Here is a 56183-nt window from a genome sequence, read left to right on the forward strand (position 1 = left end):
AAGGCGCGCGCGAGAACAAGGCAGACACATGCCGAAGACCGGATTGACGATGGGGCCCGCTATCGGGCTTGCCGTGTTGCTTGCCGCTTGCGCGGCCGGGCCGCGCGGCTCTGGCCTGCAATCCGAGGTTCTTGCCAACAGCACCGCGGCCGGCAAATCCGCGGTCCAGGACGCCCTGCCCGGCGAATTCGCGGTCGAGCAGATCACCCGCAACTCCCTTGGCCGCTATGCGAACTGGCCTGCCCGCGCCCAAGGGCGGACCTATGCCTGGCCCAAGGGGCAAGGCGGCCTTGCCAAAAGCGTCAACGCCGGCGACACGATCAGCATTTCGGTCTGGGTGAGCGAGGAAAACGGCCTGATTACCGCGCCGGGCCAGCGGGTCGCGGAACTGCCGCCGATGACGGTTTCGCCCTCGGGTCAGGTCTTCCTGCCCTATGTCGGCCAGGTCAAGCTGGCGGGATTGTCGCAGGAAGAAGCCCGCGCCGAAATCGAGGCGGCTTACGCCAAGGTCGCACCTTCGGCGCAGGTCCAGTTGCGCAGCGTCGAGGGGCGGCAAAGCTCGGCCAGCGTGGTCAGCGGCGTGGCCCGCCCCGGCTCTTATCCGCTGTCGGATTCGGGCGTGACGGTGCTGGACATGCTGGCCCTGTCCGGCGGTGTGCCGGAAGCCGTCGCCAATCCGCAGATCCGCCTGCAGCGCGGCAACACCACCTACGGCATCTCGCTCGACCGGGTGATGAAAGACACCGATCTGAACGTTTCCGTGCGCGGTGGCGACCGGATGTTCGTCGAGGCGGATGAGCGTTACTTCCTGTCGCTGGGGGCCGCCGGAACCCGCGCCCAGCACCATTTCCCGCAGGATCGGGTGACGGCACTGGATGCGATGTCGATCATCGGCGGCCTGGCGCCCACCCGGGCAGACGCCCAGGGTATTCTGGTGCTGCGCGCCTATGACCCGGGCATTGTCCGGGCCGATGGCTCGGGTCCGCGCCATTCCCGCACCATCTTCACCATTGACCTGACCAGCGCCGACGGGCTGTTCAGCGCCGGCGAGTTCGACATTCAGCCGGGCGACCTGATCTATGTCACGGAAAGCCCGCTGATCGGCACCCGCAACGCGCTGTCGCTGATCGGCTCGGTCTTCGGTCTGGCGGTCAACGCCAACAAGCTGAACAACTGACCCCGCGCCGCTTTGGCGCGCGGTTCAGCGCGTCATGTTGTAGTCGTGATGCGCGATCGCGGTTTCGATGTTGTCATGATAGTAAAGCTTGCCGCCCTCAAGCACGACGCCAACCTGGCACAGATCGCGCACCATCCGCATCGAGTGGCTGACCACCACCGCCCCCGCCGTCTGCATCCGCGCCTTGAACAGAGCCGAGCTTTTGGCCTTGAAGGCCGCGTCCCCAACCGAGGTCACCTCGTCCACCAGATAGGTGTCAAAGGGAATGCCCATCGACACACCGAAGGCCAGGCGTGACCGCATGCCAGAGGAATATGTGCGGAACGGCAGGTGGAAATGCTCGCCCAGCCCGGCAAAGCCTTCGACGAAGGCCACCAGCTCGTCCGCGTCCACGCCATAGATCCGCGCGACAAAGCGGGTGTTCTGCGCCCCGGAAAGCTCGGGGTGGAACGACCCGGCAAAGCCCACCGGCCAGGAAATGCTGCCGGTTGACACGATGCGGCCGGACGTCGGCGCCAGCGTCCCGGCGATCATCTGCAACAGCGTCGATTTTCCCGCCCCGTTCCGGCCAAGCAAGGCGACCGATTGACCAGAGGCAAAGGTGATGCTGACATTTCTCATCACCACCTTGCGGCGGCCTTCGATGTGAAAGATCTTGGTCAGGTTTTCCAGTCTGATCATGACAGCCGGTCCTCAGCGCCGATCCTTCAGGGAATAGGCGACCAGCACGCCGATCGACCAGATCAGACCGAGAAACAGGACCAGCAATCCAAGGATCGAAAGCCGTTCGGGATAGCGGGACACCTCCGCCGTCGTCGGCAGCACATGGGCTGCCAGATAGCGGCTGGTCCGCAGGCTTTCCGCCTTGGCGCTGTCATAGGCCGAAAGGGCGGCGACATAAGCCTTTTCGGCAAATTCACGATCCACCAGCAGGCGCTCATAATCGGCGGCAAGGGCGGCGAGGTCTTTCTGCCCGCCCTCGGCCCCGACTTTCGCACGTTCTGCCGCGATCCGGGCCACGATCACCTCGGCCCGGCGCCTGGCCTGCACCAGCCGCGGGTCGTTTTGTGCGGCATCTGCCAGCAGGTCGATCTCGATCTGGGCCTCGGCCAACTGGTTTTCGAGCGTGCCGACAAGCCCGGCCTGAATCTGGAAATCCGTCGTCGGATCGACGATCTGGTTTTTCACCCGAAAGGCCGTGACCGCCTCGCGGGCAGTCCGCAGCCTGTCTTCTGCCGCCTGCAGGTCGCTGCGCGAATAGCGCACCGCATCCTCGCGCGCCGCCGCGCTGAGATCGTTGATCATGCGCGCGCTTTCATCCAGCAAGGCCTGCGCGATCTCCGTCGCATCCGCTGGTTCAAAGGCCAGAACGCGGACTTCGATCAGCCCGGTTGTGCTGTCATACGAGGTTTGAACCATGCGCTGCCAGTAATCGACCAGATCCTCGATCGAACCATCGGCGTCAAAGGTGAAAACCGGATCCCCCCATGGCTTCGACCAGGTTGTGCGCAGGTCGACCCGGGCATCCATGTCGGCCACCAGCTTCTGGCTGCGCAGATACTCGTAAAGAATATCAGTGTCCGAAGAGGAGGATTTGGTCAGCGAAGTCAGGCCGCCCAGAATGTCGGCAGCGGCGCTGGCGTCTTCGCGCCGGACAGAAAAACCGACGGTGGAGGCATACTGGTCCTTGGCGACACCCCAGAGATAGACCGCCGAAACCAGAACCGGCAGCAGGATGACAACAAGAAAGGACAGAAACAAGAGCCTGTGACGCGGTTTGATATGGGCAGGGCTGGCCATGGGGCCTGCGGCCGCGGACGCCTCGGCCAACATCTCGGGCGTGAATTCGACCGTCGCCTTTTCGGCACGATTCACCCTGCCCCGCCCGGCCATCATCGCCGCCTTTGGCCCCAAAGCGCGTTTCCGTGCCACGGCCGGCGTCGGATATTCGGCATCGGCAACCTCTGGTGCTGCCTTTGCCTCATCCTGCTGCCGGCGCCGATTGCCCGCCATCACCCGCCCGGCTCCCGCCCCAGCCCTGACCCGCCGCTTTGGCCCCCCGGCTTCATCGCGCGATGCCTCGGTGTTCGCAGCTTCGGCGTCTGTCGGAGAGGTGGGGGTGGAAGACACGGGGCCTCACGGAATGATTTGTTTCCCAGAGCGATATCCTACATATTGCGACGCAAAAAGCCCAGAAACCATCTGGACTTTCCCGAGTTGCTTGGGCCAATGCGCCAGATGTCTGATAATTCCGCCGACGACGACCAAATCATGCCCGATCTGCCCGCGGGGGAGGTGCTTGCTTCTCATCCAAGGCGCAGCTTTGCCACGTTCCGCGCCGTTGCAGCGCTGGTCCTGCGCGAGATGTATACCACCAACGGCCGCTCGCCCGGCGGCTATCTCTGGGCCATCCTCGAGCCGGTTGCCGGGATCGCGCTTTTGTCGATCATCTTCTCGCTCGGGTTCCGCAGCCCCTCGATCGGCACCAATTTTGCGCTGTTCTATGCGACGGGTCTGGTGCCGCTGACCTTCTTCACCGCGATCGCGGGCCGGGTCGGACTTGCGGTGAGTTACTCGCGGCCGCTGCTGGCCTATCCCAGCGTGAAGTTTCTCGATGCCATTCTGGCCCGCTTCCTGCTGAACGCGCTGACCCAGGTCATGGTGGCCTATGTGATCTTTGCCGGAATTCTGATCGTCTTTGATGTGCGGGTCATCCTCAACCTTCCTGCCGTCGCGCTGTCGTTGGTGATGTCGGGCATGCTTGCGCTGGGAATCGGAACGCTGAACTGCTTCCTGTTCACGCAATTCCCGGTCTGGCAGCAAGTCTGGTCGATCCTGACCCGCCCGCTGTTCATCGTTTCCTGCGTGTTCAACCTGTTCGACCAGCTTCCGGTCTGGGCGCGGGACTGGCTGTGGTACAATCCGATCGTTCACACCGTGGGCATGATGCGCCACGGTTTCTATTCGACCTATCACGCGCCCTATGTGTCGGTGCTGTATGTCGCCGGGGTCAGTCTTGTGACCGGGGCGGCAGGGCTCATGCTGCTCTACCGCCATCAGTATTCGCTGCTGGAACGCTGACCGTCAGAGCGGGTTCACCGTGAAGGCCGGCATGGCGCCGCCGCTCTCTTGCGCCGCAAGGAAGGCGCGGCCGCAGTCCAGCGCCTCGCGGATCGTTACGTCCATGTCGAGATAGCGATAGGTGCCGAGGCGGCCGACGAAGGTGACATTGGCCTCGGCGCGGGCCAGATCGACATATTCGGCCAGAAGGGTTTTCTCGGCGACCTGACGGATCGGGTAATAAGGAATGTCGTCGGGACCGCAGGCCCGCGAAAACTCGCGGTACAGCACCGAGCCTTCATGGCTTTCCCAAGGGGCAAAGTGCTTGTGTTCGGTGATGCGGGTATAGGGCACCTCGACATCGCCGTAGTTCATCACCGCGCAGCCCTGCCAGTCGCCCTGATGCTCGAAGCGCTCGAAATCCAGCGTGCGGTAACCCAGACGGCCAAGGCGATAGTCGAACCAGCCGTCGATCGGGCCGGCATAGAACACATGGTCAAAGCCGGCCGCCTCGTCGCGGGTGACGGGGCGGTTCAGCTCGACCGTGATATTGGCGTGATCAAGGATGCGGTCGACCATCGCGGTATAGCCGTTTTCCGGCATCCCCTGGAATTTATGGAAGAAATAGTTGTCGTCGTAGTTGAAGCGCACCGGCAGGCGCTTCAGGATTGAGGCCGGCAGATCGCGCGGCGAGCAGCCCCATTGCTTGATGGTGTAGCCCTTGAAGAAGGCCTCATAAAGCTGTGGCCCGACAAAGCGCAGCGCCTGATCCTCGAAGGTCTGCGGATCGGTGATGCTGGTATCGGCCTTGCTTTCCAGAAACGCCCGCGCCTCGTCGGGGCGCAGGGTCTGGCCGAAGAACTGGTTGATGGTGTGCAGGTTGACCGGCAGCGAATAAACCGCGCCCTGCGAGGTGGTCTTGACCCGGTTCTTGTAGGGCTGGAAGGTCTCGAAGCGATTCACATAGTCCCAGACCTCGGCATCGTCGGTGTGGAAGATGTGCGGGCCGTAGACATGCACCATGACATCCGATCCGGCGTCGCGCTCGGTATGGCAGTTGCCGGCGATGTGGCCGCGCGCGTCACGCACCGTCACGCGGTGGCCCGCCTCGGCCAGCATACGCCCGATCACCGCCCCGGAAAGGCCGGCCCCCACCATCAGAACATGCTTGGTCATGAAATCTCCAGCTTCGGTCTTGCCACGTCGGTTCCGACGTGGCGCAATGTTTCAAGGCGCGCGAAAAGGGCTCCGGCGTCGGGTGGCAACGCAGGCGCTATCTGCCAAGCCGGAAAAGCCTTCGTCAAGACGGGCAGGGGCGGGCTGCGCCAAAATCCGCCCCCCGGTCTCAGCCGATCTTGCCCCGTTGCCCGCCGGTCTGCCCGCGGTCGCGCAACAGATGGTCGGCCAGCACGCAGGCCAGCATCGCCTCGCCGACCGGAACGGCGCGGATGCCGACGCAGGGGTCGTGGCGCCCCTTGGTGATGAGGTCCAGCTCCTCGCCCTTCTGGTTCACCGTGCGGCGCGGCGTCAGGATAGACGAGGTGGGTTTCACCGCAAAGCGCACCACCACCGGCTGGCCCGAGGAGATGCCGCCCAGAATGCCGCCGGCGTGGTTCGACAGGAACTCCGGCCCGTTCGGCCCCATGCGAATCTCGTCGGCGTTCTCAACCCCGGTCAGGCTGGCCGAGGCCATGCCATCGCCGATCTCCACCGCCTTGACCGCGTTGATCGACATCATCGCGGCGGCCAGATCGCCGTCCAGCTTGCCATAAAGCGGTGCGCCAAGGCCCGCCGGGACACCTTCAGCCACCACTTCGATCACCGCGCCCACCGAATTGTGCGACAGGCGCAGCTCATCCAGATAGGCCGCCCAGTCCGCGGCCATCACCGGATCGGGGCACCAGAACGGGTTCTGGCCGATCTGGCCGGCATCGAACCGCGCCCGGTCGATCGCCTTTGGCCCCATCTGCACCATATAGCCGCGGATCGTCAGGCCCGGCACAAGCGCCGCCAAAACCGCCCGCGCCACACCGCCCGCTGCAACCCGCGAGGCAGTTTCCCGCGCCGAAGACCGCCCGCCGCCGCGATAATCGCGCAGCCCGTATTTCTGGTGATAGGTGATGTCGGCATGCCCCGGCCGGAAGGCCTGCGCAATGTCGCCATAGTCCTTCGAGCGCTGGTCGGTGTTCTCGATCATCAATTGGATCGGCGTGCCGGTCGTCATCCCCTCGAACACTCCCGACAGGATGCGCACCTGATCGGCCTCTTGCCGCTGGGTAGTGAATTTCGAGGTGCCGGGCTTGCGGGCATCGAGCCAAGGCTGCAGATCTGCCTCGGTCAGGGCGATCCCCGGAGGGCAACCGTCCACCGTGCAGCCGATCGCCGGGCCATGGCTTTCGCCCCAAGTGGTGACGCGGAACATGTGACCGAAGGTGTTGAAGCTCATCGCGGACCTCGTGGTTTTCCCCCGCATAGGCAAAACCGCCATGCGGGGGAAGGGGGAACGCGCGGCTTAGTGCGCCAGTTCGGCCCTTTGCCCGCGGGTTTTCCACAACGACACCGCCACACCGGCGCCAAGGATGGCGAAAGTGATGCCCAGCGACAGCGAGGGCGGGAACTTGGCCCAGCCCATCAGATCGGCCGCGAAGACCTTCGACCCGATGAACACCAGAAGGATGGCCAGCGCATATTTCAGATAGGCAAAGCGGTGCAGGATCGCCGCCAGCGCGAAGTAAAGCGCGCGCAGGCCAAGGATGGCGAAGATGTTCGAGGTGTAGACGATGAAAGGATCGGTGGTGATGGTGAACACCGCCGGCACCGAGTCGACCGCGAAGACCAGATCGGCCAGCTCGATCATCACCAGCGCCAGAAACAACGGCGTGACAAAGCGGGTCACCTTGCCCGCCTTGTCCGGCTCGGTCACGAAAAACGCATTGCCGCGCAGCCCGTCGGTGACATTGAACATCCGGCGCATGAGACGGATCAGGGCGTTTTCGCCGATGTCATGCTCCTTGTCGGCGACCGTCAGCATCTTGATGCCGGTGAAGATCAGGAAAGCGGCGAAGACGTAGAGAATCCAGCCGTATTGCGCCACCAGCGTCGCCCCGAGGCCGATCATGATGCCGCGCAGCACGATCACCCCAAGGATGCCCCAGAACAGCACCCGGTGCTGATAGGCACGCGGAATGGCAAAGAAGCCGAAGATCAGGGCGATGACAAAGATGTTGTCCAAGGCCAGCGTCTTTTCAACGACGAAGGCCGTCAGATAGTTCGCCGTGGCATCCCAGCCCATCTGCCACCAGACGAAACCGGAAAAGCCAAGGCCAAGGGCAATATACATGGTGGAAAGCTTCAGGCTTTCCCGGACGCCGATCTCTTGTGCGCCGTCCTTGTGCAGCACGCCCAGATCCAGCACCAGAAGGGCGATCACCAGCCCGATGAAGGTGAACCACATCCACAGCGGGGTTCCCAGAAACGCAATCGACAGAAAATCCACAGGTCAGACCTTTCTCGCATGGGGGCGCCGAGAGGTCAGCCAAAGGGTCCGGGCATGACATCGAGCGCGCTCGATGCGGTCCGACATCACGTTTGCACGTCAGAGGGGCCCGGTCCGCAGGCCCAAGATGGTTCACGGTTTCGGCATTTCAACCCCCGCTTCGCCGTTTTCAGCTGCGCAGCAGGTTCATCGCATGGACAAGAGCTTCGGAAATGCCGGGCTCCGACAGGGCATGACCCGCCATCGGGATCATGTGAAACCGCGCCTTGGGCAATGCCTGCGCCAGCTTCCAGGCCGAGGTCGGGGGGCAAATCATGTCGAAGCGGCCCTGAATGATGGTCGTTGGGACATGGGCGATGCGGGCGGCGTTGGCGACAATCCAGCCGTCGCTTTCCAGAAACCCGCCGTTGACAAAATAGTGGTTCTCCAACCGGGCAAAGGCGCGGGCATATTCTGCCGGGCCTTCGCCCGCCGCCCCATCCCCCAAGACCGAGGCCAGCGAGTTCTCCCACCCGGCCCAGGCCCGCGCGGCGCGGGTTTCTTCGCCCAACAGGCCCGAGAACAGCCGCGTATTGTAAGCCGCCAGAAGATCGTGGCGTTCGCCTTCGGGAATGACCGACAGGAAGCGCGTCCACAGTTCGGGATAGAACGCCCCTGCGCCGCCGCCGTAGAACCATTCCAGCTCGGCTTTGGTCATCAGGAAAACACCGCGCAGGACCATGGCCGTCACCCGGTCAGGATGGGTGATCGCATAGACAAGCGCCAAGGTCGCGCCCCAGCTGCCGCCGAACAGCGCGAAGCGATCAATCCCCAGATCGCCGCGGATCCGTTCGATGTCGCTGACCAGATGCCAGGTGGTGTTGGCCTCGACGCTGGCATGCGGGCGCGACCGACCGCAACCGCGCTGGTCGAACAGCACCACCCGGTAATGGCCTGGATCGAAATAGCGCCGCATCGCCGGGCTGCACCCGCCACCCGGCCCGCCATGCAGCACCAGCACCGGCACGCCCTGCGGATTGCCGCATTGCTCGACAAACACGCGGTGACCGTCCCCCACCTCGATCACCCTTTGGTCAAAGGGCTCGATCGGCGGATAAAGATAGTCAGCTGCGCGCTTTTGGCCTGATCTCTGGTCCATCATCGTCCTATATTACCGACAGAAAGACTGCGCCGCATCGCGCCGCTGTGCAAGGAGTTCCGCATGACCACCACCATCGACCCCACCGAAGTGGCCAAGTTCGAAGCCATGGCCGCCGAATGGTGGGATCCGAACGGCAAGTTCAAGCCGCTGCACCTGATGAACCCCTGCCGGCTGGATTACATCACCATGCAGATTGCGGCAGAGTATGACCGCAATCTGGTGGCACCGCATCCGTTCGAAGGGCTGCGCATTCTCGACATCGGCTGTGGCGGCGGGCTTTTGTCGGAACCCATGGCGCGGCTGGGGGCCGATGTGGTGGGCGCCGACGCGGCGGCACGAAATATCCCGGTCGCGCAGGTACATGCCGAACAGTCGGGCCTGAAGATCGACTATCGCGTGACCACCGCTGAAGATCTCGCGGCCACGGGCGCGCAATTCGACGTCGTGCTGAATATGGAGGTTGTCGAACATGTTGCCGACCCGCTGGCCTATCTGACCGCCTGCCGGCAGCTGCTGAAACCCGGCGGGCTGATGATCTGCTCGACGCTCAACCGCAACCCGAAGTCCTTCATGATGGCAATCGTCGGCGCGGAATGGGTGATGCGCTGGCTGCCGAAGGGCACGCATGACTGGGCAAAGTTCATCACCCCGGAAGAGCTTTACGACCTGATCCGCCGGGCCGGGCTTGATCCGGTGGACAAGCAGGGCATGGTGTTCAATCCGGTCAGCTGGCGCTGGTCCTTGTCGGACCGCGATCTGTCGGTGAACTATGTCACGGCCAGCGTCAAACGCTGACGCGCGGCTTCCCGCCTGACCCCAGAATTTCCGCCTGTCCCGATTGCGCATGGCCCCAAGGCTTGCGATACTCAACCACCATTTCTGGGGGTTATTCATGGCTGCCGCTACGATCCGTTGTTTGGGTCGCATGGGTGTTTTCGCGCTGGCCTTTGTCGCGTCTTCTGCGCAGGCACTTGATCGGGTTGAGTTTCTTGTCAACTCCGCAGATGGGGATCTGACCAGCGCCCTGCGTGCCGCTTCTGTGGTGCTGGCAAGCGAGCGGGATGGCCAGACCGCGGCGCAGGACATCCTGACAGATGGCCGCGCGGAATATGCCGCCCTTCTGAATGCGCTATACGCCCGCGGGCATTACTCGGGCGTGATCCATGTCTATGCCGATGGGCAAGAAGTGGCCGCGATCCCGCCGCTGGATGCCCCCTCTCGCATTGGCCACATCCGGATCACCGTCGATCCCGGCCCGCGTTTTGCGCTGTCACGCGCCAGCGTAGAGCCGCTGCCCCGCCGCCCGGACCTGCCCAAGGGTTTTCGCCCCGGTGCGCCCGCCGAAAGCGGTGTCATCCTCGGCGCGGCGACGGCTGCGGTCGATGGCTGGCGGGCGCAGGGCAACGCCAAGGCCCGCATCTCGGCGCAGGACATCGTGGCCGACCACGCCCGCGCCACGCTTTCCGCCACCATTCGGGTAGAGCCCGGCCCGGTCCTGCGCTTTGGGCGTCTGACTGTGGAAGGTCAGGACCGGATGCGCGAAAATCGAATCCGCAAGATCGCGGGCCTGCCTGACGGCGCGCGGTTTGACCCCAGGGATCTTGACCGCGCCGCCGACCGTCTGCGGCGGACCGGTGTGTTCAAATCCGTCACGCTGACGGAAGACGAAGAGATCACCCGGCCCGACCTTCTGGGCATCACCGTCACTGTGGTCGAACAAAAGCCGCGCCACTACAGTTTCGGCGCGGAGCTGGCCAGCATGGACGGGCTGATGCTTTCGGCCAACTGGCTGCATCGCAACCTGATGGGCGGCGGCGAGCGGCTGGAACTCGGCGCCGAGCTCACCAATATCGGCACCAGCTCGGGCGGCACCGACTATATCCTCGGGGCCAGGATCAACCGTCCGGCCACCTTTACCCCCGATACCAGCCTGGGTCTGGCCTTTGAAATCAGTCGCCTCGACGAAGCGGATTTCGATGCCGATATCGCCAGCACAGGCGCCACGCTGACCCATGTGTTTTCCGACAGCCTGACCGGGCGCGTGGGGCTGGCCTATGAACATGCCGCGATCACCGATGCCATCGGCCAGCTCACCTATCGCAATCTGGCCCTGCCCCTTGGCCTGACCTGGGACCGCCGCGACAGCAAGACCGATGCCAGACGCGGCATCTACATCGACGCCGAAATCAAGCCGTTCAAGGGCTTCGGCATCACCGATGACGGCGTTCGGACCAAACTGGATTTGCGCGGCTACAGGGCTCTTGGGGCCGAACAGAGACTGGTTCTGGCTGCCCGCCTGCAACTGGGCGCGATTTTCGGAGCCTCGCTGCTTGGCACCCCGCGCGATGATCTGTTCTATTCTGGCGGGGCGGGAACGGTGCGCGGGCAGCCCTATCAGTCTCTGGGGGTCGAGATCCTGCGCGGCGGGCTGAACACCTCGATCGGGGCAAATCACTTTGTCGGCGCCTCGCTTGAAGCGCGGCTCAGGGCAACCGAACGGCTGGGGCTGGTCGGGTTTGTCGATGTGGGGCGTATCGACATTGGCGGCTTTTTCAACGACACCGGCGACTGGCACGCCGGTGCGGGGCTTGGCGTTCGCTATGCAACCGGCGTCGGCCCGCTGCGGCTTGATCTGGCCGCGCCGGTCGGCGGCAATACCGGCGACGGGCTGCAGATCTACCTTGGACTGGGGCAGGCCTTCTGATGAACCGCACCGCCCTCCTTGCGCTTTGCCTGCTGCCCCTGCCGGCTTTCGCCCAAAGCGATGACCGCAGCTATCTGACCGCCTTTCTGGAGGACAACCTTTCGGGGGCGGGTCGTCAGGTTGTCATTACCGGCTTTGATGGCGCCTTGTCTTCCCAGGCCCGCATCGCGGAACTGACCATCGCCGACGAACAGGGGGTCTGGCTGACCCTGCGCGATGTCGTGCTGGATTGGAACCGCAGCGCGCTGTTCAGTGGCAATGTCTCGGTCAACGAGCTTTCGGCCGCAGAGATCATCGTCGCGCGGCCGCCGGTAACCGGGGAAACCTCGCCCCAGCCCGAGGCGGGCAGCTTCAGCCTGCCGGACCTGCCGGTTTCGGTGGAAATCGGGCGGCTGGCAGCGGATCGCATCACTCTCGGGCCCGAGGTCCTGGGTCAGGCGGTGGAAGGACGGCTTGAGGCAGACCTGACACTTTCCGGCGGGATCGGTGATGCCAATCTGCTGCTGGAGCGGCAGGATTCCGGCCCGGATGGCCGCATTGCCCTGAAGGCCAGCTACTCCAACGAAACCCGCCTTCTCGGCCTTGACCTGACCGCTGCCGAAGCGGCGGGGGGGCTGGTGGCGACAGCCCTGAACCTGCCGGGCCATCCGGCGGCCGAACTGAAAATCATCGGCAACGGGCCGATCAGTGACTTTGTTGCCGATGTTGCCCTGTCAACCGACGGACAGCCACGGCTGGCGGGCCGTGTGGTCACGCAATCGGGCCTGACCGAAACCGGTTTTGCCGCGAACCTGTCAGGCGATGTCGCGCCGCTGTTTCTGCCGGATTACGCCGAATTCTTTGGCGACCGGGTGGAACTCGTCGGCTCTGGCACGGCTTTTGCCGATGGCCGCATCGACCTGTCGCGCCTGAGCGTGACCGCCAAGGCGATCGACCTTGCCGGATCGGTCTCGCTGGCGGCGGATGGCAGCCCGAGCCGCTTTGACCTGAAGGGCAGGCTTGCACATGCCGACAGGCAGCCCGTGCTCTTGCCGTTGACCACGGAGATACCGGTTCGCGTTGAAAGCGCCGATCTGGCGATCAGTTTCGACAAGAGCAGGGGAGAGGGGTGGCAGGCAGAAACCACAGTCTACGGGCTGGATAGAGCCGATTTTCGCGCCAACAAGCTGACTTTGACCGGATCCGGCCGAATCCGCCCGGGGGAATTCGGTGCGACCTGCAGGTTTCGCGGCGACGGCCTGCAGCCAACCGATGCCGCCATGGCCCGCGCGCTGGGTTCAAGGCTGTCGGGCGATGCGGTGTTGTATTATCGCCGCGCCGAGGGCAGTTTCGCCATCCCGGAGCTGAACCTGCAGGGTGCGGATTACGGCGCGACCCTTTCTGGTGCCCGGATTGCCGGGCTGGCAGAGGGGCTGGCGCTTTCGGGCAAGATCTCGGCCCGTCTGGACGACCTGTCGCGGCTGGACGGCTTGGCCGGGGTGCCTTTGGCGGGCTCGGCACAGGGCGAGATTTCCGGCAATTTCACCCCGCTGTCGGGCACCTTCGACCTTGCGGTAAAGGTCGACGGACAAGACATGCAAAGCGGTCAGGCGATGCTGGACAGCCTGATGCGGGGTCAGACGAGCCTGGCTGCCCATCTGCAGCGCAACGAGGCGGGCCTGCGGCTTTCAAGGGGCAGACTGACCGGCAACGGACTGGAAGCCCTGATTGAAGGCCTCATTTCCTCGACCGCCAGCGACCTGACCGCCCAATTCCGGCTGGACGACCTTGCCAGCCTTGGTGACGGCTTCGGCGGTGCGATCGAGGCCGGGGCGCGAATGACCGGCCCCTTGGCAACCGCCCACATCACCACGACGGCCAACGGCAAGGCCCTGCGCAGCGGCAACGCCGAAGTGGACAAGCTGCTGACCGGCGAAAGCCGGATTGCCGCCGATCTGGACCTGCGATCGGGCAAGGTACAGATCAACCGCGCCACGCTGACGAGCCCTGAAATCAAGGCCACCGTTGCCGGCCTCGCCGATGGCGCTGAACAGGTGCTGAACCTTGAGGCCAGTTTGCGCAACCTTGGGCTGCTGCTGCCGGAATTTCCGGGGCCATTGTCGGTAACCGGCACGATCACGCGCGACAGCGCCGGGATGGGGCTGGATGTGTCAGGCAAGGGGCCGGGTGGCATCGAGGCGGCGATCAAGGGGCAGATCGCGCCCGAGCGGTCCGATCTGACGATTCGCGGCCGGGCGCAGGCAGGTCTGGCCAACGCTTTCCTTTTGCCCCGTTCGATGGCCGGTCAGGTGGGGTTTGATCTGCGGCTGAATGGCCCGATGGCGCTTTCGTCGCTTTCCGGCCCGGTCACGCTGGAGCGCGGCCGGCTGTCCGATCCGTCGCTGGCCTTTGCTTTCGACGGGATCTCGGCCCGGGCCACGCTGTCGGGCGGGACGGTGAACCTCACAGGCTCCTTGCCGTTGACCACCTCGGGCAAGGTGGCAGTTTCCGGCACTGTTGGCCTTGCAGAGCCGTTTGTGTCGGCCTTGGGTCTTGATCTGCAAGGGGTCACCCTGCACGACCCCGACCTGTTTGAGACACGGCTGGCCGGCGCGCTGCGGCTTACCGGACCATTGCTGGCGCGGCCCCTGCTGGCGGGGCGGATCACCCTGATCGAGACCGAGCTGCGGGTTCCTTCCACCGGCTTTGGCGGCGCGGCGGGGCTGCCGGAGTTGCTCCACCGCAACGAGCCCGAAGATGTGCGCGCGACCCGCGCTCGGGCCGGCTTGCTGACCGAGGCTGAGGGCGCAGCGCGGTCAGGTGGCGGCGATCTGGGGCTGGATGTGACGATCTCGGCGCCGAACCGGGTTTTCATTCGCGGCCGCGGGCTTGATGCAGAGTTGGGCGGCGAGGTGCGGCTTTTGGGCAGCTTGTCGGCGCTGGCCCCGGCCGGGGCCTTCAACCTCATTCGCGGGCGACTGGACATTCTGGGCAAGCGCTTTGATCTGGATGAGGCGCTGATGCAGCTGGAGGGCGATCTGGTTCCCTTCCTGCGGATTGTGGCCAGCACGGAAAACGACGGCATCACCGCCAATGTGCTGATCGAGGGCCGCGCGGATGATCCGAAGGTCAGCTTCACCTCGACGCCGGACCTGCCGGAGGAAGAGGTTGTGGCCCAGCTTTTGTTCGGGCAGGGCTTGCAGAACCTGTCGGCCCTGCAGGCGCTGCAACTGGCCAGCGCGGTGGCCACGCTCGCCGGACGCGGCGGCGAGGGGGTCATGACGAAGCTGCGGCAGGGGATCGGCATCGACAACCTTGACGTCAAGACCACGGCGGAGGGTGGCACCGAGGTGACCGCGGGCAAATACATCGGCAAGAACGCCTATACCGAGGTGACAGTCGGGCAGGACGGCAAAAGCCAGATCAACCTCAACCTTGACCTGACCGACAGCATCACCCTGCGCGGGCGGGCCGGGTCTGACGGTCAGACCGGCGTCGGGGTGTTTGTCGAGAAGGACTACTGACGCTTGCGCCTATGCCGCTCGGCATCGACGGCGGCGCCAAGAAGCACCGCATAGGCCGAGACATACAGCCACATCATCAGCGCAGCGACTGCACCGATGGAGCCGTAAATCCTGTTGTAACTTGGAAAATTCTCAAGGTAGAGCATGAAGCCCCGCGTCGCCAGCACCCATAGGACCACTGCCACCAACAACCCCCAGGACAGCAGCGGCGGCGGCTTTGACCCGTGGTTCGGGCCCAGCCGATAGGCCAGCGCCATCGCCAGAATGCCAAGCCCGAGACCCAGCGCCATGTTGGTGCCTTGCAGGGCCCGCAGCCCATAGGCCCCCAAGGGCAGGAAGGCGACGATCAGCGGCAGGATCACCGCCAGCACCAGCGCCGCCAGCACCAGCCCGACCAGCACGAAGGTCAGCGCCACCGCCCGCAACTGGTGCCAATGGCCCGAGCGGTTCGGGCGATGGTGAATGGCATTCAGCCCGCGGATCAGCGCCGCCACGCCGGCACGGGCCGACCAGAGGGCGAAGGCCGTGGACAGCAGGGTAGTCAGACCGAGATTCGACGAGGTCGCGCTCAGAAGGCTTTCGACCTGTCCGGTGATGAGCGCCAGCACATCGGGCGGCAGAACCGGGCGCAGCAGCTCCAGCTCCTGCCGGATGACGCTCGGGTCGGAGACGAAGCCCCAGATGGCTATGACCGCTGCCGCCGCCGGAAAGATGGCAAGAAAGCCATAAAAGGCGACGCCCGCCGCGATCAGGTCAAGCTCGGCCTGTTCGGTGCGCCGGTAAAAGCGCCAGAAGGCAGCCAGAACATCGGGGGGAATGAAGCGACGCATGACGTCAAGATGGGTCAAGCCATCCCGCCGGGCAAGGGGTTAGAGCCGGAAGCCGTCAGGGATGCTGTCGCGGTCCTCCAGCACCAGATCGACCATGGTGGTCGCGACCTTGGGGGCCATGCCGAAACCGATCTTGAACCCGCCATTGGCGACAAAATGCCCGGGCCGACCTGGCCAGGCCCCCAGGATCGGCGCCTTGGTCCGGGCGCGGGGGCGGATGCCCGCCCAGCGCTCCAGAACCGGCGCAGCGGCAAGGATCGGCAGAGCGGTGGCCGCGCGCAGCAAGACAGTCTCTAACAGGCCATCAGTGACTGAATCATCTTGCCAGTGATGCTCGCTTGTCGACCCGATTGCGACGGTTCCATCGGCATGGGGAATGATGTGCAGGCCATCGACATAGAGTTGCGGCGCAGTCCGCGCGTCGAATTTCAGACTGATCGCCTGCCCCTTTACCCCGTCACCGACCGGGCGCCCAAGGTCGGCGGAGAGCTCGCGCAAGCCCTGCACCCCGGTTGCCCAGATGACCGGGCCTGCTTCGGTCGCGTCGCCTTCGATCACTTCGCCGCCGCGGGCGCGGATCGCAGCCACCAGCGCCGCCGCCGCCATGCGGGGATGCAGCCGCGCCGATAGCGTGTCATGCACCAGCCAGCCAGAGGCAGAGCGGGGCTCCCACGCGTCGCCTGTGGCGGGAACTACGCACCACTCGGCGAAACCATTCCAGAGACTAATGGCCGTTTCGTGACGTTTTCTGGCGAGATCAACCGCCGCGGCATCGGCCAGCGGCTGCAATCGGCCCACTCTGCCGTAGCCCGTGGGCAAACCGGCAGCCTGCGAAACCTGCCCCCAGAAGGCTTCGGCCATCACCAGGCTTTCCAGCTGAAATGCCTTCTTTGGGTTCCAGTTTTCCGGCACATGCGGCGACAGCGCGCCGACCAGCCCGCCGGACGACCCCGCGCCAATCCGGGCGCTCTCGATCAGTCGCACCCGCGCGCCGCGCCGGGCGGCCTCCCAGGCGATACACAGGCCAAAGGCGCCACCGCCGCGCACCGTAAGATCGACCCTTGCCATTCGCCAACGCCTTCCCCATGGTCCGCCCGAGTCGGAGATACGGCAGATGACGGGCGACGAACAGGGGCAGGGGCTTGATTGGCGCGACGGCGTCATCCCGGTGTCGCGCCGCTTCGACGACCCCTTTTTCTCGCTGAACGACGGGCTGGCCGAAACCCGCCATGTGTTTCTGGACGGCAACGATCTGCCCGCCCGCCTGCGCCCCGGATTTGGGGTGGCCGAGCTTGGCTTTGGCACCGGACTGAACCTCTTGGCCCTGCATCTTGCCAATCCGGGCGTTCCGCTGCGCTTCACCAGCTTTGAGGCCTTTCCGCTGACCGCAGACGAGATTGACCGCGCCTTGCAGCATTTCCCCGAGGCCCGAGCGGTGGCCGGGCCGTTTCTCGCGGCCTGGGAGCAAGGGATCAGACGGTTCCAGATCGGCGCGATCGCGGTTGACATTGTCATTGGTGATGCGCGGGAAACCTTGCCTGGCTGGCAGGGCCAGGCGGATGCCTGGTTCCTTGATGGCTTCTCGCCCGCCAAGAACCCCGAGCTTTGGGCGCCGGACCTGATGGCGGAAGTTGCCCGCCACACTGCGCCCGGCGGCAGTTTCGCCACCTACACCGCGGCGGGCCATGTTCGGCGGGCTCTGGCCGAAGCAGGGTTTCACGTGAAACGTTGCCCCGGCCACGGGCGCAAGCGGCATATGTCGGTCGGCCATTTGCCCGAGGACGGACAGGATGGTTGAGCAGAACAACCGCAAAGGCACGGTGTTCCTGATGTCGGCGATGCTGGTGTTCGCGGCACAGGACGGGATCTCGCGCCACCTTGGCAGTACATACAACGTGTTTTCCATCGTCATGCTGCGCTATTGGCTTTTTGCGGCCTTTGGCATCTGGTTGATGCTGCGGGCGCATCGCGGCATCGCGCCTGCCCTGTCCAGCCCGTTCAAGGCCATGCATGTCGGGCGAGGTCTGTTGCTGGTGGCGCAGATCTGCATCATGCAACTTGCCTTTGTCCGGCTTGGCCTGATCGAAAGCCATGCGGTCTTTACCACTTCGCCGCTGATGGTGGCCGCGCTGTCGGGTCCGATCCTTGGCGAGAAGGTGGGATGGCGGCGATGGGCGGCAATCGGGGTCGGCTGCCTGGGCGTGCTGGTCATTCTGAAACCGGGCGCCGGGGTGTTTTCGCTCTGGTCGCTGGTGCCGCTGCTCGGCGCTTTCCTCTACGCGCTTTACGGTCTCTTGACCCGCTATGTCGGACGGGCCGATTCCAGCCCCGTCAGCTTTTTCTGGATGGGCGCGATCGGAGCCGTCACCCTGACGGTGCCCGGCCTCTGGTTCTGGACGCCGATGACCCCCGGCGATTCGATCTGGATGGCCACCCTGTGCTGCACGGGCATTCTTGGCCACTACCTCCTGATCCGCTGCTACGAAGTTGCCGAAGCCAGCGCCGTGCAGCCCTTTGCCTATCTGCAACTGGTGTTCATCTCGATCTTCGGCATTACCATCTTCGGCGAGGTCCTGCGCTGGAACGTCGCCGCCGGCGCGCTGATCGTGGTCGCCGCCGGGCTCTTCACGCTTTGGCGGCAAAGGGTGCGCGCCCGGGCCGCAGCTACTGCCCGGTCAGCTCGGCCGTAAGCCGCACCGGGCCGGCCTGCCCTTTCAGCCGTTGGCGATAGATCACCAGACTTTCGGACACCCGCATCACATAGGTCCGGGTTTCGGCGAAGGGGATGGTCTCCACCCAGTCCACCGGATCACCGCTGCGCGGATCGCCGAATTCCGCCACCCACTTGCGCGGCCGCCCCGGGCCAGCGTTGTAACCTGACGCAACCATGGCGACCGAGGGGCCGAACTCCTCGACCATCTTCGCCAGATAGGCCGCACCCAGAGTGGCATTGTGGGCCGGATCAGAAGTCAGCTGCCGCGTCTCATGCGCAAGACCCATGCCCTTGGCCATCCGCCCGGCCGTTTCCGGCAAGAGTTGCATCAACCCCATCGCATTGGCATGACTGCGCGCAGCCGGATCAAACTCGGATTCGCGGCGACTGATCGCCAGCGCCAAAGCACGGCTGACCGCAAGGTTGTCGGGCACCATGTCAGGCACCGGGTAATAGGCGCGCGGCAGGATCCAGCCCTTCTCGGCCGCCTGCTTGGCCACCACCAGCGCGATATGCGGATCCTCCAGCAACAGCGCAAGGTCGCTCAGCGCCTCCAGCCCGGCGCGGTCCTGACTTTCGGCCAGATGCAGGAAGAACCGCTTGGCGAGGTTGGTGTCCCCGACATCCTCGGCAAGCCGGGCTGCGGCCAGCACCGAGGAACCGGCAAAGGCGGCGGTCTTGTAGCCCCGCGCCGGCTCGCCAACTGCGATCAGGGCCGGGTCCAGCGACAGGCCCAGCTTTTCAGCCGCCAACTGTCCGTAATAGGCGGTCTGATACTGCGCGGCCGATTGATAAGCCGCTTGCGCACCTGTCGCATCGCCCTTGGCCTCCAGCGCCCGCCCAGTCCAGTAATCCGCGCGCGACAGGCTGATCGGCGTCTTCACCCCGGCCTTGAGATCGGCAAAATGCCGCAGGGCGGTGTCAGCATCGCCCAGCTTCCGCAATGCGATGAAGCCGGCCAGAAACTCCAGATCGGCCCGGTCGCTCCCCTCTTTCAGGTGGTGCCGGGCTGCAAGCCGATAGGCCGTGCTTTCCTGGCCGTTGCGCATCAGCCACCGCGCCAGAAGCGCGCGGCGCTCGGCCCAGGCCTCGGGGCGCCCCAGCCGCGCCGGGCTGTCAGAGCGCTCCAGCAGCAATTCCGTGGCGTCAGGATAGTTGTCGCGCCGCATCCGCCAGAGAAACCGCTCATAAGCCAGACCGGGATCGTCCTTCAGCGCCGCTGGAACCGCGTCGATCAGCGCGCTTGCCCCCGCCTTGTCGGCCCGCAGCGCCAAGCGCGCCTTGGCCAAGGCCTGCCAGCCGGCCGAGACCCGCGGCACCATGCGCAGCGCCTCGGCGGTCCGCTTGCCATCCCAGAGCAGATTGTCCAGTCGCACCTCATGCGCCACGGCCATCGCCTCGCCTTGCAGATCCAGCAAGGCGGCCTCCTCATCCGCTTCGAATTTCAGCACAGCCCAGGCGCGATGGGCCTCCGCTTCCGCCTCACCGGGCCGGGCAGACTGCATCAGGGCCTTGACCAAGGCGACAGCCCCCTCCCCCGTCGCCGGTTTGGCCGCGCCGAAATAGGCGATCACCCGGGCCGGGTCCGTTGACCGCGCCACGGCCACTTCGCCCTTTTCCCGCAAGAGCGCCAGACCGGGCCAATCCGGATGCCGGGCCAGAAAGGCCTCATAATCCCCCAGCCGCGCCGCCTCGTCGCCGCCGCGCAGCCGGTGCCATTCCACCAGATCGGCGGCGCCCCCCCCCACCCCCGCGACGGCGGCCGAGGCGTTGGCCCAATCCTTGCCCGAAGCCAGTCGCAGGCCTTCGCGCAAGGCGTCTTCGGTCGGGCCGGCATGGGCAGGCAGCGCCATGGCGGCAAGGACGGGGATCATCAGGGCAAGACGTTTCATGCCGGTGATCCTGCCAGACACCCTCTGTCCCCACAACCCAAAGCCCCGTGAAGTCTGGCGTATCGGCAATGCTTGGCATTTCCCCCCCGCCCGTTTATTGAGGCTCCGTTTGCAACCGGGCGCAAATGCCCACCCCAGAAGGAGACGTGTCATGATCAAAGGGTCCATTCCAGCCCTGGTGACGCCGTTCAAGAACGGCGAGCTGGATCTTGATACGCTCAAACATCTGGTCGAATGGCAAATCGCCGAAGGCTCCACCGGCCTCGTGCCGGTCGGAACCACCGGCGAAAGCCCGACGCTGAGCCATGAAGAACACCAGACCGTCATCGAGGTGGTGGTGAAAACCGCCCGCGGCCGGGTGCCGGTGATCGCCGGGGCCGGGTCGAACAACACGGTCGAGGGCATCTCGCTGATGCGCTTTGCCGAAAGTGTCGGCGCCGATGCCGCACTGGTGGTGACGCCCTATTACAACAAGCCGACCCAGGCCGGCATGGTGGCGCATTACACCGCGCTGCACGACTGCTGCAATCTGCCGATCGTGATCTACAACATCCCCGGCCGCTCGGTGGTCGACATGTCGCCCGACACGATGGGCCAGCTTGCCAAGCTGCCGCGGATCATCGGCGTCAAGGATGCGACCGGCAAGATCGAGCGGGTCTCGATGCAGCGCGCGACCTGCGGGGCGGATTTCATCCAGCTTTCGGGCGAGGATGCCACCGCGCTTGGCTTCAACGCCCATGGCGGGGTGGGTTGCATCTCGGTCACCGCCAACGTCGCGCCGCGGCTTTGCGCCGAGTTTCAAGCAGCGACGCTGGCGGGCGATTACAAAAAGGCGCTCGGCTATCAGGACAAGCTGATGCCGCTGCACGAGGCGATCTTCCTTGAACCCGGTCTGGCCGGGGCCAAGTATGGCCTGTCGCTCCTCGGCAAGTGCAGCGAAGACGTGCGCCTGCCCTTGGTCACGCTGACCGACGGCACCAAGGCCCGCATCAAGGCCGCGATGAGCCACGCCGGGCTGATCTGACCCCCTCATCGTCGCCGTTCCGGCGCTCCTCGGGGTCCAACGACGAGCGTCGAAGACGACGAGGAGTTTGGCCATGACCGACAACCAGCGCGGCAGCCTGTTCATGACCCTCTCCATGGCGGGTTTCGCCGTGGAGGACATGTTCATCAAGTCGACCGCGCAAAGCCTGCCCGTCGGGCAGGTCTTGCTGGTCATGGGCCTTTGTGGCGCGCTGTGGTTTGCTCTTTTGTCCCACCGCGCCAGCGAACCTGCCCTGCCGCCGGCGCTCTGGTCGCGCACCATGGCGCTGCGCTCTTGCTTCGAAGTGACGGGCCGGCTCTTCTACGCGCTTGCCATCGCCCTCACGCCGCTGTCCGTCGCTTCCTCGATCCTGCAAGCGACACCTCTGGTCGTGGTTCTCGGCGCTGCCCTGATCTTTGACGAAAAGGTCGGAGCAAGGCGCTGGATGCTGACGACCCTTGGCTTCATCGGCGTCCTCGTGATCCTGCGCCCCGGGCTTGACGGCTTCGACGCCCAGTCGCTTCTGGCTGTGATCGGCCTTATCGGCTTTGCCGGACGCGATCTTGCCACCCGCGCCGCGCCGCCTGTGCTGTCAAACGCCCAACTCGGCACCGCGGGCTTTCTGGTTCTGGCCGCATCCGGTGCCGTGATCCTTGCCGTCACCCACCGCCCGGAACTCCCCGACCCGGTCGAAGCCGCCCAGATCCTTGGTGCCACTGTCTTTGGCGTCCTCGGCTACAGCTTCCTCACCCGCGCCATGCGGACGGGCGCGGTTTCGGCCGTCACCCCCTTCCGCTACACGCGCCTCCTGTTTGCCATGGCCCTCGGCATGGCGGTCTTCGGCGAGCGCCCGGATGCCGCCACGCTCATTGGCGCGGCGATCATCATCTTGTGCGGCGTATTGATCCTGACCCGCCGCTAAAGGTTGGTCACGGTGGTCGTGAAGCCTGCGGGCAGCGTCGCCTCCAGCAGTTCCAGATCCGCCGAACAGTCCCCGTATTGCACCGCCATCCCCGGCGGGATGACAAAAGCATCCCCCGCCGAAAGTGTGCGGTCCGGCTCGCCCCTGGCTTTCAGCGTCATGGTGCCTTCCAGAACGAAGGTGAAATGGATGTCCGTGTCATGCTTCGTTGCGGGCGGCGTACCGCCGTCGAACCTCGCCACCTGAATATTCGCAACCCCCCGTGTGCCCGCTGCAATGCCCGTGTCGCGGGCAGTAAAGCCCGGAATGCGGAAGGGCTGCCAAACCGCCTTGTCCTTCACATGATGCACGAATCGCTGACCCTGCCATTCGCGCGCCGGGTCGCCCTTGCCGTTCGGCAGAGTCATGTCGTGGTCGATCGTGGTGATATGTTCGGCCGGAACCCCGATCTCAATCACCTCGATGTTCGGCGAGGCATGGCACACCCGATGTCGGATTTCCGGCGGCTGGATCACGCAATCGCCGGCCGAAAGCCGCAGCATCTCGTTGCCCTGATCTTCGTAAAGCACGTCGACCCAGCCCTTGTAGCAGTAGATCAGCTGAAAGCCGACGGTATGGTAATGCACCATATCCGGTACCGGGCCACCGTCCGGGATGCGGATATGGCTGGCGATGATCGACCCGCCGAGGCGGCTGGGGATCAGGTCACGGTATTGCATCCCCGCCCGGCCGATGACCCAGGGCGCGGAATCCTTCAGCCGCCGCACACCGAATTCATGCACGGTCCTGGGCTGCACCAGCTGCGGCGACAGCGCCACCACCTCGATCTCGGTGCCGTTCGGTGCCAGCAGCCGGTCCAGCCCACCGGCAAAACTGGCCGGATCATCGGTCAGGATGCGGATCTTGCCCGGCCCGACCTTGGCAGATCTGTCGATCCGCACCCGCAGCCCATGGCCTGACAGCGTCGCAACCGAAGGATTGTCGGCGGGAAAGATGTTCTCCAGCCGCATGCCAAGGGTCTTGGTAAAGAACGGCAGATCATTGCGCAGCTCATTGGTCGGCAACAGGATTTCGGCAAGAATGGCATCGGTCATGAGGGGGCGTCCTTTGCAAGCGGATGCGGGGAAATGGCCGAGGAGACTACAAGGAACACGGCCTCGGCTCCTTGCTCCGTCAGATAGGCGTGCGGGTCAGTGGCGTCGAAATACAAGCTGTCGCCGGTTTCCAGCCGCAGCGGCGTGTAACTTTCCGACACAAAGATCAGCGGGCCTTGCAGCACATGCAGATATTCCTCGCCCGCATGTGCCAACAACCCACCGACCTGCGCCGGATCATGCGCAGTGGTGCGGTTGACGAAGGGATGCATCGCCTTTTGCCGCAGATCGCCGGCTATCAGCCGCGCTTCAAGTCGCGGGGTCGCAAATGCCGCCCCTTCACCGGCGCGGGTCAGGCTGCGGCGGCCGCGAAGCGGGCTGTCCTCCTGGAAGAAATCTGCGATCTCGACGCCGAACATCTGCGCCAACCCGTAAAGGTGCGGGGCAGAGACCTGGCTGTGCCCGGTCTCGATCCGGCTCATAGTGGCTTCGGAAACCCCTGTGCCCGCGGCCACTTCGGCCAGCGAAAGCTGACGCGACAAGCGCAGGGCGCGGATACGGGAGCCAAGATCGGAATCGGATTTCATGATTCCAATATGCACGAATCTTGCATATTTGCAAGTTTATTGCGAATCCAGCAACGCGGCCAAACCGGCGCGGTAGTCGGGATAACGCAGCGTCACCCCCAACTCGAGCTTGATCCGGTCATTCCGCACCCGTTTTGACTCGGCGTAAAAGCTGCGCGCCATCGGGGTCATTTGCGCCTCATCATAGGGAATGGCGGGCGGCTCGGGCAGGCCGAGAAGATCGGCGGCATGGCTCAGAACATCCTCGGGCGGGGCCGGGTCGTCATCGCAGACATTGTAAATTGCGCCGGGGTTCGGGCAGGCCATGGACGCGGCCAACGTCTGGGCAATGTCCTCGACGTGAATGCGGGAAAACACCTGGCCGGGCTTGAGGATCCGTCGCGCGCTGCCGTCGCGCACCTTTTCGAAAGGCCCGCGACCAGGACCATAGATGCCGGCCAACCGGAAGATGTGGACAGGCAGACCGGTGGCCAGCCACGCCTCTTCGGCCAGAACCCGTTGCCGGGCGCGCAGCGATTGCGGGTTGACCGGGGTTCCTTCGTCCACCCAGCCGCCCTCGTGGTCGCCATAAACCGCCGTGGTCGACAGATAGCCGACCCATACCGGCTTCGCCGCACGCAGCGCCGTCCCGGCCTCCCGCAAGAACGGGTCGCCCACCGAGTCCGGCGCGGCAGAGGCGAGGATATGGGTGCTGCGCGTCAAGACCGCGGCCAGATCGGTGGGCCAGAGCAGCGGCTCCACCCCTGCGGCGCGCAACTCCTCGGCGCGCGCCGGGGTGCGACAGGTGCCAATGACGGTCCAGCCTTTCGGCAACAATCGGGCGGCAAGTGCGCTGGCGGTATAGCCATGGCCAAGAGAAAGCAGCGTGTTCATGGCCGCACTATTGCGACAGGCCGGCGTCGCGGCAAGGCTTGATCGGCGCGACGCCTTGCCTCAGCATCGTTGCATGACCAACCCCGACCTCTCTGGCGCCCTGACCCTTGCCAGCCCCGAAGCCTGTCTTGCCCATTACAGGGCCTGGGCGGAAAGCTATGATGCGGGCTTTGCCAGCGACATGGAGTATCGCCTCCCGGCCCATGTCGCGGCAGCCTTCATGGCCGCCGGAGGCGGCAGCCCGGTTCTGGACATCGGAGCCGGCACCGGTCTTTTGGCAGAACGGCTGCGCGACATGGGACAGGACGGCCCGATTGATGCGGTCGACTTCTCGGCGGAAATGCTGGAGCGGGCAAGGGCCAAAGGGATTTACCGCCGCCTGACACAGGCCGATATCACCCGGCCGATTGCCCTGCCGCGGCAATATGGCGGCCTCGTCAGCTCCGGCACCTTCACCGCCGGCCATGTCGGGCCAGACGCCCTGCCCAACCTTCTGGCGCTGGCCCTGCCGGGGGCGCGGTTTGCCCTGTCGGTCAATCTGCGCGTCTGGCAGGCCATGGGCTTTGACCGGGCGCTCGCCAACCTGCAAGACGCAGGCCACATCGCCGGAATGCAGGTGATCGAGGTGCAGGTCTACGGCCCGGCCGCGGCGACGATCGACCCGGCCCATGCCGATGACCGGGCGCAGATCGTGCTGTTCCGCGTCGCCTGACGTCATCAAGACTTCACTTGCGGCACCCGCCCGCTTCCGGTTTAGATGCGCGATCAAACGGAAGAAGCAACAGATGCAAGACGATCCCATTCCGGTCCTGACCCCGGAACATACCGACCCGCAAGCCTTTGACGACGCAGCCCTAGCCGTCGCCCGGCTTGAATCGCTCTATGCCGAGGCAACCAGCTTTCTGGCCAGTCATTTCAGCCAGGCCGTTCAGGGGGCGAAACCCGCAACCCGTGTCCGTGCCTTTTATCCCGAGATTCGCCTCACCGTCATCAGCCATGCCAAGGTCGACAGCCGCCTGTCCTTTGGCCATGTCTCCGGCCCCGGCACCTATGCGACGACCATCACCCGGCCCGACCTGTTCCGCGCCTATCTGACCCAGCAGATCGCCCTGCTGATGGAAAACCACGGCGTTACGGTGCAGATCGGCCCCTCGGCCACCCCCATTCCGGTGCATTTCGCGGTGGCCGGCAACCCGACTGTCGCGGTGCCGCAAGAGGGCGTGCTGGAGTTCTCGCTGCGCGATGTCTTTGACGTGCCGGACCTGGCCACCACCAACGACGACATCGTCAACGGCACCCGGACTTTCAACGACGACGGCTCGATGCCGCTGGCACCTTTCACGGCGCAGCGGGTGGATTACTCGCTGGCGCGGCTCAGCCATTACACCGCGACCGATGCGGTGCATTTCCAGAACCATGTGCTGTTCACCAACTACCAGTTCTACGTCGACGAGTTCGAATGCTACGCCCGCGCCATGCTGGCCGACAAATCGCAGGGCTATGTCAGCTTCGTCGCCACCGGCAATCAGGAAATCTTCACGCCGGACGGGGCGATCGTGCAGCCCTCGAAGATGCCGCAGATGCCGACCTATCACCTGAAACGCGCCGATGGGCAGGGCATCACGCTGGTCAACATCGGGGTCGGGCCATCGAATGCCAAGACCGCGACCGACCATATCGCGGTGCTGCGGCCGCATGCGTGGCTGATGGTGGGCCATTGCGCGGGGCTGCGCAACAGCCAGAGCCTTGGAGATTTCTGCCTCGCCCATGCCTACCTGCGCGAGGATCATGTGCTGGATGACGACCTGCCCGTCTGGGTGCCGATCCCGGCGCTGGCCGAAATCCAGATCGCGCTGGAAGAGGCGGTGGCCGAGGTCACGCAGCTGAAAGGCTACGAGCTGAAGCGCATCATGCGGACCGGCACGGTGGCCACCATCGACAACCGCAACTGGGAACTGCGCGACCAGTCCGGCCCGGTGCGCCGCCTGTCGCAATCGCGCGCCATCGCGCTGGACATGGAAAGCGCCACCATCGCCGCCAACGGCTTTCGGTTCCGGGTGCCCTATGGCACGCTGCTGTGTGTCAGCGACAAGCCGCTGCATGGCGAGCTGAAGCTGCCGGGCATGGCGAGCGACTTTTACAAGACACAGGTCAGCCGCCACTTGCAGATCGGCATCCGCGCCATGGAGCGGCTGCGCGAGACGCCGGTGGCGCGCATCCACAGCCGCAAGCTGCGGAGTTTCGAGGAAACCGCCTTCCTTTGACGCTTCGTGAGGCAGGAAAAGCCGGGACGGAAAGGAAAAACCCCTTGCGTTACAGGCTTGAAACATGGGAAGCCATGCCGTCGCCGCAAGGCATGATTTGACCGGAACCTGATCCGGCCCCAATCGAAGGAATGACAAGATGACCAAACCGATGACCAAGACCCAACTGGTGGCTGCCATCGCCGACGCCATGGGCGCCGACAAGAAAACCGCTGGCGCCGCGCTGGACGCGATTGCCGAAGTTGTGGCCAAGGAAGTCGCCGCTGGTGGCGCGGTCACGCTGCCGGGTCTGGGCAAGGTGGTCTGCCGCGAGCGGGCCGAGCGCATGGTGCGCAACCCGGCCACCAATGAAATGGTGCAAAAGCCCGCCGACAAGCAGGTGAAGTTCTCGATCGCCAAGGCGCTGAAAGACAGCGTCAACGCCTGATCGGATGGCAGGCTGAAATACGGAAAGGGTCGCCAAGGGGCGGCCCTTTTTCATGGAGGACGACATGGATGTCAGGGCCGTCGCGCTGGGATTGACCTTCGCAGTGATGTGGTCGTCGGCCTTCGCCTCGGCCCGGATCATCCTGCTGGACGCCCCGCCCCTGTGGTCGCTGGCGCTGCGCTTCCTGATCTCTGGCGGGTTGGCGGTGGGCCTTGCGCGCGCCTTGGGTCAAAGCTGGCGGCTTCCCGGGCAACAGGCGCGCGCCGTGGTGATCTTCGGCCTGTGCCAGAACGCGCTGTATCTTGGCCTGTTCTTCGTCGCCATGCAGCGGATCGAGGCCTCGCTGGCCTCCATCATCGCCTCGTCCATGCCGCTCGTCGTGGCCGCTCTGGGCTGGGCGCTGCGGGGCGAGCGACTGGCCCCCCTGGGCATTGCCGGCATGATCGCCGGGTTCGTCGGTGTGGCGCTCATCATGGGCAGCCGAATACAGGCGGGGGCCGACCCGGCTGCCGTCATGCTGTGCGTCGTCGGCGCGACGGCATTGGCGGTGGCCACTCTCACCGTGCGCGGAGCAAGCGCCGGCGGCAATCTGCTGATGGTGGTGGGGTTGCAGATGCTGGTCGGCTCGGCCGCCCTGACGCTGGTCGCGCTGGTGGCAGAGCCCTTGCGTGTCACCCCGACTCTGCGGCTGGCGGCGGCCTTCGCCTATCAGATCGCCGTACCGGGACTGGCGGCGACTCTGATCTGGTTTTACCTCGTCGGACGCATCGGGGCGATCAAGGCCTCGGCCTTCCACTTCCTGAACCCGTTCTTCGGCGTGCTGATCGCTGCGGTGTTGTTGGGCGAAGCCATCAGCGGGCTGGACATGCTGGGGGTCGCGGTGGCGACGCTGGGCATTCTCGCGGTGCAACTGGCCAAACTGCGCAGCGCGCCGCAATCCAATCAGGACGAAACGTCTAGCGCTGATCCTTCCTGAACTGCTTCTGGCGTTTTCTTTCCTGCCGTCTTTCCTGTTTCGTCTGCCCGCCCCCGTTGACCAGGCCGCCCAAGGCCTCGTCGAGACTTTGGAAGAACCCTTCCGGAGTTTGCGGCACCGGATCGGGCACCGGGGGTTGGCGCGGCGCGGGAACCAGCATCGGCAGTTCGGTGACGGGCAGGCCGTCATGCACACGCATCATCACTTCGTGCCAGATCTCGGCCGGCAATCCGCCGCCCGTCACGCCCTTCAAGGGCGTGTTGTCGTCATAGCCCATCCAGACGCCCGCCACATAATCGGCGGTAAAGCCGATGAACCAGGCATCGCGGCCGGCAGTGGTCGTGCCGGTCTTGCCCGCTGCCGGGCGCCCATCGAGTTGCGCCCGCGTGCCGGTGCCGTCGTTGACGACCTGCGCCATCATGTAGACCAGCTGCTGCGCCGCCTCTTCGCTGATCACCCGCTCGCCGATGCCGGTTTCGGTGAACATGTTCAGCTCTTCATTGCCCGGCACTTCCAGAATGCGGATGCCATAGGGCGACACCGAGGAGCCGCCGTTCAGGATGCCGGCATAGGCGCCGGTCATCTCGATCAGAGTGGATTCGCTGGCGCCCAGCGCCAGGGCGGGACCGGCAGCCATGTCGGAGGCGATGCCGAAATCGGCGGCGATCTGGCGGACATTCTCGCGCCCGACCGCCTCGGAGACCCGAACCGCGGGAATGTTGCGGCTTTCGGCCAGCGCCTGGGTCAGGGTGATGAGACCCTTGAACTCGCCGTCATAGTTCTTCGGCGTCCAGGGGCCGGAGCCGGGAATGTCGATGGTCAGCGGGGTGTCCTCGACGAAATCCATCGGCGACCAGCCCTGATCCAGCGCGGCGGCATAGACAAAAGGCTTGAAGGACGAGCCGGTTTGCCGCAGCGCCTGCGTGGCGCGGTTGAAGCTGCCCGCCGCTTCGATCTTGCGACCGCCGACCATGGCGCGCACCGCGCCATCCGCGCTCATCACGACGATGGCAGCCTGGGCGTTGGACCCTTCCTTGAGCTTGTTGTCGAAGACCCAGGCCAGACCTTCTTCGGCCTTCTTCTGCAGGCTGGTGTCCAGCGTGGTGCGGATCACCACGTCCTCCATGGTCTCGCTGGTCAGGAAGGACGGCGCGGTTTCCATCACCCAATCGGCAAAGAACCCGCCCGACTTGGTCTGCGCCGCCTGTGACAACTGGGCCGGTCTTGCACGGGCCGCATCGGCTTCGTCCTTGGTCAGATAGCCCTGCTCCTCCATCAGGCCGATGATGATATTGGCCCGATCCTGCGCGCGTTGCAGGTCGTTGGTGGGGGCATAGCGCGACGGCGCCTTCAACAGACCTGCCAGCATGGCCGCCTGCGCCGGGTTCACCTCATTGGCGGAGATGCCGAAATAGCGCTGGGCGGCGGCCTCGAACCCCCGTGCGCCGGCACCGAGATAGGCGCGGTTGAAGTAGATCGTCAGGATCTCTTCCTTGGAATATTTCACCTCCATCGCCACGGCGAAGGGCAATTCCTTGAGCTTGCGGTAGACCCCGCCCGAGCGGCAATCTTCTTCGTAGTCAGCCTCGGATTTCCATTTGCTCTGGTCATAGACCACGCCCAGACACAACAGTTTTGCCACCTGCTGCGTGATGGTCGAACCACCGTTGCCTTCCAGCGGACCGCGCCCTTCGGACAGGTTGATGCGGATGGCGCTGGCGATGCCGCGCGGGGATACCCCGAAATGCTGGTAGAACCGCTTGTCCTCGGTCGCCACCACCGCGTTCAGCAGGTGCGGCGAGACATTGTCGGCGGTAATCTGGCCGCCAAAGGTTTCGCCGCGCCAGGCAAACACTCTGTCGTTGCGGTCCAGAAGCGTGACCGATCCGCGGGCGCGACCATCGAGCAGGTCGGTGACCGGCGGAAGCTGGGCGTAGAAAAAGAACACCACACCGGCAAAGATCAGCCCCGTCACGGCCATGACCCGCCAGAAGATGCCGAAGGTGAGCCGCCAGAGGAAACCGAAGAACCGCGAGATCAGCCCGCCCTGCCGCTTTGCCGCCTTGCGCGGTTTGCGCGGCGGTGGTGGGGCGCTCGCAGGTTTGCGTGTGGATTTGGGCACGCCATAGCGCCTGTCCGCCACCATCGGGCGTTGTCCCTTGCCTGTTCCCGCCATGCCTCTGCCCGACCCGTCTTGCGTGATCTTCTTTTGGCGCAACTTAGCCGCTTCCGCAGCCAAAGCGAAGCCGCATGGGCGATGATTCGCCTATCCGGTTCGCTCAAATTTCAGGCATCCGCGCAAATTAATGCAGCACATGCTGCCAAATCGCGCCTCATGCCCCTTTCTGCCGCGCCTCAAACTTGTGCTGCACCTGCGAAGGCCGCCTCATTTCCCCATGCGGTCCGCGAACAGGGCCGGGGACAAGGAAAGGGGTGAGACATGAAGATGATCATTGCCGCCATCAAGCCATACAAGCTGGACGAGGTGCGCGAAGCGCTGACCGCGATCGGTGTTCGGGGCATGATGGTCACGGAAATCAAGGGGTTCGGCACGCAGTCGGGCCATACCGAGATCTATCGCGGCGCCGAATATGCGGTGAATTTCGTGCCCAAGATGCGGCTGGAGATCGTTGTGGCCGACAGCATGGCCGAAGCCGTGGTCGACACCATCACCAAAACCGCCCGGACCGGCAAGATCGGCGACGGCAAGATCTTCGTCATGGATGTCGAGAAAGCCCTGCGCGTGCGCACCGGCGACACCGACGACGACGCGCTTTAAGGGGGAAACCACATCATGCGAATGACTGACAAACTCGCTGGCCTGAGCGCGGGTGCCGCCACGACGCTGGCCGCGCTGCCTGCCCTCGCGCAAGAGGCAACGGGCCCGATCAAGGCCCCCGACGCCGCCGCCATGGCCGGCATGGTCGACAAGGGCGACACCACCTGGATGCTGATTTCCTCGGCGCTGGTGCTGATGATGGCGATCCCGGCGCTGGGCCTGTTCTATGGCGGCCTTGTCCGCAGCAAGAACATGCTGTCGGTGCTGATGCAGGTCTTCGTGATCGTCGCCATCGTGGCGATCTGCTGGGTGACCTATGGCTACTCGCTGGCTTTCACCGGCGGCAGCCCCTATATCGGCGGGCTGTCCAAGGCCTTCCTCGCGGGGGTCGGCACCGGCAGCTATGCCGCGACATTCTCGAACAACGTCTATATTCCGGAATATGCCTTCGTCATCTTCCAGATGACCTTTGCCTGCATCACCCCCGGTCTGATCGTCGGCGCCTTTGCCGAACGCATCAAGTTCTGGCCGCTGATGATCTTTTCGGTGCTGTGGCTGACCATCGTCTACCTGCCGATGGCGCATATGGTGTGGTACTGGGCCGGCCCGGACTTCCTGCCGGACAACACCTCGGATGCGGGCCTCCTGTGGGGCTGGGGCGCGTTGGACTTTGCCGGCGGCACGGTGGTGCATATCAACGCCGGGATCGCGGGTCTGATGGGCTGTATCGCCATCGGCAAGCGCGTGGGCTTCGGCAAGGAAAACATGGCGCCGCATTCGCTGACCATGACGATGATCGGGGCGTCCCTGCTGTGGGTCGGCTGGTTCGGCTTCAACGCCGGCTCGAACCTTGAAGCGAACGGTCTGGCCGCGCTGGCCTTCATCAACACCTTTGTCGCCACGGCGGCGGCGGCGGTGGCCTGGGTTCTGGTGGAACAGCTGCGCCATGGCCGTCCCTCGCTTCTCGGCGCAGTGACGGGGGCTGTGGCGGGCCTTGTGGCCGTCACCCCGGCCTCGGGCTTTGCCACGCCGATGACCTCGATCGTGCTGGGCCTTGTGGTGTCGCCGGTCTGCTTCTTCTTCGTCTCGGTCGTGAAGGCCAAGCTGAAGTATGACGACAGCCTCGACGTCTTTGGCGTGCATGGCATCGGCGGCATCATCGGCGCGATTGCCACCGGCATCGTCGCTGACCCGAGCCTCGGCGGTCAGGGCTTCTTCGACTATACCCAGTTCCCCGCCGTGGCCGGCGCCTATGACATGGGCACGCAGGTCTGGGTGCAGATCAAGGCCGTGGCGGTGACGCTGGTGTGGTCGGGTGGCGTGTCGTTCCTCCTGTTCAAGGTGCTGGACATGACCCTTGGCCTGCGCCCGACGGCAGACGACGAACGGCAGGGCTTGGACCAGACCTCGCACGGCGAAAGCGCCTACAACATGTAAGGGCAACGCCCTTGCCCAATGGAAAGGCCCGCCAAGGCGGGCCTTTTTCGTGTCTGTATCCGCGTTTCACGCCATCGGCGGGCGATAGGTGCCCAGCGCCTTGCCGGCAGTCTGCATCGCCCGCATCGCCTCGGCGGCAGTCATCAGCTTGACGGTGGACGAGGACGAGGCCGTGCCCGTGGCGCCCACGGCAAGCGCGCCTGCCGCCATCATCACATCATCTGGGCCTTCGATCAGGCAGATCACGTCATGCTTGCCAAAGGCAAAGAACAGGTGATGCAACTTGCCGCCCAGCCCTTCGATCAGCTTGCGGGCAGCGGCTTCGCGGTCGGACGGGCTGGCGACAAGCGCCTTCACCGCCTCGGGTGTGTAAGACATCTGGTAAAGGTAGAAAGACATCTGGAAATCCCTCCTGAAGATGAAGGGCACGCAGGCTGCGGCCTGCCTTTCCCGTCGCAGTCAACGCGCCCATGTGAGCCGCGCCGAACCTTACTAAACCTGCAGTCAAGGCAGAGGCTGCGGACCGCAGGGTAGCACAGCGCGGCCCTTTCGAGTAACGGATTCGCGAGGCAGAGCAGGCCGGGTCAGGCGGCAAGGCTGATGAGCGCGGTGCCCGCCACGGCCAGCGCGGCGCCGATCCAGGCCGGCAGGCCGGGGGCGCGGCGGGTGGCAAACCAGACCATCGGCAGGATCAGGATCGGCGTGGTGGAGGTGAGCGTGGTGACGATACCGACATCTCCGCTCGCCAGCGCCGCCATCATCAGGCACATGCCAAGGAACATGCCGAAGAACGCCGACAGCCCGACATTGCGCAGATCGCGCCCGGAAGGCAGCCGGTCGGCGCGCGCCATGGGCAGCACCATCAGCCCGACGAAGAACACAAAGCCAAGGCCCGAGCGGATCGCCATGGCGGCGAACGGGTCCATCCCGGCCTCCATCGCCGGGCGAGCCAGAAGGCTGCCGGTGGCCTGCCCGATGGCGGTGACGACACCCAGCACCACGCCCTGCCAGAGCGGGCGGCGCGGGGAATCGTCCGGGTGACGGCTCCGTCCGGCAAGAATGGCCAGAAGCAGACCGGCAAGGATCAGCCCGATGCCCGAAAGCTGGGGCAGGCTGAGGGTTTCATCCAGAAACAGCCAGCCCTCCAGCACGGCAAAGGGTGCGGCCAGCGAGAACAGCAGCGCGGTGATGCGCGGGCCGGCAGCGTAGATCGCGGCAAGATAGGTACTGGTCGCCAGCATGATCCCGATGGCCGAGGAGGCGGCGAGGAAGCCCACCTGCCACGGCTCTACCGCCGCCCAGCCGCCGGTGAGGGCGGCGGAACCGGCGGTCAGCGCAAAGGCAATGGCCATTTGCCAGCGGGCAAGCTGGAACACGCCCACCCGGCCCGCCACGGCATTCACCGCCATCGCGGACAGTGAAAACACCACCGCCGCCCCCAGCGACAGGACGACAGCGAGCATGGCCTATCCGGCGACCGAGGCGATGGCCGCCGCAAGGATCGGCACGGTTTTCGCGTTCAGCCCGGCGATGTTGATGCGGCTGTCGCCGACCATGTAGATACCATGGGTTTCGCGCAGGGTGTTCACCTGCGCCTCGGTCAGGCCCAGTCGGCTGAACATGCCGCGATGGGTGGCGACAAAGTCGAAACGGTCCGAGTTGGTGGCCTTGCGCAATTCGGCGGCCAGTTCTTGGCGCAGACTGAGCATGTTCAACCGCACCTCCTCAAGCTCGGCCTTCCAATCGGCGCGCAGGGCGTCGTCTTCAAGGATCATCGTCACCAGACGGGCGCCGTGGTCGGGCGGGAAGCTGTAGTTCTGGCGGTTGAGGAAGTTGAGGTTGCCCTGCACCACCGCCTTGCGCTCGGGGCTGGTCAGGGCAATCAGAATGCCGGTGCGCTCGCGGTAGATGCCGAAGTTCTTCGAGCAGGAGGCGGCGATCAGCACTTCGGGGAACTTGCCGGCGATCAGGCGCGTGGCGGCGGCGTCCTGTTCCAGCCCGTCGCCGAAGCCCTGATAGGCGAGATCCACGAAGGGCACCGCACCTTTGGCCGCCAGAAGGTCAACGACCTGTTCCCATTGCGCGAGCGTCAGGTTCGCCCCAGTCGGGTTATGGCAGCAGCCGTGCAGCAGCACCGCATCGCCGGCCTTGACGCGGCCGAGATCCTCCAGCAGCCCGGCGAAATCGACGCCGCGGGTGGCGGCGTCGAAATAGCGGTATTCGGCCATCGGCATGCCGAGATACTTGATGATCGAAGGGTGGTTCGGCCAAGTGGGGTTCGACAGCCAGACCATCGCGCCGGGCGCGGACATCTTGATGAGTTCCAGCGCCTGCCGGATGGCCCCGGTGCCGCCGGGTGTGGCGACCGAGGCGGCGCGATCGGCATAACCGGCGCCAAGGATCATCCCGACCATGGCGGCGTTATAGGCCGGCTCGCCAGCAAGGCCGGTGTAGGTCTTGGTCTTCTCGGCTTCCCACAGCTGCTTTTCGGCGGCCTTCACCGCGCGCATCACCGGGGTCAGGCCAGTGGCGTCCTTGTAGACGCCGACGCCAAGGTCGATCTTGCCGTCGCGCGGGTCGTCGCGGAACATGGCGATCAGCGCAAGGATCTTGTCCTGCGGCTGCGGGTTCAGGGTTTCGAGCATTCGTCTTCAGCCTTTCTCGACGGCAAGGTCTTCATACATGCCCCATTCGGCCCAGGAGCCGTCATAGAGCGCGTGGTTCTTGTGGCCCAGCCGCTCCAGCGCGAGCGACAGGACAGCGGCGGTGACACCGGAACCGCAGGTGGTGATGGCCGGTTTCGCAAGGTTCACGCCCGCCGCGTCAAAGGCCGCGCGCAGCCCGTCGACCGACTTCATCGTGCCATCGGGGTTCAGCAGGACCGAGAACGGCACGTTCTTCGAGCCGGGAATATGGCCACCGCGCAGGCCCGGCCGGGGTTCGGGCGCCTCGCCCTTGAAGCGCGCTGCACTGCGGGCGTCGATGATCTCGGCCTCGCCCAGCTTGGCGGCATGGGCCACCTGCGTCACGTCCTTGACCAGCTGGTTCTGCCGGCTGACCATCATGTGACGGTCGCGCATGACGGGCGGCATGTCCTCGACCTCACGGCCCTCGGCCTGCCATTTCGGGAAACCGCCGTCCAGCACCGCGATGTCGGTCTTGCCCATCAGGCGGAAGGTCCACCAGACGCGGGCGGCGGAATACAGACCTGCGCCGTCATAGACCACCACCTGATGCCCGTCGCCGATGCCCATTGCCCGCATCCGGGCCACGAACTTTTCGGGCGGCGGGGCCATGTGCGGCAGGTTCGAGCGGCTGTCGGTGATCTCGTCGATGTCGAAGAACCGCGCGCCGGGGATATGGGCCGCCTTGTATTCGGCCTTGGCGTCGCGCTCCGATCCGGGCAGATACCAGCTGGCATCGATAACCCGCAGGTCGGGGTCTTTCAGATGCGCAGCCAGCCAAGCGGTCGACACAAGGGTCTTGGGATCGTCGGTGAAGGTGGTCATCGGCGTCTCCTGTCAGGGATCAACCGGACCTAACCCGAAGGCGCCTTGCCTGCAAGGGCAGAGGGGGCGCCAACGCAGGGGCGAAGGCGCCCGCGAGAAATGCCTATTTCGACATCATGCCCTTCAGGAGGCCGACAACGGCCATCAGGACACCACCGCCAACGCCACCCGCGGCAATCGAGCCGATGATCGAGCCAATGTCGAGGCCGCCTCCCGCAGCAGCACCTGCCGCCGCCGCACCGCCGCCCAGCATGGCAAGAATCTGGCCACCAAGGCCACCGCCAAGAATACCGGCAATCGAGTTGCCCAAGGTGCCAAGACTGAGGTTCTTCAAAGCCGCGCCCGCGACGTTGCCGCCGACGGCACCGGCAATCAGTTGGATGATAAGTTCCATGATACTCGTCCTTCCCCATGTCGCCCCGGCGTTCCTGCAGGGGCGTCTCACCGGATCATCTGGCCTTGCTCAGGCCCGTCCGGATAGGGGGAATTCTAGCAGATTATCGACTTTCCCGCACGGAAAACGCCAAGCCTCGCAGGGGTCAGTCGCGCCCGCCCTGCTTCAGCAGCCGCGCTTTCTGACGGTCCCAGTCGCGCTTGGCGCTGGTTTCGCGCTTGTCAGCCAGCTTCTTGCCCTTGGCGACGCCGAGCTTGACCTTCACCATGCCGCGGTCGTTGAAATACCATTTCATCGGCACCAGCGTCATGCCCTCGCGGCCGACGGCATTCCACAGCCGGCCGAGTTCCTTGCGGCTGACCAGAAGCTTGCGGTGGCGGCGTTCCTCGTGGCCCCAGGTCTTGGCCTGCAGATAGGGCGCGATATAGCTGTTGATCAGCCACAATTCACCATTTTCGATGCTGGCATAGCTGTCGGCAATGTTCGAGCCACCGGCCCTCAGGCTTTTCACTTCGGAGCCGAGGAGCATGATGCCCGCTTCCAGATCGGATTCGATGTGGTAATCGAAACGCGCGCGCCGATTTTCGGCGATCAGCTTGTTGTTGGGATCGGACATCTTGGCCATGGTGGACCCGAGATAGGGGCTTTGCCGCCCCAAGTCCAGAAGGGGGCGGGGATGGTCCTGCAAATCACGGTCGGCACGGCGCTGCTGTTGACGAACATCCTGATTGCGGCCGTGGCTGCGATGCTGCTGGAAGTGATGTTCCAGCGCACCCATTCGTGGATGCTGCGCGAGCCGCATCGGCCAAAGCTGGTGCTGATGATTGCCGGGGTATCGCTGTGGGTTCTGGGCGTGGTGACCGCGGCGGTCTGGGTCTGGGCGCTGGCCTATCTGGAACTGGGCGCCTTCGGCACGCTGGAGGAGGCAGTCTATTTCTCGCTGGTCTGTTTCACCACGCTGGGCTTTGGCGATGTCCTGCTGCCGCAGGAATGGCGCATCCTTGCCGGCATGACCGCCGCCAACGGCTTTCTGAACTTCGGCCTGCTGACCGCGCTCTTGATCGAGGCGCTGCGGCAGATCCGGCTGGGACAGGTGGAGCGGCGCAGAACCCCGTCGCGCTGATCACTCGGCCGCCGCACGCCACTCCTTGTAGCGCAGAAAGACATTGGCCCCGATGGTCGAGAATGGCCGCGGCGGCAGCTTGGTCGGCTCTGGCTCGGCGGTGAAATGCCGGGTGATGGGGCTTTGCACCCCGCTGGCCAATTCCGCCGCGCCGATGCCGGTCAGAGTGCCGCGCGCCGTGCCAAGCCCGTTCTGCACACACCCCGCAAACAGCCCGTCGTCCAGTTGCTTCATGATCGCAACCGCGTTTTGCGACAGGCAGAGATGCCCCGCCCAGGCGAACTCCATCTTCGTGCCGCGTAGCTGGGGAAAGCGGTCGTCGAATTTCTGGCGATGCACGGCGGCGGTGCGGCGCAGGGACGCCTCCGAGGCAACCATGTCCGGCTCGAACGTGGCGCAGGTGCGGGTGACGATGCGGCGACCGCCCTGGGCGGTGTCGATCCGGCGCATGGTGGTGCCCATCGGGTCGGACGGCGTGATCCCCCAGCGCGGTTGCCCGCCCAGCGCCTTCACCTCCTCATCCCCCAGATCAACGGTCATCGAGGCATAAAGGAAGATGTGCATCAGCCGGTTCCTGGCAAAGCCTAAGCTCTCCAGCTGGCCGTTGTTGGTGAAGATCACCTTGCCGGCCGTCACCCGACCCTTGGCCGTTTTCACGACCCAAGCGCTGCCCTGCCGGTCCATGCCCAGCACCGGGGTGTTTTCGTAGATCCCGACACCCTCGCGCCGCAGGCCCTCGCCAAAGCCGCGGATATAGCCGGCCGGCTGCAGCATCACCGTGCCCGGAGTGTACAGCCCCGAGACATAGTGGCGGCTGCCGGTCATCTCGGTCATGGCGCGGGCGTCAAGGTATTCGCTGCGCTCGCCCATGGTTTTCAGATGCTCGGCATAGCTGCGGTTCAGCGCATCGGCCTTTTCGCTGGCCGCGCCGTTCACCTTGCCGGCCCGATCGAAGAAATTCGGGTCGATGCCGTAGCCCTCCACCACATCGGCGGCAAAGCCGATGGCATGGCGGTTCATGTCGATCATCGCCCGGTCATCGCCATGGCCGGCGTAATCGTCGGACTGCAACTCATGCGGCAGGTCGATCATGAAACCCGAGTTGCGGCCCGAGGCACCTTCGGCCAGTCGGCCAGCCTCTAGAACGGCAATCCATGCGCCGGGGTTCAGTTGCATCAGCCGCCGGGCGGCGGAAAGGCCGGCAAAGCCCCCGCCCACCAGAGCGAAATCGACAGTCAGATCGCCGTCAAGCGTCACCGGCGCGGGCTGCCCCGGCAAGATCGCCGACCATGCGGCGGGGCCGCGATGAACCGGAGTGCGCCGGGCGGTATAGCCTGTCATGTCTTCTTTCCTTCAAGCCCGAGCCTGCCGCGAAAGCCGTCCAGCCCCGCCCGCAGATCGGCATTCGCCTCGTTCATCGCCGCCCTGAGTGTCGCGTTCAAGCCGCCTTCGGTGGACAGGCTTTGCAGCGCGGCGCCCAGATGGCCCTTTTCGCCGTTTTCCGGCAGATAACCGCGCAAGACATCGCGGACATAGGCCTGCGACTGGTCGGCATCGCCGGTAAACTCGGTCAGCCATGCGGCAGTGGTCAGCACCTGCGCGAGAAAGGGCGAACACAGCGCCGTCGCCCCGAAATGGGCGTTCAGCGCCACCTCGTCGCGCACGGTAAACACCCGGTTTCTTGCACCGAACAGCATCTCCAGCGCCGGGGACGCCGGATAGACCGGCAGCGGGCAGCCGCCCGTTGCAATCGGCGGCAGGGGAATGGTGATGGCGATGTCGGTCGCCGGGGCGCAGAGCTTTTGCAGCTTTGCCAGCCCGACATCGACCATCACTGAAATCACCGACTGGCCCGCCCGGAAGGGCAAGCCGGTCAGGGCCTCATCGGCAACGCGCGCCAGCAGGCAGAGGATGACAATATCCGCCGCCGCAACCACCTCGCGGTTCGACGCCACGCGCAGGCCGGGCACGGTTGCCGCAAGCCGCGCTGCGACTTCCGCGTTGCGGTCCGAGACGACGATCTCATGCCCCTGCCCCGCAAGGCCCTGCACCATCAGCGAGGCAATCTCGCCGGTGCCGATGAAGCCGACGCGCGCCATCAGCCGACGGCCTCGTCCCCGTCATCGGCCAGATCGACCCAGATCGTCTTGATTTGGGTATACTGGTCATGGGCGTGGATGCCGTTGTCACGGCCGCCAAAGCCCGACTGCTTGAAGCCGCCGAACGGGGTAGAGATGTCACCCTCGCCGAAGGAGTTCACCGTCACCGTGCCGGCCCGGATCGCCCGTGCGCCGCGGATCGCCTTCTTGACATTGGCGGTAAAGATCGAGGCCGCCAGTCCGTATTCGGTGTCATTGGCCAAGGCGATGGCTTCGTCAAAGCTGTCCACCGTCAAGACCGACAGAACCGGCCCGAAGATTTCCTCGCGCGCCTGTTTGGCATCGCGGGCAACATCCAGAATGGTCGGCTCCACGAACCCGGCATCGGCCTTGCCGCCCATCAGCACCTTGGGGCCTTTGCCAAGGTAGGAGGAAACCTTGTCGTAATGCGCCTTTGACACCAGTGCGCCCACGCGGTTCACCGGGTCCAGCGGATCGCCCATCGGCCATTCGCGGGCATGGGCATAGATGCGCCCCAACAGCGCGTCCTTGACGCCCTTCTGCACGATCAGCCGCGACGAGGCCGAGCAGTTCTCGCCCATGTTCCAGAACGCGCCGTTGACGACATGCGCCGCCACCCGGTCAAGATTTTCGGCATCGTCCAGCACCACGGCCGGGTTCTTGCCGCCCATTTCCAGCGTGACTTCCTTGAGGTTCGACTCGCTGGCGTATTTCAGGAACCGCCGTCCGGTCGCGGTCGAGCCGGTGAAGCTGACGGCGTCGATGTCCATGTGCCGGCCGATCGGCTCGCCCACTTCGGCCCCGCCGCCCGGCACGACGTTGAACACACCCGCGGGAATCCCCGCTTCCATCGCCAGTTCCGCCATGCGCAGCGCAGTGAGCGAGGTTTCCAGCGCCGGCTTGACGATGATCGAGCAACCCGCCGCCAGTGCCGGGCCGATCTTCCACGCCAGCATCAAAAGCGGGAAGTTCCACGGCAGCACCAGGCCCACCACGCCAACCGGCTCGCGCACGATCATGGCGATGTGGTTATCCGAGGCCGGGGCGACCTGCTCGTAAATCTTGTCGATCAACTCGGCATGCCAGGTCAGGCAGTTCACGGTTTCCGGCACATCGACGGTTTCGCAATCGAAAATTGTCTTGCCACTGTCCAGCGATTCCATCACCGCCAGCTCTTGCGCATTGCGCGCCACCAGCTTGGCCAGACGGATCAGCGTCTCCTTGCGTTCCTTGGGGTGCAGACGCGACCAGCGGCCATCTTCAAAGGCGTCGCGGGCCTTCTCAACGGCGAAATCCACATCCGCCGCGTCGCAGGCGGCCACCTTGGCCAGCACCGCGCCCGTCGCCGGGTTCACCGTGTCAAAGGTCTTGCCCGAGATCGCCGGACGGAAGGCGCCGTCGATGAAGGCCTGCGTCGGGAAGGACAGACCGGCGGCGATGGCCTTGTATTCTTCAGTGGTCAAAAGGCTCATGGCGATCACTCCGCAACGATCTTGGCGATGGTGGTTTTCAGGACGCGCACCGTCTGTTCCAGCTGGCGCTTGTCGTCCTTGTTCAGCGGCTTCAACGGCGGGCGCGGCGGGCCGGCATAGTTGCCCGCCATTTCCACGCCATGCTTGATGCACTGGATGAACTTGCCACCCTGCTCCAAGACGCGCATCAGCGGCATCATCGCCGACATGATCCGGCGGCCCTTGTCGAAATTGCCCTCAACGGCGCAAGCTTGCCACAGCGCGATATGCTCGGCCGGCAGGAAGTTCGACCCACCGCAGACCCAAGACCGGCCGCCCCATGCAAAGAATTCCAGCGCCTGATCGTCCATGCCGCAGGACATCTGGATATGCGGGTAATCGCGGGCCAGAAGATGCACGCGGTTGATGTCGCCCGAGGATTCCTTGATGGCGCAGAAGTTGCGGCTGCGGCCGACACGGTCAAGGAATTCCTCGCCCATGTTGATGCCCATGCGGCCGGGGTAGTTGTAAAGCATGATCGGCAGATCGGCGGCGCGGTCGATCGCCAGCGCGTTCAGCGCATTCTCGCGCTCGGTCGGGACCGAATAGGGCGGGCTGCCCACCAGCATCGAATCCGCGCCGATCTTCGCCGCGTGTTCGGCCATGGTGATCGAATCTTCCAGCCGGATCGCCACGGTGCCGACCATCAGATGGCAGCGGCCCTTGGTAGCTTCCCGGGCGAGCGAGGCCATTTCCAGCCGCTCTTCCATCGACTGGGCATAGTATTCCCCGGTCGAGCCGCCGTTGATGATGCCATGAACGCCCGAGGCGATCAGGTATTCGATATGGGCGACAAAGGCGTCGCGGTCGATGCTGCCATCCTCGCGGTGCGGAGTGATGGCCGGCGTGTAGATGCCCTCGAACTTCATGAAGCTCCTCTTTGTTCCTCGGCGCCGGGCGCGCGTCCCAGCGGAAAATGCAGACTGACGGGGGTGACGAAACTTTCGATCTGGGCGCGCGACAGCTCCCAATGGGCAACCGCCAGATCGGCGGCCGCGTCGGCATTGCCGGCCTCGATCAGGGCGATGAACTCGTCATGCTGATCGGCAGCCAATTCGCGCTGGTTGGCGAGGTCCAGCTTGCGAGGGCTGTAGAAGGTCATGCCGATGCGGGTGTGGTCGATCAGCAGACGCCGCAGCGACGGGGTGAGAAATTCGTTGTCGGCCATCTCGCCGATGATCGAATGGAAGCGCTCGTTGCCCAGCGCTCGTTCCGCCGCGTCGCCCGACTTGATAGCCTGCCGGAAAGTCCACTGGCATTCCTTCAGCCGCACGATCTGCGCCGGAGTGGCGTGTTCCGCCGCCAGCCGCGTGGTGGCGGCATAGATCATCGGGGCAGCAACAAAGAAATTCCGCAGCGTCTTGTGGGTCATCGGCGCCACCTGCGCCCCGCGGTTTTCGTGCAGGACCACATAGCCCTCGCCGGCCAGCTGGCGCAGCACTTCGCGCAACGGCGGGCGGGAAATGCCGTAAGCCTCGGAAAGCTCGGTTTCGTCGAGATAGGCCCCCGGCTCAAGATCCTGGGTCAGAACCTTGCGGCGCAGATCCTCGACACAGATCGTCTTCTTGCTGCGGGTCTCGGTTTCCACGGGTTTCTCCTTCCTGATTTCGTCCCGGCTGGGGTGAATCAGGTAACCTTCTTTCTGTCTAACTTACAAAATACATATTGTCTACAGCTTACTCATGAAATGTCTGCCTATAAAATACATGTTGTCTACTATAGAATTTTATGGTTGTAGTCTTGCAGGAGAGGGAGAATCTGCATGGTTGAACCGCGACGTGAGGACGTCATCCGCTGCGAAGGCATCTGGAAGATCTTCGGGGACAAGGCGCAGCAGGCGATGGAGGCGGTCCGCAAGGACGGCCTGTCCAAGCGCGAGATCCACGACCGGTTTGACTGCGTCGTCGGGGTTCAGGATGCCTCGTTCAGCGTCGGGCGTGGCGAGATCTTCTGCATCATGGGGCTGTCGGGGTCGGGCAAGTCGACGCTCATTCGCCACATCAACCGCCTGATCGAGCCGACCTCGGGCAATGTCATCATCGAGGGCCAGAACGTCAACGCCATGAATCCGCGCGAATTGCGGGCGCTGCGGGCCGAAAAGATCGGCATGGTGTTTCAGTCGATGGCGCTGATGCCGCACCGCACCGTGCGCGACAACGTGGTGTTTTCGCTGGAAGTGCGCGGCGTCTCCGAGGCCAAGCGCGCCGAAGTCGCCGCCCGCGCCATTGCTGCGGTCGACCTGACCGGCTGGGAAAACAGGTATCCCGACGAGCTTTCGGGGGGCATGCAGCAGCGCGTCGGCCTTGCACGCGCCATCGCCGCCGACCCGACGATCCTTTTGATGGACGAGCCGTTCTCGGCGCTTGATCCGCTGATCCGGCGGCAGTTGCAGGGCACCTTCATGGAGCTGTCGGCCGAACTGCACAAGACCACGGTGTTCATCACCCATGACCTCGACGAGGCGATCCGCATCGGCGACCGCATTGCCATCATGAAAGACGGCGTTCTGGTGCAGATCGGCACGCCGGAGGAAATCGTCACTCGCCCGGCCGATGCCTATGTGGCCGAATTCGTGGCCGGCATCTCCAAGCTCGATCTGGTGACGGCGGCCCGCATCATGCAGCCGCTGGGGCAATACGAACAAGAAAACGGCCCGCAGGACCATGCGGCCTGGCCGGTCGCCAAGCCCGGCGACAAGCTGAACGAGCTGGTGGATCTGGCCGTGAACACCGATCACCCGATCCTGATCGCGGCCGAAGGGCAGCCGGTCGGCGTGGTGTCGAAGCGCGCGCTTCTGCGCGGCATTCAGGGGCGCGAAGAAGGGAAGGCGGCGTGATGGAAAGCTCTTTCAACTGGCTGAACCCCTTCGCCGCGGTCGATCTGGGCATTGGCGCCTGGGCGGATGGCATCAAGCAATGGGCAATCTCGAACCGCGAGATGATCCAGCCGATCAAGCGCTTCTTTGACGGCGTGATCGTCGGCATCGAGGGCGCATTGCAGGCGGTACCGCCGATGGTGATGCTGGCCATCCTTGGCCTGATCGCCTGGCAGACCGCCGGGCGCCGCGCCGTCTGGGTGGTGGTCGCATGCCTTGCTATCCTTGGCTTTCTGGCGCCCGAGGCCTGGGGTCTTGCCATGACCACGCTGGCCATCGTGATTTCGTCGGTGATCCTGTGCGTCCTCATCGGCCTGCCGATGGGCGTGCTGGCCGGCAAGTCCGACCGTTTCGAAGGTGCGATCCGGCCGGTGCTGGACACCATGCAAACCATCCCGGCCTTCGTTTACCTTGTGCCAGTCGTGATGATGATCGGCATCGGCAACGTCTCGGGCGTCATCGTCACCATCATCTTCGCCCTGCCGCCGCTGGTGCGCCTGACCTCGCTGGGCATCCGCGGCGTCAATCCCGCCGTGGTGGAGGCCGCCCGCGCCTTTGGCGCCACGCCGGGCCAGATCCTGCGCAAGGTGGAGCTTCCCCTTGCCACCCCCACCATTCTGGCCGGCCTGAACCAGACCATCATGCTCAGCCTGTCGATGGTCGTCATCGCCTCGATGATCTCGGTCAAGGGGCTGGGCAACGAAGTGCTGCGCGCCATGGGCCGACTGGACGCCGGCAAGGCCATCGTCGGCGGGCTGGGCATCGTCATGCTGGCCATCGTGCTGGACCGCATCACGCAGGGCTTGGGCCGGTCGGGTCGTGACCGCGGCCACAAACCCTGGTGGCAAACCGGGCCAGTGGGTGTGATCGCCCACCTGCTTGGCAAGACTAACTGAGAACGACAACCGGAGGAGACAACCCATGAAACATTTTACCCTTGGCACCGCGCTTGCGCTCGTGCTGGCCATCCCGGCCTTTGCCAATGAAAAGCCCGGTGAGGGCGTGACCGTCCGCCCGATCCTGCCGACGCAGATCGAGGAGCATTTCCAGCACAAGATCCTGTTCCACGCACTGAGCGATCTTGGCTACACCGTGGCCGACGCCAACGAGGCCGAGTACCAGACCATCCACCTCGCGCTGGGCACCGGCGACGCCGATTTCACCGCCGTGTCCTGGCACACCCTGCATGACGCCTTCTTCCAGGAAGCCGGCGGCGAAGCGGTTCTGACCAAGGTCGGCACCTATATCGAAGGCGCGCTGCAAGGCTATCTGATCGACAAGGCCACCTATGACAGCGGCGTCACCGATCTGGGCATGCTGGCCGACCCGGCCGTGGCCGCCAAGTTCGACGCTGATGGTGACGGCAAGGCCGATCTCGCCGGCTGCATCCCTGGCTGGGGCTGCGAGCGGGTGATCGAAACCGCGCTGGACGCTTACAAGCTGCGCGACACCGTCACCCACAACCAGGGCGCCTATCAGGCGATGATCGCCGACGTGATGGCGCGCAACCAGAACGGCCAGCCGATCCTTTACTATACCTGGACCCCCTACTGGGTGTCGGGCGCGCTGGTCCCCGGCCGTGACGTGGAATGGCTGAGCGTGCCCTTCACCGCCCTGCCCGACGGCGCCACCGGCAACACCGAATTCAACGGCAAGAACCTTGGCTTTGCCGTCGACAACATCGGTGTCGTCGCCCGCAATGACTTCCTCGCCGCCAACCCGGCCGCCGCGAAGCTCTTTGAGGTCGCCAAGCTGGACATCAACGACATTTCGGCCGAAAACAAGCTGATCGCTGATGGCGAGAACACCCAGGAAGCCATCGACAAGCACGCGACCGACTGGATCGCCGCCCATCAGGCCGAATATGACGCCTGGCTGGCTGCTGCCCGCGACGCCGCGAACTGAGCGAGTCGAGGCGCGCGTCTGACGCGCCCGGCAAGACCAACCTGGGGGGGTGCGCCATGCGCGCGCCCCCTTTTGCAAATCGGCGGGCGAGAGATGGAACGCAGTTCGGCAGCAAAAGCGACGGGCAAGGCCGCCTCCAAGACGGGCGCCCCTGTCACGACGCATTTCGTGTTTTTCCTGCTGAAAGAGTTCTCGCACCTCGCCTTTTCCTGCGCGCTGGAGCCGTTGCGGATCGCCAATCTGGTGGCCGGAAAGCCGCTTTACAGCTGGTCGCTGGCCAGCGAGGACGGCCAGACCGCGACCTGCTCGAACGGCTCGGTGACGCTGGTGCAGGCCGGCATGGAGCCGGTGCGCCATGCCGACCGTCTGTTCGTGATCTCGGGCATCAACATGCAGGCCAACACTACGCCGCAGATCCTGACCTATCTGCGGCGCGAGCGCGCGGCGGGAACCCCGCTCGGGGCGATCTGTTCGGGGGCCTATCTGCTGGCGAAGGCCGGGTTTCTCGATGGTGTGGAGACCGCCGTGCATTGGGCCTACCACGATTTGTTCCTTGAAGAGTTTCCCGAGGTCCGTCTGGTGCGCAACGTCTTTGTTGCCCGAGAAAAGATCATCACCGCCTCGGGCGGGACGGCTGCGGCTGACCTGATGCTGCATCTCATCGGCCGCCAGCACGGCAACGACCTTGCTACCGAGGTCGCGGATCAGATGGTCTACAATGCGGTGCGCGAAGGCAGTGCCGCCCAGCGCGTTTCGCTGCAGTCGCGGCACGGGATGCGCAACGCCCATCTGATGCGGGCAATTGCCATCATGGAAGCCAACATCGAAGAGCCGCTTTCGCCCAGCCTGATCGCGGAAGAATTGGGAATCTCGACCCGACAGCTTGAACGGCTGTTCGGCCGGTTCCTGAATTCGACGCCGAAGCATTATTACATGGAGATGCGCCTGAACCGGGCCCGCAATCTGCTGGTGCAAAGCGAACAGTCGGTGACCGAGATCGCCATGGCCTGCGGCTTTCGGTCAACCTCGCATTTTTCCAAGGTCTATCGGGGCCATTTCGGCAAATCGCCGGTCGGCCAACGCTCGACGCTCGGCTAGCGGACGGGCGCCGAACGCCCGCCCAAGGTCTGAACCTGCCTCAGCCCATCTTGCAGGCCGCCATGACGGCCATGTTCAGGATGTCATTCACCGTCGAATTGGTGGAGCAGATCTGGATCGGCTTCTTCACCCCGGTCAGGATCGGACCGATGACGGTGGCGCCGGCCATTTCCTGCATCAGCTTGACCGAGATCGAGGCAGAGTGGCGGGCCGGCACCACAAGGACATTCGCCGGGCCCGACAGGCGGCAGAACGGATATTGCGCCATGACATCGGGGTTCAGCGCCACATCGACGGTCATCTCGCCTTCGTATTCGAAATCGACCTTCCTGCCGTCGAGCACCTTGGGGGCTTCGTGCATCTTGGTGGCGCGTTCTGATACCGGATAGCCGAAGGTCGAGAAGGAGACGAAGGCTACGCGGGGATCGAGGCCCAGATTGCGCGCCACGCCGGCGGCACGAATGGCAATGGTGGCGAGGTCTTCCGGCTCGGGCCATTCCTGCACCAGAGTGTCGGCGATCAGCACGATGCGGCCCTTGTGCAGAACCGCCGTTACGCCGACAGCCCCGTCTGACGCCTTGGCGTCGAAGACGTGGTTGATGAGGCTGAGCACATGCGCCGATTTCCGGGTGGCCCCGGTAACCAGCCCGTCGCCATGGCCGTGTTGCAGCATCAGCGCCGAAAACACATGGCGGTCACGGGCGGCAAGGCGGTGGACGTCGTGGCGGTCAAAGCCCTGACGTTGCAGGCGCTGATAGAGGAAGTCCTTGTACTGGTCGAGGTGGCGCGAATTGGCTGCGTTGACGATCTCCAGCTCGCGCACGGCATCGGCCAGGCCGGACGCCTCCAGCTTTTCACGCACATCCGCCTCGCGTCCCACGACCAAGGCCTTGCCCAGCCCGGCGCGCTGATAGGCGACGGCGGCGCGCAGCACGCGCGGATCATCGCCCTCGGCAAAGATCATCCGCGCCTGTGCCTGCCGCGCGCGGGCATGGATGCCTTGCAGGATGCTGGCGGTCGGGTCCATCCGGGCTTTCAGGCTTTGCTCATAGCCCTTGAGGTCGACGATCGGCCGGCGGGCGACGCCGGTATCCATCCCGGCCTTGGCGACGGCAGGGGGGATCACATAGATCAGCCGGGGATCGAAGGGGGTGGGGATGATGTAGTCGCGCCCGAACGAGAGCTTGCGGCCATAGGCCATGGCGACCTCGTCCGGCACGTCCTCGCGCGCCAATTTGGCGAGTGCCTTGGCGCAGGCGATCTTCATTTCGTCATTAATGGCGCGGGCGTGAATGTCGAGCGCACCGCGGAAGAGATAGGGGAAGCCGAGGACGTTGTTGACCTGATTGGCATAGTCGGAGCGCCCCGTTGCCACGATGGCATCGGGCCGCACCGCATGGGCCTCCTCCGGGGTGATTTCCGGGTCCGGGTTGGCCATGGCGAAGATCACCGGGTTGTCGGCCATCGAGGCGACCATCGCGGGCGTGACCGCGCCTTTGGCCGAGACGCCGAGGAAGACGTCGGCGCCCCGCATTGCGTCTTCCAGCGTGCGGGCGTCGGTATTGGCGGCATGCGCCGATTTCCACTGGTTCATGCCTTCGGTGCGGCCCTGCCAGATCACGCCTTTGGTGTCGCACATCAGGCAGTTGTCGTGGCGGGCGCCCATGGTCTTGATGAGCTCAAGGCAGGCGATGCCGGCAGCCCCTGCCCCGTTCAGGACAATCTTGCAGTTCTCGATCTTCTTGCCCGAGATTTCGAGGGCGTTGATGAGGCCCGCCGCGCAGATCACCGCCGTGCCGTGCTGGTCGTCGTGGAACACCGGGATGTCCATGATTTCCTTCAGGCGCTGCTCGATGATGAAGCATTCCGGCGCCTTGATGTCTTCAAGGTTGATGCCGCCGAAGGTCGGGCCCATCAGCGAGACGGCCTTGATGATTTCCTCGGGGTCTTCGGTATCCAGCTCGATGTCGATGGCGTTGACGTCGGCAAAGCGCTTGAACAGCACCGCCTTGCCCTCCATCACCGGCTTTGACGCCAGCGCGCCGAGATTGCCCATGCCGAGGATTGCGGTGCCGTTGGAGATCACTGCCACCATGTTGCCCTTGACGGTATAGTCATAGGCGGTGGCCGGATTGTCGGCGATGGCCTGAACCGGAACCGCGACGCCGGGGGAATAGGCCAGCGACAGGTCGCGCTGGGTTGCCATCGGGGTTGAGGCGACCACGTCATATTTGCCGGGGCGCGGTTCGAGGTGATAGGCGAGTGCCTCTTCCGGGGTGATCTTGGTCTTGGTCATCAGGGGGCCATCCTTCTGCAATCTTTCGGGTCTTAGCGTCGCAAATCGCCTCTGCCTAGTCGCTCTATTCGGGCTTTTCGCCACGGGGCGGCTTTTGTAGGGTCTTTCGACTGGTGGGGGAATGAATGTGAGCGACGACAGCGTCACGCCGATGATGGCGCAATATCTGGAGATCAAGGCGCGCAATCCGGGCGCGCTCCTGTTCTACCGGATGGGCGATTTCTACGAGATGTTCTTTGACGATGCGGTCGCGGCGGCCGAGGCGCTGGACATTGCGCTGACCAAGCGCGGCTTTCATCTGGGCGAGCCGATCCAGATGTGCGGCGTGCCGGTGCATGCCGCCGAGGGCTATCTGCTGGCGCTGATCCGCAAGGGGTTCCGGGTGGCGATTGCCGAGCAGATGGAGGATCCGGCGGAGGCCAGGAAGCGCGGGTCGAAATCGGTGGTCAGGCGCGACGTGGTACGGCTGGTGACGCCGGGCACGCTGACCGAGGATTCACTGCTGGAGGCGCGGCGGCACAATTACCTTGCGGCTTGGGCCGAGGTGCGGGACGAGGCGGCGCTGGCCTGGGCCGATATTTCCACCGGGGAATTGCGGGTTATGGCCTGTCCGCAGGTGCGGCTGGCGCCGGAACTGGCGCGGCTGGCGCCGCGCGAAGTGCTGGTCAGCGAAGCCCGGGAGCGCGATTTGCAGGCGCTGATCGAGGAGGCGGGGGCTGCCGTGACCGCGCTGGCCCGGGGGACGTTCGATTCCACGAGCGCCGAGAAGCGGCTTTGCGGGCTGTTTGAAGTGGCGTCGCTGGATGCCTTTGGCGCGTTTGACCGGGCCGAGATTTCGGCCATGGGGGCTTTGGTCGAGTATCTGGACCTGACGCAGCGCGGCAAGCTGCCGCTTTTGCGCCCGCCGATGCGGGAAGCGGTGGGCGGGTTGATGCAGATCGATGCCTCGACCCGGCGGAATCTGGAAATCACGCAGGCGCTTTCGGGAGGGCGGGACGGTTCGCTTTTGGCGGCGGTGGACCGGACGGTGACGGCGGCGGGCGCGCGGCTTCTGGAGCGGCGGCTCTCGGGACCGTCGCGCGATCTGGCGGTAATCGGGGCGCGGCTGGAGACGGTGCGGTGTCTGAAGGAGGCCTCGGCCCTGCGAGAGGCGCTGCGGGTCGAGTTGCGGCGGGTGCCAGACATGGACCGGGCCTTGTCGCGGCTGGCGCTGGATCGCGGCGGGCCGCGGGATCTGACGGCGATCCGCGCGGGGCTGGAGGGGGCGCTGAAGATCTCCGAAATGCTCGTCGTCGGCGTGCCGCCGCTCCTCGCGACGGCGGCGCGGGCGCTGGTCGGCCATGAGCGGCTGACCGGGCTTCTGGACGAGGCTCTGGTCGCCGAACCGCCGCTCATGGTGCGCGACGGCGGCTTTGTGGCGACGGGCTTTGATGCGGATCTGGACGAGACGCGTCGCCTGCGGGATGAGGGGCGCGGCGTGATTGCCGCCATGCAGGTCGATTACATCGCGCAGACCGGGGTGCAGAGCCTGAAGATCAAGCACAACAACGTGCTGGGCTATTTCATCGAGACGACCACGACCCATGCCGAGAGGATGTTCGCGCCGCCCTTGTCGGAGACGTTTATTCACCGCCAGACCACGGCCAATCAGGTGCGCTTTACCACTTTGCCCCTGAGCGAGATCGAGACGCGGATCCTGAATGCGGGAAATCATGCGGTCGAGATCGAGAAGCGTCACTATGAGGCGTTCAGGGCCGCAGTCCTGGATCAGTCCGGCGCGATCGGCGCGGCGGCGCGGGCGTTGGCGGAGATTGATCTGGCGAGCGCTTTGGCGGATCTGGCGATCCTGGAAGATTGGGTGGAGCCCGTCGTGGACGCCAGCCACGCCTTTGAGGTCACGGGCGGGCGGCATCCGGTGGTGGAGCGGGCGTTGCGCCGGCAGGGAGCGGGGCCATTTGTGGCCAATGACTGCGCCTTGACCGAGGAACGGACGCCTGCGATCTGGCTTTTGACCGGGCCGAACATGGCCGGGAAATCGACATTTCTGCGGCAAAATGCACTGATTGCGCTTCTGGCGCAGGCCGGGAGCTTCGTTCCGGCGCGCGAGGCGCATGTCGGGCTGGTCAGCCAGCTGTTCAGCCGCGTGGGCGCCAGCGACGATCTGGCGCGGGGCCGGTCGACCTTCATGGTGGAGATGGTGGAAACGGCGGCCATTCTCAATCAGGCGGACGACCGGGCGCTGGTCATTCTGGACGAGATCGGTCGCGGCACGGCGACCTATGACGGGTTGTCGATTGCCTGGGCGACGCTGGAGCATCTGCATGCCGCGAACCGGTGCCGGGCGCTTTTTGCGACGCATTACCATGAGATGACCAGTCTGGCCGGCAAACTGGACGGCGTGGAGAACGCGACCGTCGCCGTCAAGGAATGGGAGGGCGAGCTGATCTTTCTGCATGAGGTCAGGAAGGGGGCCGCCGACCGCAGCTATGGGGTGCAGGTGGCGCGGCTGGCCGGGTTGCCGGCGGTGGTGATCGAACGGGCGCGGGCCGTGCTGGAGGCGCTGGAATCCGGGGAACGTGAAGGCGCGGGGCGGCAGAAGGCGCTGATTGATGACCTGCCGCTGTTCCGGACCATGGCGGCGCCTCCGGCACCGCGCGCGGCCGTGAAAAGCTCGGCGGTGGAGGACCGGCTCAAGGCGGTTCATCCGGACGAACTGTCGCCCAAGGAGGCGCTTGCTCTGGTTTACGAGTTGCGGGAGATTCTGGCGCGGGCGGGCGGCTGACGCCGCCCGCTGCGGAACGACCGTCCGTCAGGCGCCGGTATTGGAGGACACCCCGACCTGCGCGGGCCGCAGCAGGCGATCGTGCAGAAGGAAGCCGACCGCCATGACCTGAATGATCTGGCCCGCCTTGGTGCCGGGAACCGGGGCTTCGAACATGGCTTGGTGCGATTGCGGATCAAAGGTGTCGCCGATTGCCGGCTGAACTGCCGAAACGCCGTGTTTTGTCATGACGCTGGTGAGTTCGCGCAGGGTCAGCTCGACGCCCTCGATCAGGGCGCCGGCCTGGGCGCGGGTATCGTCGTTGGCGGCCTCGAGCGCGCGCTTGAGGTTATCGTAGACGGGCAGCAGGTCACGGGCGAGTCTGGTGCCGCCGTATTGCTCGGCCTCGCGACGGTCACGCTCGGCGCGCTTGCGGGAATTTTCGGCATCGGCGAGCGCGCGCATGAAGCGATCGCGCAATTCGTCACGCTCGGCACGGGCGGCTTCAAGTTCGTTCGCCAAGATGCCGTTGTCATCGAGTTCTTCGAGGTTCAGCTCCTCGGTCAGCGGGGTGTCCTGCACCATGGTGGTCGTTATCCTTGCCTGTTCACGTTCGGGGCTAACCTCTGCCGCGCTCGGACAGAAGCTTGCCAACCAACTGCGCCGTATAGTCGACGATCGGAACGATGCGGCCATAGTTGAGCCGGGTAGGTCCGATGACACCGACGGCGCCGATGATCTGTCGATCAGCGTTCATATAGGGAGAGACCACCAGAGAGGAACCCGAAAGTGAAAAAAGCTTGTTCTCGGACCCGATAAAAATGCGCACGCCTTCGCCGCTTTCGGCCAGATCGAGGAATTCGGCGATATCGCGCTTGCGTTCCAGATCGTCGAAGAGCCGGCGGATTCGGTCGATGTCCTGGGTTTCGTGGGTGTCGGCGAGCAGATTCCCTCTGCCGCGGACGATCAGACGCTCGGGCTCGTCCCCCTTGGTTTGCCAGATCGCGAGGCCGCTTTCGACCAGTTCGCGGGCCAGCGAATCGATTTCCTGGCGGCGGCTGGCGATCTCTTGCCCGATGCTCCGACGCAGCTCGGAGAGCGTTTTGCCTTCGGCGATGGCGTTGAGAAAGTTCGCGGCCTCACGCATGGAGGCGGGCGTCTGGCCGATGGGCGGCGTGATCATCCGGTTCTCGACATGGCCGTTGGAGAAGACCAGCACCACCAGTGCACGATCTGCGGCAAGGCCGACAAACTCGATATGGCGGATGACGGCGTCCTGTTTGGGTGACAGCACGAGGCTGGCGCCATTGGTGATCGCGGAAAGCGTGGCGCTGACGTGGTCGAGAAGGCTGGTGACGTCTTTTTCACCTGACGTCAGGGCGGCATCCATGATTTCGCGATCCTCGGCGGCGACGGAGCCGACTTCGAGCAGGCTGTCGACGAAGAGGCGGAGCCCCTGCTGCGTCGGGATCCGGCCGGCGGAGACATGCGGGCTGTCGAGGAGGCCGAGAAACTCGAGGTCCTGCATGACATTGCGGATGGTGGCGGCGGAGAGCCGCTCGGTCATGCTGCGGGTCAGGGTGCGGGAGCCGACCGGATCGCCGGAAGAAAGGTAGCTTTCGACCACCCTGCGGAAGACTTCGCGGGAGCGGTCGTTCAGATCTGACAGGATGTTGGATTTCTCGGCCATGATCGGGGATTATGGAAACAAGGAGCGCGGCGTCAATGGCGCTTGCATCCGGCAACAGGTCGGGACTATCTGGCGCAAAATCATCCAGGAGGCCAGAATGCGCCCTTCGGCACGCAAACTTGATGAACTGCGCGAAGTTCAGATCGAGATCAACGCAATGGCGCATGCCGAGGGCTCGTGCCTGATCAAGATGGGCGGCACGCATGTGCTGTGTTCGGCTTCGCTGGAAGAAAAGACGCCGCCGTTTCTGAAGAATACCGGCCTGGGCTGGGTGACGGCCGAGTATGGCATGCTGCCTCGGGCAACGCATAGCCGGACCAAACGTGAGGCGGCATCCGGGAAGCAATCTGGAAGAACGCAAGAAATTCAGAGGCTTATCGGACGATCGCTGAGGGCCGGCATTGATCGGGCGGCCTTGGGAGAGCGACAGATCGTCATTGATTGCGATGTGATTCAGGCCGATGGCGGGACGAGATGCGCGTCGATTACCGGCGGGTGGGTTGCGCTTCGACTTGCCGTGAACCGGCTTTTGAAGGCGGGGGCGATTTCCAGTGACCCGATCTTGGACAATGTCGCCGCGATTTCCTGCGGAATCTATGGTGGCCAACCGGTTCTTGACCTGGATTATGCTGAAGATTCAGTTGCCGGGACGGACGGGAACTTCGTCATGACGGGCAAAGGTCGGCTGATCGAGGTTCAGATGTCTGCCGAGGGCAACAGCTTTGCTCAGGATGAGTTGATGGAATTGCTCAAGCTGGCGAAGCTTGGCAGCGCAGCGCTGGTAGCGGCGCAGAATAAGGCGTTGGGGGGAAAGGTTTGACCTGCTGCTTCGGGGATACCCTGATTCTCGCGACCCACAATGAGGGTAAGGTCGAAGAGATGCGCGCCTTGCTGGCGTCGCGCGGGATTGCCGTGAAGTCCGCCGCTGATTTTGGCGTCGAGGCCCCCGAAGAGACAGAAACGACATTCGTCGGAAATGCGAGACTCAAGGCCCACCATGTCGCCAGCCAGACCGGGCTTCCGGCGCTTGCAGATGATTCCGGCATGGAGGTGGAGGCGCTTGGCGGTGCGCCCGGGGTTTTCACCGCGGATTGGGCGGAAACCTCGGCTGGGCGCGACTTCCTTCACGCGATGACGAAGACCTGGGATCTGCTCAAGGCAACGGCAGGAGGCCCGCCCTACAGAGCTCGGTTCTGCTGCACGCTTGTTCTTGCATTTCCTGATGGCCGCGATGAGGTGTTTGAGGCGCATGTCGATGGCGATCTGGTCTGGCCGCTGAGAGGCGAGCTGGGTCACGGCTATGATCCGATGTTTGTGCCCGAAGGACAGAGCCGGACCTTTGCGGAGATGAGCGCCGCGGAGAAGAACGCGATCAGCCACAGGGCGCGGGCCTTTGAGCAGTTTGCCGCGAAATGTTTCACGTGAAACACTGATGATCCCGTTCCAATTCTGGTGCGAACATGTATGACTGGCGACCCGGAGGCTTCGGGCTTTACGTCCACTGGCCATTTTGTCAGGCCAAGTGCCCCTACTGCGACTTCAACAGCCATGTGTCATCGGCTGTTGCGGTCAGCGACTGGCGCGCTGCGTACCGCGCCGAAATTGCCCGCTACGCCGAAGAAACCTCAGGGCGGGTCCTGCAGACCATCTATATCGGAGGCGGCACCCCTTCCTTGATGGATCCCGACCTGATTGCAGACATCATCCAAACCGCACGCGCCAATTGGCCGATGTCAAACGATCTGGAGGTGACGCTTGAGGCAAATCCGAGTTCAGTCGAAGCCGGGCGTTTTCGCGACTATCGCGAAGCCGGCGTGAATCGTGTTTCGCTGGGTGTTCAGGCCCTCGACGATGCTTCTCTCAAGGCCCTTGGCCGATTGCACAACAAGCTTGAGGCGCTGACCGCTCTGGACATCGCGCGGTCGACGTTTGACCGGGTGAACTTCGATCTCATCTACGCACGTCAGTTCCAGACGCTAGCCGCCTGGAAGGACGAGCTGTC

51 protein-coding genes (1 of these 51 running past the window's edge) are annotated in these 56183 nt (G+C 64.6%); 24 read left to right on the forward strand and 27 right to left on the reverse strand.

The window, feature by feature from the left end:
• The first annotated feature begins 49 nt into the window (after nucleotides 1–49).
• Nucleotides 50–1177, forward strand: a complete 1128-nt coding sequence (locus tag G4Z14_RS08090) for a polysaccharide biosynthesis/export family protein (protein WP_227751595.1) — start codon at nucleotides 50–52, stop codon at nucleotides 1175–1177.
• A 24-nt stretch (nucleotides 1178–1201) separates the two neighbouring features.
• Here G4Z14_RS08090 and G4Z14_RS08095 read toward each other — a convergent pair whose 3' ends face one another.
• Nucleotides 1202–1858 (reverse strand): ABC transporter ATP-binding protein, encoded by a 657-nt coding sequence (locus tag G4Z14_RS08095; RefSeq protein WP_164624525.1) that lies wholly within the window; start codon nucleotides 1856–1858, stop codon nucleotides 1202–1204.
• Nucleotides 1859–1870: 12 nt separating this feature from the next.
• Nucleotides 1871–3109 (reverse strand): hypothetical protein, encoded by a 1239-nt coding sequence (locus G4Z14_RS08100; protein WP_321573017.1) that lies wholly within the window; start codon nucleotides 3107–3109, stop codon nucleotides 1871–1873.
• Nucleotides 3110–3415: 306 nt separating this feature from the next.
• On the opposite strand from G4Z14_RS08100, the gene G4Z14_RS08105 reads away from it, so the two are divergent.
• Nucleotides 3416–4258 carry an ABC transporter permease gene (locus G4Z14_RS08105; RefSeq protein WP_227751596.1) on the forward strand — a complete coding sequence of 281 codons (843 nt, stop codon included), beginning with the start codon at nucleotides 3416–3418 and terminating at the stop codon, nucleotides 4256–4258.
• 3 nt (nucleotides 4259–4261) lie between these two features.
• Here G4Z14_RS08105 and glf read toward each other — a convergent pair whose 3' ends face one another.
• The 4 genes from glf to pip all read right to left on the reverse strand — a co-directional run bounded on the left by glf (nucleotide 4262) and on the right by pip (nucleotide 8871).
• A complete protein-coding gene (gene glf, locus G4Z14_RS08110) occupies nucleotides 4262–5413 on the reverse strand; it encodes a UDP-galactopyranose mutase (protein ID WP_164624527.1) in 1152 nt (383 codons plus the stop codon).
• Nucleotides 5414–5582: 169 nt separating this feature from the next.
• Nucleotides 5583–6683, reverse strand: coding sequence for a chorismate synthase (gene aroC / locus G4Z14_RS08115; protein WP_164624529.1), 1101 nt, complete (start codon nucleotides 6681–6683; stop codon nucleotides 5583–5585).
• Between the two features lie 66 nt (nucleotides 6684–6749).
• Nucleotides 6750–7733 (reverse strand): TerC family protein, encoded by a 984-nt coding sequence (locus G4Z14_RS08120; protein ID WP_321573018.1) that lies wholly within the window; start codon nucleotides 7731–7733, stop codon nucleotides 6750–6752.
• Nucleotides 7734–7902: 169 nt separating this feature from the next.
• Nucleotides 7903–8871, reverse strand: a complete 969-nt coding sequence (pip, locus tag G4Z14_RS08125) for a prolyl aminopeptidase (RefSeq protein WP_164624531.1) — start codon at nucleotides 8869–8871, stop codon at nucleotides 7903–7905.
• 63 nt (nucleotides 8872–8934) lie between these two features.
• On the opposite strand from pip, the gene ubiG reads away from it, so the two are divergent.
• The 3 genes from ubiG to G4Z14_RS08140 all read left to right on the forward strand — a co-directional run bounded on the left by ubiG (nucleotide 8935) and on the right by G4Z14_RS08140 (nucleotide 15081).
• On the forward strand, nucleotides 8935–9669 hold the full coding sequence (gene ubiG, locus G4Z14_RS08130; RefSeq protein ID WP_164624533.1) for a bifunctional 2-polyprenyl-6-hydroxyphenol methylase/3-demethylubiquinol 3-O-methyltransferase UbiG: 735 nt from the start codon (nucleotides 8935–8937) through the stop codon (nucleotides 9667–9669).
• A gap of 130 nt (nucleotides 9670–9799) precedes the next feature.
• A complete protein-coding gene (locus tag G4Z14_RS08135; RefSeq protein ID WP_164624535.1) occupies nucleotides 9800–11578 on the forward strand; it encodes an autotransporter assembly complex protein TamA in 1779 nt (592 codons plus the stop codon).
• Nucleotides 11578–15081 (forward strand): translocation/assembly module TamB domain-containing protein, encoded by a 3504-nt coding sequence (locus G4Z14_RS08140; protein ID WP_164624536.1) that lies wholly within the window; start codon nucleotides 11578–11580, stop codon nucleotides 15079–15081. Before G4Z14_RS08135 ends, G4Z14_RS08140 begins: the two co-directional genes overlap by 1 nt.
• On the opposite strand, the gene G4Z14_RS08145 is transcribed toward G4Z14_RS08140, so the two are convergent.
• The gene (locus G4Z14_RS08145) at nucleotides 15075–15911 is read right to left on the reverse strand and encodes a YihY/virulence factor BrkB family protein (RefSeq protein ID WP_164624537.1); all 837 of its coding nucleotides are present in this window, start codon (nucleotides 15909–15911) and stop codon (nucleotides 15075–15077) included. The genes G4Z14_RS08140 and G4Z14_RS08145 overlap by 7 nt on opposite strands.
• A 39-nt stretch (nucleotides 15912–15950) precedes the next feature.
• Nucleotides 15951–16979: an NAD(P)/FAD-dependent oxidoreductase gene (locus tag G4Z14_RS08150; RefSeq protein ID WP_164624538.1), complete on the reverse strand. Its 1029-nt coding sequence runs from the start codon at nucleotides 16977–16979 to the stop codon at nucleotides 15951–15953.
• A gap of 46 nt (nucleotides 16980–17025) precedes the next feature.
• On the opposite strand from G4Z14_RS08150, the gene mnmD reads away from it, so the two are divergent.
• On the forward strand, nucleotides 17026–17709 hold the full coding sequence (gene mnmD / locus G4Z14_RS08155; protein WP_164624539.1) for a tRNA (5-methylaminomethyl-2-thiouridine)(34)-methyltransferase MnmD: 684 nt from the start codon (nucleotides 17026–17028) through the stop codon (nucleotides 17707–17709).
• Nucleotides 17702–18601, forward strand: a complete 900-nt coding sequence (locus G4Z14_RS08160; RefSeq protein ID WP_164624540.1) for a DMT family transporter — start codon at nucleotides 17702–17704, stop codon at nucleotides 18599–18601. Before mnmD ends, G4Z14_RS08160 begins: the two co-directional genes overlap by 8 nt.
• Here the strand turns inward: G4Z14_RS08160 and G4Z14_RS08165 are convergent.
• The gene (locus G4Z14_RS08165; protein ID WP_164624541.1) at nucleotides 18576–20516 is read right to left on the reverse strand and encodes a lytic transglycosylase domain-containing protein; all 1941 of its coding nucleotides are present in this window, start codon (nucleotides 20514–20516) and stop codon (nucleotides 18576–18578) included. The genes G4Z14_RS08160 and G4Z14_RS08165 overlap by 26 nt on opposite strands.
• 151 nt (nucleotides 20517–20667) lie before the next feature.
• Here G4Z14_RS08165 and dapA point away from each other — a divergent pair, with 151 nt between their 5' ends.
• Both dapA and G4Z14_RS08175 read left to right on the forward strand, forming a co-directional pair.
• A complete protein-coding gene (dapA, locus tag G4Z14_RS08170) occupies nucleotides 20668–21540 on the forward strand; it encodes a 4-hydroxy-tetrahydrodipicolinate synthase (protein ID WP_164624542.1) in 873 nt (290 codons plus the stop codon).
• Between the two features lie 73 nt (nucleotides 21541–21613).
• A complete protein-coding gene (locus tag G4Z14_RS08175; protein ID WP_164624543.1) occupies nucleotides 21614–22462 on the forward strand; it encodes a DMT family transporter in 849 nt (282 codons plus the stop codon).
• Here the strand turns inward: G4Z14_RS08175 and G4Z14_RS08180 are convergent.
• The 3 genes from G4Z14_RS08180 to G4Z14_RS08190 are packed head-to-tail and all read right to left on the reverse strand — an operon-like array spanning nucleotide 22459 to nucleotide 25016.
• Nucleotides 22459–23556, reverse strand: a complete 1098-nt coding sequence (locus tag G4Z14_RS08180) for a cupin domain-containing protein (protein WP_164624544.1) — start codon at nucleotides 23554–23556, stop codon at nucleotides 22459–22461. The genes G4Z14_RS08175 and G4Z14_RS08180 overlap by 4 nt on opposite strands.
• A complete protein-coding gene (locus G4Z14_RS08185; protein ID WP_164624545.1) occupies nucleotides 23553–24143 on the reverse strand; it encodes a helix-turn-helix domain-containing protein in 591 nt (196 codons plus the stop codon). The genes G4Z14_RS08180 and G4Z14_RS08185 overlap by 4 nt, the downstream gene beginning before the upstream one ends.
• 36 nt (nucleotides 24144–24179) lie before the next feature.
• Entirely contained in the window at nucleotides 24180–25016 is an 837-nt protein-coding gene (locus G4Z14_RS08190; RefSeq protein WP_164624546.1) for an SDR family oxidoreductase, read from the reverse strand.
• A 73-nt stretch (nucleotides 25017–25089) separates the two neighbouring features.
• Between G4Z14_RS08190 and G4Z14_RS08195 the strand changes: the two genes are divergently transcribed.
• The 4 genes from G4Z14_RS08195 to G4Z14_RS08210 all read left to right on the forward strand — a co-directional run bounded on the left by G4Z14_RS08195 (nucleotide 25090) and on the right by G4Z14_RS08210 (nucleotide 28683).
• Nucleotides 25090–25728: a class I SAM-dependent DNA methyltransferase gene (locus G4Z14_RS08195; RefSeq protein WP_164624547.1), complete on the forward strand. Its 639-nt coding sequence runs from the start codon at nucleotides 25090–25092 to the stop codon at nucleotides 25726–25728.
• A 73-nt stretch (nucleotides 25729–25801) separates the two neighbouring features.
• Nucleotides 25802–27280 (forward strand): AMP nucleosidase, encoded by a 1479-nt coding sequence (locus G4Z14_RS08200; protein ID WP_164624548.1) that lies wholly within the window; start codon nucleotides 25802–25804, stop codon nucleotides 27278–27280.
• Nucleotides 27281–27419: 139 nt separating this feature from the next.
• Nucleotides 27420–27707, forward strand: a complete 288-nt coding sequence (locus tag G4Z14_RS08205) for an HU family DNA-binding protein (RefSeq protein ID WP_164624549.1) — start codon at nucleotides 27420–27422, stop codon at nucleotides 27705–27707.
• 64 nt (nucleotides 27708–27771) lie between these two features.
• Nucleotides 27772–28683 carry a DMT family transporter gene (locus G4Z14_RS08210; protein ID WP_164624722.1) on the forward strand — a complete coding sequence of 304 codons (912 nt, stop codon included), beginning with the start codon at nucleotides 27772–27774 and terminating at the stop codon, nucleotides 28681–28683.
• Here G4Z14_RS08210 and G4Z14_RS08215 read toward each other — a convergent pair.
• Nucleotides 28664–30859, reverse strand: coding sequence for a transglycosylase domain-containing protein (locus G4Z14_RS08215; RefSeq protein ID WP_164624550.1), 2196 nt, complete (start codon nucleotides 30857–30859; stop codon nucleotides 28664–28666). The genes G4Z14_RS08210 and G4Z14_RS08215 overlap by 20 nt on opposite strands.
• A gap of 264 nt (nucleotides 30860–31123) precedes the next feature.
• Here G4Z14_RS08215 and G4Z14_RS08220 point away from each other — a divergent pair, with 264 nt between their 5' ends.
• Together G4Z14_RS08220 and G4Z14_RS08225 are read left to right on the forward strand one after the other, a co-directional pair.
• Complete coding sequence (locus G4Z14_RS08220; RefSeq protein ID WP_164624551.1) at nucleotides 31124–31462, forward strand: P-II family nitrogen regulator; 339 nt, start codon at nucleotides 31124–31126, stop codon at nucleotides 31460–31462.
• Between the two features lie 15 nt (nucleotides 31463–31477).
• Complete coding sequence (locus G4Z14_RS08225) at nucleotides 31478–32899, forward strand: ammonium transporter (protein WP_164624552.1); 1422 nt, start codon at nucleotides 31478–31480, stop codon at nucleotides 32897–32899.
• A 66-nt stretch (nucleotides 32900–32965) separates the two neighbouring features.
• Here G4Z14_RS08225 and G4Z14_RS08230 read toward each other — a convergent pair whose 3' ends face one another.
• The 6 genes from G4Z14_RS08230 to smpB all read right to left on the reverse strand — a co-directional run bounded on the left by G4Z14_RS08230 (nucleotide 32966) and on the right by smpB (nucleotide 37427).
• A complete protein-coding gene (locus G4Z14_RS08230) occupies nucleotides 32966–33298 on the reverse strand; it encodes a GYD domain-containing protein (RefSeq protein ID WP_164624553.1) in 333 nt (110 codons plus the stop codon).
• A 185-nt stretch (nucleotides 33299–33483) separates the two neighbouring features.
• Nucleotides 33484–34362: a DMT family transporter gene (locus tag G4Z14_RS08235; protein WP_164624554.1), complete on the reverse strand. Its 879-nt coding sequence runs from the start codon at nucleotides 34360–34362 to the stop codon at nucleotides 33484–33486.
• 3 nt (nucleotides 34363–34365) lie between these two features.
• Nucleotides 34366–35544: an amino acid aminotransferase gene (locus tag G4Z14_RS08240; RefSeq protein WP_164624555.1), complete on the reverse strand. Its 1179-nt coding sequence runs from the start codon at nucleotides 35542–35544 to the stop codon at nucleotides 34366–34368.
• Between the two features lie 6 nt (nucleotides 35545–35550).
• On the reverse strand, nucleotides 35551–36408 hold the full coding sequence (gene sseA / locus G4Z14_RS08245; RefSeq protein ID WP_164624556.1) for a 3-mercaptopyruvate sulfurtransferase: 858 nt from the start codon (nucleotides 36406–36408) through the stop codon (nucleotides 35551–35553).
• A gap of 103 nt (nucleotides 36409–36511) precedes the next feature.
• Nucleotides 36512–36802 (reverse strand): hypothetical protein, encoded by a 291-nt coding sequence (locus tag G4Z14_RS08250; RefSeq protein WP_164624558.1) that lies wholly within the window; start codon nucleotides 36800–36802, stop codon nucleotides 36512–36514.
• A 145-nt stretch (nucleotides 36803–36947) separates the two neighbouring features.
• Nucleotides 36948–37427 (reverse strand): SsrA-binding protein SmpB, encoded by a 480-nt coding sequence (gene smpB, locus G4Z14_RS08255; protein ID WP_164624559.1) that lies wholly within the window; start codon nucleotides 37425–37427, stop codon nucleotides 36948–36950.
• 51 nt (nucleotides 37428–37478) lie between these two features.
• Here smpB and G4Z14_RS08260 point away from each other — a divergent pair, with 51 nt between their 5' ends.
• A complete protein-coding gene (locus tag G4Z14_RS08260; protein WP_164624561.1) occupies nucleotides 37479–37925 on the forward strand; it encodes a potassium channel family protein in 447 nt (148 codons plus the stop codon).
• Here the strand turns inward: G4Z14_RS08260 and G4Z14_RS08265 are convergent, their stop codons facing one another.
• From G4Z14_RS08265 to G4Z14_RS08285, 5 genes are read right to left on the reverse strand one after another with little or no spacing between them, the layout of a single operon-like run.
• Nucleotides 37926–39266 (reverse strand): NAD(P)/FAD-dependent oxidoreductase, encoded by a 1341-nt coding sequence (locus G4Z14_RS08265; protein ID WP_164624563.1) that lies wholly within the window; start codon nucleotides 39264–39266, stop codon nucleotides 37926–37928.
• Nucleotides 39263–40024, reverse strand: coding sequence for an NAD(P)-binding domain-containing protein (locus tag G4Z14_RS08270; protein ID WP_164624565.1), 762 nt, complete (start codon nucleotides 40022–40024; stop codon nucleotides 39263–39265). Before G4Z14_RS08270 ends, G4Z14_RS08265 begins: the two co-directional genes overlap by 4 nt.
• Nucleotides 40024–41517 carry an aldehyde dehydrogenase gene (locus G4Z14_RS08275; RefSeq protein ID WP_164624568.1) on the reverse strand — a complete coding sequence of 498 codons (1494 nt, stop codon included), beginning with the start codon at nucleotides 41515–41517 and terminating at the stop codon, nucleotides 40024–40026. Before G4Z14_RS08275 ends, G4Z14_RS08270 begins: the two co-directional genes overlap by 1 nt.
• A 5-nt stretch (nucleotides 41518–41522) precedes the next feature.
• A complete protein-coding gene (locus tag G4Z14_RS08280) occupies nucleotides 41523–42425 on the reverse strand; it encodes a dihydrodipicolinate synthase family protein (protein ID WP_164624570.1) in 903 nt (300 codons plus the stop codon).
• Nucleotides 42422–43144 (reverse strand): GntR family transcriptional regulator, encoded by a 723-nt coding sequence (locus G4Z14_RS08285; protein ID WP_164624571.1) that lies wholly within the window; start codon nucleotides 43142–43144, stop codon nucleotides 42422–42424. The genes G4Z14_RS08280 and G4Z14_RS08285 overlap by 4 nt, the downstream gene beginning before the upstream one ends.
• Nucleotides 43145–43318: 174 nt before the next feature.
• Here G4Z14_RS08285 and G4Z14_RS08290 point away from each other — a divergent pair, with 174 nt between their 5' ends.
• From G4Z14_RS08290 to G4Z14_RS08305, 4 genes are all read left to right on the forward strand, one after another.
• On the forward strand, nucleotides 43319–44392 hold the full coding sequence (locus G4Z14_RS08290) for a quaternary amine ABC transporter ATP-binding protein (RefSeq protein WP_164624573.1): 1074 nt from the start codon (nucleotides 43319–43321) through the stop codon (nucleotides 44390–44392).
• On the forward strand, nucleotides 44392–45327 hold the full coding sequence (locus tag G4Z14_RS08295; RefSeq protein WP_164624575.1) for an ABC transporter permease: 936 nt from the start codon (nucleotides 44392–44394) through the stop codon (nucleotides 45325–45327). The genes G4Z14_RS08290 and G4Z14_RS08295 overlap by 1 nt, the downstream gene beginning before the upstream one ends.
• A gap of 25 nt (nucleotides 45328–45352) precedes the next feature.
• A complete protein-coding gene (proX, locus tag G4Z14_RS08300; RefSeq protein ID WP_164624577.1) occupies nucleotides 45353–46336 on the forward strand; it encodes a glycine betaine/L-proline ABC transporter substrate-binding protein ProX in 984 nt (327 codons plus the stop codon).
• A gap of 93 nt (nucleotides 46337–46429) precedes the next feature.
• Nucleotides 46430–47434, forward strand: coding sequence for a GlxA family transcriptional regulator (locus G4Z14_RS08305; protein ID WP_164624579.1), 1005 nt, complete (start codon nucleotides 46430–46432; stop codon nucleotides 47432–47434).
• A gap of 40 nt (nucleotides 47435–47474) precedes the next feature.
• Here the strand turns inward: G4Z14_RS08305 and G4Z14_RS08310 are convergent, their stop codons facing one another.
• Nucleotides 47475–49730 carry an NADP-dependent malic enzyme gene (locus G4Z14_RS08310; protein WP_164624581.1) on the reverse strand — a complete coding sequence of 752 codons (2256 nt, stop codon included), beginning with the start codon at nucleotides 49728–49730 and terminating at the stop codon, nucleotides 47475–47477.
• Between the two features lie 121 nt (nucleotides 49731–49851).
• On the opposite strand from G4Z14_RS08310, the gene mutS reads away from it, so the two are divergent.
• Entirely contained in the window at nucleotides 49852–52512 is a 2661-nt protein-coding gene (mutS, locus tag G4Z14_RS08315; RefSeq protein ID WP_227751597.1) for a DNA mismatch repair protein MutS, read from the forward strand.
• A 27-nt stretch (nucleotides 52513–52539) separates the two neighbouring features.
• Here the strand turns inward: mutS and G4Z14_RS08320 are convergent, their stop codons facing one another.
• Both G4Z14_RS08320 and hrcA read right to left on the reverse strand, forming a co-directional pair.
• A complete protein-coding gene (locus G4Z14_RS08320; protein ID WP_164624583.1) occupies nucleotides 52540–53076 on the reverse strand; it encodes a nucleotide exchange factor GrpE in 537 nt (178 codons plus the stop codon).
• Between the two features lie 34 nt (nucleotides 53077–53110).
• The gene (hrcA, locus tag G4Z14_RS08325) at nucleotides 53111–54181 is read right to left on the reverse strand and encodes a heat-inducible transcriptional repressor HrcA (protein ID WP_164624585.1); all 1071 of its coding nucleotides are present in this window, start codon (nucleotides 54179–54181) and stop codon (nucleotides 53111–53113) included.
• A gap of 97 nt (nucleotides 54182–54278) precedes the next feature.
• Here hrcA and rph point away from each other — a divergent pair, with 97 nt between their 5' ends.
• The 3 genes in view from rph to hemW are tightly spaced (at most 35 nt apart) and all read left to right on the forward strand, a layout consistent with a single transcriptional unit that may run on beyond the window.
• Nucleotides 54279–55001, forward strand: coding sequence for a ribonuclease PH (gene rph, locus G4Z14_RS08330; protein ID WP_164624726.1), 723 nt, complete (start codon nucleotides 54279–54281; stop codon nucleotides 54999–55001).
• Nucleotides 54998–55606 (forward strand): RdgB/HAM1 family non-canonical purine NTP pyrophosphatase, encoded by a 609-nt coding sequence (rdgB, locus tag G4Z14_RS08335; RefSeq protein WP_164624587.1) that lies wholly within the window; start codon nucleotides 54998–55000, stop codon nucleotides 55604–55606. Before rph ends, rdgB begins: the two co-directional genes overlap by 4 nt.
• Nucleotides 55607–55641: 35 nt before the next feature.
• Nucleotides 55642–56183: the 5' end (the start) of a radical SAM family heme chaperone HemW gene (hemW, locus tag G4Z14_RS08340; RefSeq protein WP_164624589.1), read on the forward strand. Its footprint extends 613 nt past the window's final position; the window shows 542 of its 1155 coding nt (coding positions 1–542); it begins with the start codon at nucleotides 55642–55644; its stop codon lies off the right edge, out of view.

The sequence above is a fragment of the Tabrizicola oligotrophica genome (assembly GCF_011008935.1).
Classification (GTDB): Bacteria; Pseudomonadota; Alphaproteobacteria; order Rhodobacterales; family Rhodobacteraceae; genus Tabrizicola_A; species Tabrizicola_A oligotrophica.

Excerpts from the sequence above, each read along its gene's own strand:
- G4Z14_RS08140 (WP_164624536.1), top strand. The coding sequence starts at position 11,578 with ATGAACCGCACCGCCCTCCTTGCGCTTTGCCTGCTGCCCCTGCCGGCT.
- pip (WP_164624531.1), bottom strand. The coding sequence starts at position 8,871 with ATGGACCAGAGATCAGGCCAAAAGCGCGCAGCTGACTATCTTTATCCG.
- G4Z14_RS08295 (WP_164624575.1), top strand. The coding sequence starts at position 44,392 with ATGGAAAGCTCTTTCAACTGGCTGAACCCCTTCGCCGCGGTCGATCTG.
- rph (WP_164624726.1), top strand. The coding sequence starts at position 54,279 with ATGCGCCCTTCGGCACGCAAACTTGATGAACTGCGCGAAGTTCAGATC.
- G4Z14_RS08190 (WP_164624546.1), bottom strand. The coding sequence starts at position 25,016 with ATGAACACGCTGCTTTCTCTTGGCCATGGCTATACCGCCAGCGCACTT.
- G4Z14_RS08090 (WP_227751595.1), top strand. The coding sequence starts at position 50 with ATGGGGCCCGCTATCGGGCTTGCCGTGTTGCTTGCCGCTTGCGCGGCC.
- G4Z14_RS08150 (WP_164624538.1), bottom strand. The coding sequence starts at position 16,979 with ATGGCAAGGGTCGATCTTACGGTGCGCGGCGGTGGCGCCTTTGGCCTG.
- dapA (WP_164624542.1), top strand. The coding sequence starts at position 20,668 with ATGATCAAAGGGTCCATTCCAGCCCTGGTGACGCCGTTCAAGAACGGC.
- G4Z14_RS08135 (WP_164624535.1), top strand. The coding sequence starts at position 9,800 with ATGGGTGTTTTCGCGCTGGCCTTTGTCGCGTCTTCTGCGCAGGCACTT.
- aroC (WP_164624529.1), bottom strand. The coding sequence starts at position 6,683 with ATGAGCTTCAACACCTTCGGTCACATGTTCCGCGTCACCACTTGGGGC.
- G4Z14_RS08180 (WP_164624544.1), bottom strand. The coding sequence starts at position 23,556 with ATGACCGATGCCATTCTTGCCGAAATCCTGTTGCCGACCAATGAGCTG.
- G4Z14_RS08200 (WP_164624548.1), top strand. The coding sequence starts at position 25,802 with ATGCAAGACGATCCCATTCCGGTCCTGACCCCGGAACATACCGACCCG.
- G4Z14_RS08275 (WP_164624568.1), bottom strand. The coding sequence starts at position 41,517 with ATGAGCCTTTTGACCACTGAAGAATACAAGGCCATCGCCGCCGGTCTG.
- G4Z14_RS08105 (WP_227751596.1), top strand. The coding sequence starts at position 3,416 with ATGTCTGATAATTCCGCCGACGACGACCAAATCATGCCCGATCTGCCC.
- hrcA (WP_164624585.1), bottom strand. The coding sequence starts at position 54,181 with ATGGCCGAGAAATCCAACATCCTGTCAGATCTGAACGACCGCTCCCGC.
- mutS (WP_227751597.1), top strand. The coding sequence starts at position 49,852 with ATGAATGTGAGCGACGACAGCGTCACGCCGATGATGGCGCAATATCTG.
- G4Z14_RS08165 (WP_164624541.1), bottom strand. The coding sequence starts at position 20,516 with ATGAAACGTCTTGCCCTGATGATCCCCGTCCTTGCCGCCATGGCGCTG.
- G4Z14_RS08310 (WP_164624581.1), bottom strand. The coding sequence starts at position 49,730 with ATGACCAAGACCAAGATCACCCCGGAAGAGGCACTCGCCTATCACCTC.
- G4Z14_RS08265 (WP_164624563.1), bottom strand. The coding sequence starts at position 39,266 with ATGACAGGCTATACCGCCCGGCGCACTCCGGTTCATCGCGGCCCCGCC.
- G4Z14_RS08235 (WP_164624554.1), bottom strand. The coding sequence starts at position 34,362 with ATGCTCGCTGTCGTCCTGTCGCTGGGGGCGGCGGTGGTGTTTTCACTG.
- G4Z14_RS08250 (WP_164624558.1), bottom strand. The coding sequence starts at position 36,802 with ATGGAACTTATCATCCAACTGATTGCCGGTGCCGTCGGCGGCAACGTC.
- G4Z14_RS08260 (WP_164624561.1), top strand. The coding sequence starts at position 37,479 with ATGGTCCTGCAAATCACGGTCGGCACGGCGCTGCTGTTGACGAACATC.
- smpB (WP_164624559.1), bottom strand. The coding sequence starts at position 37,427 with ATGGCCAAGATGTCCGATCCCAACAACAAGCTGATCGCCGAAAATCGG.
- G4Z14_RS08320 (WP_164624583.1), bottom strand. The coding sequence starts at position 53,076 with ATGGTGCAGGACACCCCGCTGACCGAGGAGCTGAACCTCGAAGAACTC.
- G4Z14_RS08195 (WP_164624547.1), top strand. The coding sequence starts at position 25,090 with ATGACCAACCCCGACCTCTCTGGCGCCCTGACCCTTGCCAGCCCCGAA.
- glf (WP_164624527.1), bottom strand. The coding sequence starts at position 5,413 with ATGACCAAGCATGTTCTGATGGTGGGGGCCGGCCTTTCCGGGGCGGTG.
- G4Z14_RS08210 (WP_164624722.1), top strand. The coding sequence starts at position 27,772 with ATGGATGTCAGGGCCGTCGCGCTGGGATTGACCTTCGCAGTGATGTGG.
- G4Z14_RS08145 (WP_164624537.1), bottom strand. The coding sequence starts at position 15,911 with ATGCGTCGCTTCATTCCCCCCGATGTTCTGGCTGCCTTCTGGCGCTTT.
- G4Z14_RS08280 (WP_164624570.1), bottom strand. The coding sequence starts at position 42,425 with ATGAAGTTCGAGGGCATCTACACGCCGGCCATCACTCCGCACCGCGAG.
- G4Z14_RS08305 (WP_164624579.1), top strand. The coding sequence starts at position 46,430 with ATGGAACGCAGTTCGGCAGCAAAAGCGACGGGCAAGGCCGCCTCCAAG.
- G4Z14_RS08160 (WP_164624540.1), top strand. The coding sequence starts at position 17,702 with ATGGTTGAGCAGAACAACCGCAAAGGCACGGTGTTCCTGATGTCGGCG.
- G4Z14_RS08290 (WP_164624573.1), top strand. The coding sequence starts at position 43,319 with ATGGTTGAACCGCGACGTGAGGACGTCATCCGCTGCGAAGGCATCTGG.
- proX (WP_164624577.1), top strand. The coding sequence starts at position 45,353 with ATGAAACATTTTACCCTTGGCACCGCGCTTGCGCTCGTGCTGGCCATC.
- G4Z14_RS08175 (WP_164624543.1), top strand. The coding sequence starts at position 21,614 with ATGACCGACAACCAGCGCGGCAGCCTGTTCATGACCCTCTCCATGGCG.
- G4Z14_RS08215 (WP_164624550.1), bottom strand. The coding sequence starts at position 30,859 with ATGGCGGGAACAGGCAAGGGACAACGCCCGATGGTGGCGGACAGGCGC.
- G4Z14_RS08225 (WP_164624552.1), top strand. The coding sequence starts at position 31,478 with ATGCGAATGACTGACAAACTCGCTGGCCTGAGCGCGGGTGCCGCCACG.
- G4Z14_RS08205 (WP_164624549.1), top strand. The coding sequence starts at position 27,420 with ATGACCAAACCGATGACCAAGACCCAACTGGTGGCTGCCATCGCCGAC.
- G4Z14_RS08240 (WP_164624555.1), bottom strand. The coding sequence starts at position 35,544 with ATGCTCGAAACCCTGAACCCGCAGCCGCAGGACAAGATCCTTGCGCTG.
- G4Z14_RS08220 (WP_164624551.1), top strand. The coding sequence starts at position 31,124 with ATGAAGATGATCATTGCCGCCATCAAGCCATACAAGCTGGACGAGGTG.
- G4Z14_RS08185 (WP_164624545.1), bottom strand. The coding sequence starts at position 24,143 with ATGAAATCCGATTCCGATCTTGGCTCCCGTATCCGCGCCCTGCGCTTG.
- G4Z14_RS08095 (WP_164624525.1), bottom strand. The coding sequence starts at position 1,858 with ATGATCAGACTGGAAAACCTGACCAAGATCTTTCACATCGAAGGCCGC.
- mnmD (WP_164624539.1), top strand. The coding sequence starts at position 17,026 with ATGACGGGCGACGAACAGGGGCAGGGGCTTGATTGGCGCGACGGCGTC.
- G4Z14_RS08270 (WP_164624565.1), bottom strand. The coding sequence starts at position 40,024 with ATGGCGCGCGTCGGCTTCATCGGCACCGGCGAGATTGCCTCGCTGATG.
- ubiG (WP_164624533.1), top strand. The coding sequence starts at position 8,935 with ATGACCACCACCATCGACCCCACCGAAGTGGCCAAGTTCGAAGCCATG.
- G4Z14_RS08230 (WP_164624553.1), bottom strand. The coding sequence starts at position 33,298 with ATGTCTTTCTACCTTTACCAGATGTCTTACACACCCGAGGCGGTGAAG.
- sseA (WP_164624556.1), bottom strand. The coding sequence starts at position 36,408 with ATGACCACCTTCACCGACGATCCCAAGACCCTTGTGTCGACCGCTTGG.